Raw genomic sequence first — 57,671 nt, forward strand, 5'->3', positions numbered from 1 at the left:
TCAACCATCGCCCTCGAAAAACACTCAATTTTAAAACACCTCATGAGGTCTTTTTTCCTGAACAAGAGAGGGATGCCGCATGATTACTAGGATTGCACTTCGGAGTTGAATCCGCCTAACTATTGAGGAGAACTAAAATGACTTAATAAGTTTTTGTTCCTCAGCCCGGATCGCGTTCCTGGCGAGTAGCGACTTCGTTCAACTCTTGATTTAAAATCCTAAAGGACACTCCAATGAAAAAAAGAGCAAACTTTACCGGTGCCATTGGTGCTTGGCTGACTAGTGAATTGCATCCTACAGGAGCTACCTACAGCTCACCCAACAGCAATTTCAGTTCCATTAAGCTCAACGGGATTTACGGCACCCTCGATTACCTCAGCATCGGCTGGTTTGGTGTGGATATGAGCAACCCGACCAGTCCTACCCTGAGCACGAGTAACACGTATCTCGCCCAACAGGTGGCAGATGCCCGTGCACAAAACCCGGACATCATCATATTTGCTTTGCTGGCCTATAGCAGTCAAATCACCACCGATCTGCAAACGATCATCGCCGATCCCACCCTGCTGGCTACCTTTGCGAACAATGTGGCCAACTTTCTGGGTAACAACGGCCTCAATGGTTTCGACATTGACTGGGAAATTCCTACCAGCAACCTCACTTCGCAGCAATCTGCCGCTTGGCTCAACGCACTGGGCAAGGCTTTCGGGGACACGTATTATCTGGCCGTTTCGCCGAGTTCAAATCAGGGCCAGCAGAGTGTCGATAACCTGAATGCGGATGCTGTGAATGCCAATGTGGATGTGGTCAATTTGCAAAGTTACTGGGTTCCCGATCCGAGCGTATTTATTGCACACGGCATCAATGCTGATCTGTTGGGATTCGCCGCCTATTTTGAAAGTGGGGTAACTGCGCTTGATGCCTATCAGCAATACACGACCGGGATTCAATACAATGACCAGCAATACCCCTACCATTCCATGATCAGTTGGCGGCTTGATTCTTCCAACTGGCCTTTCGAGCAAAGTCAGCAACTATTGCTGCGACAATACATGTCCGGCCAACCGAATGTGGTTCCGTTCAACGATGGAGCCATCTTGAATGTGCAAACCACGCCAACGCTTATCCAAAGTATCGTTATCCGCAGCGGCGATATCGTGGATGCTATCCAATGTACCAATGCCAGCAGCGATGGCTCGTATGTGGTACAACTATTGCCGCACGGCGGTGATGGTGGCAATGGGAACAATCCGATCAACCTCACAAATGGCCTCACGGCTTTCAGTTACGTTACCGGCAACTGGTACGGACAGCAGGTTATTGCGCAGATCACCATTAACGGCACCAGCTATCCGGCTGCTGTAAACCCTTCAGTATCCAACCCGCAAATGCATCAGGTTACAGCGCCCGCCGGGAAAACCATTATTGCCTTCAGCGGGCAAACCCAATATGTGAACCTCGCGGGCGGCGGCTTCACTTGGGTGCTGGCGCAGATTAACCCTGTTTTTGGATAACACACCAGTCAAGGCCATAAGGTACGCCAATAGGATGCGCCGATATTAGGAGGCGCATCGCTCGTTTGATTTGAAAAAGGGAAAACCAGCCCATGCTTTTATTACAATGAAGTCCGAGCCTAACCCAACACTCCAGCCGACTCCGCTGACGCTACGCAGCTGAGCTTTACGTTAGCCCGGTAGGGTGGGCACATGCTTTTCGTGCCCACGCAAAACGAAGCCGGTAATGTAAAAGGTGGGCAAAACAGCCTGCCCACCCTACACTTGATATGCTGTTCACTTTCTATTTTTTGTTATGTCACATTATCGGCGCGCCTATATTCCGGGCGCGACTTATTTTTTTACGGTGGTTACGTATCGCCGCCGCCCGATTCTTTGCGACGACCCGGTACGGTCGGCGTTACGCGATGCCGTTAAAACGGTGCAATCGCGCCATCCATTTACTATAGACGCTTGGGTATTGTTGCCCGATCATTTACATACGATTTGGACTTTGCCGCCGGGCGACGCCGATTGTGCGCTTCGTTGGAGTTCTATTAAACGCAGGGTTTCCTTGGCCTGCGCTGGGCTCTACCATCGAACCGACTGGATGACGGCATCCAAAAGCAAACATCGCGAATCGACTTTTTGGCAACGGCGCTATTGGGAACACTGCATCAACAGCGAATCGGATTATGCCCGCCATAGGGATTACATTGCCATTAATCCGCTTAAACACGGTTTGGTGTCCCGCGTACAAGACTGGCCGTTTTCCACTTTTCACCGCGATGTTGCAAGAGGCATTTATCCGCTGGATTGGGCCGGATGCGCCGGTACGGCTGAATTGGCCTCCGGCGGTGAACCCGCATAAGCTGACCGGGAAATATCAACGAGGAACAATCCGGCAACGTAAAAGGCGGGCAAAACCGCCTGCCCATTCTAGGGCCGTAGGCTGGGTTGAGCAACGCGAAACCCAACTTTCGATGCCGCCAATGCTGGGTTTCATTGCATTCAACCCAGCCTACCCGTATCACATACTACTCCCAGAATTGACCGACAATAGCCGGGAGGTCGCGCAACATCTTTTCCTTGCCCGACATTTTCCTATGTTGAAAAGCCATAAGATGCGCTACGCATTGATCCGACATTGGGATTAACGCTCATCCAGCATATCCCTGTACATACGCGCGACTTTAATAAACTTCCAGAAATCCACTTCCCATAAATGCCGGTGCGAATCCAGGAAATAATCCTGTCCCAAGTCGGGGTCGTCTTCCTGCTTGGCCTGGATAAATTTGTCATAGCCTTTGCTTTTGTCTGTAAACGCCTTGATGTAGCTTCTGACGAACTGGCCCTGCAATCTCAAGCCGTCGCCCAGACCGGCCGCGGCATTAACAAAACCGAAGAAAAAGATGTTGTCCAGGTTTCTCGGCGCAATGTGAATGAACAAGTCGGGGATGCCTGCTTTCCATTGCAACAGCGCCGGATCGATAAACGGAAAATCCCGGTCGTAACCGGTCGCGTAGATAATCACGTCCACGTCGGCGCTGGAGCCGTCGGTGAAATGGACGGTGTTGCCGTCGAAGTAATCGACATCGTCTTTCGGCTGAATATCGCCATGACCGATATGATACAGAATCTGGGAATTCATGATCGGGTGCGCGCCGTCCAGCGGGTGATCGGGTTTTTTCAAGCCGTAATCGACGCCGTCGTAACCGGCCAGCTTGAATACCTGCTGGATGTAGGCCATGGTCTCTTCCTTGGATTTGAACTTGTTGCCCAGTTGCAGCATCCATTGCGGCGTCGGCTTGCCGCCGATAAATTTCGGGTAATAATGGTAGCCCCGCCGTGTGCTGTGATACACGTCGGTGCCATGATGCACGGCATCCACGGCAATATCGCAGCCGGAGTTGCCCGCACCGACAACCAGAACCCGTTTGCCTCTGATCTGGTCGGGGGATTTATAATCCATTGAATGAAAGACTTCGCCGCTGAAATGCCCCCGGTACGGCGGGTCGGGATAACGGGCGACCCGTTGCGCGCCGTTGCAGACCGCGACAAACGAATAGTGTTTGCACTCGCCGCTGGACAAGGTCACGTCCCAGCCGTCCCCGGCCGGTTCCAGCTTGGTGACCGAGGTATTGAAAATGGCTTTGTCATACACGCCGAAGTCCCTGGCGTAAGAACGCATATAGGCCAGCATCATCTTGTGGTTCGGGTAAACCGGATAATCGTCCGGCATCGGATAATCGGGAACCTGGGTGTTGAACTTCGGCGAAATCAAATGCAGCGAAGGGTATACCCGGCCGCTTTTGCCGTCGCCGTTCCACACGCCGCCCAAATCCGCTTCCGACTCATACAGGTCATAGTCGATTCCGCCGTCGTTCAGCTCCCTGCCCAGGCCTATTCCCAGCGGCCCTCCGCCGATAATGCATAGTTTTATCCGTTTGCTCATATCTGTTTGGCTCAATAGTGATTCTTAGTGGCTGTGTTTGCTCTTTTGTCTTGAACATGCTCTTCATGGTTAAAAAATGAAATTTGCTCAAGTTATTTTTTGCATGTTCCTTAGTTAAATCGAAATGTTAAACAGCCGGTCTTGTGTGGTGACGGTCAAATCCTGCATATGCAAACACGCTTTTCCATTCGCATCGTAGAACGTCATATCGTATTTTTGCTGATGCTCAATAGTACCGCCTTTACGCACCAGATGCAGCACAAGCCGATCAGGCAGCGCCCCGGACGCCGCTATCCGTTGCAGTGAAAACGGCAATAATGCCGATCCGTTCCAGCCTGAGCTGTTCCGGGCGAAAACCTGGACCAATCGCCACGCCGCATTGATGAACAGCGGCTGGAACAGCATGCCTTTGATCTGATCGTTGGCATTTCCAGGCAGGTTCAGCGTCGCCAGCAGCTCCGTTCCGCTACAGTAAATATCGGCTATAGCTGCGGCAGCCTGATCCGCCGGAACGGTATCCGGCTCCATCCGTTGCATTCCGGCCCGCAGCCGTGAAAAATCAAGCGATTCAGGCAACTGTATAACGGAGCTGTCGATGATGACTTCGCCGAAGTGGTTGCAGGCTTCCTGCTGCCCGTCCATATCGATCGAATAAAGAATATCCGCATCCTTTTTGTGCAGGCCGACGGTCAACGTCTGTTCGCCGCCCTGCCGATAAACCAGCGGCGTTCCCCAAACCATGTTTTTCAGCCCGGCAACCGGCCGCCCCGTTGCCTGTTCGGCCGCAAACCGGGCCATTTCAGGATAAAACAACGCCGGGATGAGCTGCTGTTGCGCCTGCCGATAGCGCACCAGATAACGCTCATCGCCGGTAAATGCAGAGGCAAACTGCTGTTTTTGCAGGCTGGAAATATTCCGGTGTACCAGCGGGTGCAGCCTGGCTTCAGGGGCTTCGACTACAACCGGGGCCTGCTCAGGCTCCTCATCAATCCAGTAATGTTCCCTGGCAAAAGGATAGCCCGGCAAACTGACGCGCCGGGGTGTCACCGGATACAGGTTGTGCCACGGGATGTCGTAACCCTGGCAATAAAAATCCGCCAGCGCCAGCAGCATGTCCCGGTATTCATCCGCCTTGTCCAACAACCCCGAGCCCTGCTCGGTAAGGTCCGTGATGTAATGGCTTATCGCTTTCTGGCCGGTAAATTCGCGGCTGACGACGCCGCGGCAACAATCGCCGCCGATCTCCCGATTAACCGCCCGGCTCCAGGTTTCAACCGCATGCTGAACATCGGAAACCACGATCGCGCAGCGATGCTGGAAGTGATGCCGCCCCTGCAGCAAGGTGTAACTGATACTGTCCAGTGCCTGCCGAGCCGATTCAGGCTTTTGCAGATACGCGACCATTTGCCGGATTTGTTCCTGTAACGCAGACTCGGTTTTTGCCGAAACCGCCAGCAGGTAATACGGCGAGGATGCTGCCGCCAGCGGCGGTTCGGCGACATGATTTTGCAGCACCATATGCGCATTGGTGCCGCTCATGCCGAAAGCGCTAACCGCGCCGATACGCAGCTGTCCCGGCTGTTTGGTCCAGGCTTTTTTCCGTTTGTTGACATAGAACGGGCTTTCCCGCCAGCGGATATAATCGTTCTCCTGTTCGCAATGCAGGCTGGCCGGAATCGTTTCATATTTTAGCGCCTGGACAAGACTGATCAGGCTGACCAGACCGGATGCGGCAAAGGTGTGGCCGAAATTGCTTTTGGTTGAGGTCAGCGCGCAAAAGCCCTGCTTGTCCGTGCTGCCCTTAAACGCATCGTACAGCGCGTTGATCTCGACCGGATCGCCCAGCTGGGTGCCGGTGCCGTGGGTCACAACGTAGTCAATATCCTCCGGTTTCAGGCAGGCTTTTTGATAAACATCGGCCAGCAGTTCGGTTTGCGACGCGCCGCTGGGCGCAGTGATGCCGTTGGTTTTGCCGTCATAATTAATGCCGCTGCCGCGGATCACGCCATGAATCGGATCGCCGTCGGCAAGCGCCCTGGACAGGCGTTTGAGCACGACCACCGCAACCGCCTCGCCGGGCACCATGCCGTTGGCGCGCTGGTCGAAAACGTAGCATTTTCCATCCGGCGACAACATGCCGGCCTGGGTCATGCCGACATAGGCCGCCGGCGATACCATCAGGTTGACGCCCGCGGCAATCGCGGTATCGCATTCATTCTGGCGCAAACTCAGGCAGGCTTGATGCGCCGCGACCAGCGACGAGGAACAGGCGGTATTAAGCGCCATGATCGGGCCTTTCAGGTTCAGGAAGTACGCCAGCCGCGAGGCAAGAATGCCGTTATGGGTCGAGGTCAGACTCACTTGCTTCAATCGCTGTTGATAATCGCTGCCGTCCTCAACGCCGACAAACATGCCGATTTTATAACGTGCGATCTGCTCGGGGCCGTAACCCGCATTTTCCAGCGCCAGCCATGATTCTTGCAGCAAATGACGCTGCCGTGGGTCCATCCGCTCAGCTTCCAATGGAGAGATTTCAAAAAACAGCGGATCGAACTCGGCAATGCCGGGAATGCAGCCGCACCACTTGCTGTTGGTCTTTTCGCTATTATTGGCCGAATCGCCGTAATATTGCCGCCAGTCGAAACGGTCGGATGGAATCTCGTCAACGGCATCTTCGCCCTGCTCCAGGATTTGCCATAACTCGTCGACATTGCGCGCCTTCGGGAAGCGTCCGCTGATGCCGATAATCGCAATCGGCTCGTTGATGTCCGTCTCAGGCCGGTCTGCCGGAACGGCAACCACGGGTTGAATACCCGGCTTTGCAACGGTCTCGATAACGGCAGGCGGAGACTCGGCATCCGGCTGCTGATAAAACGCCTGCATCGCCTGCCGGTGCTCGGTGAAAAAATAAGCCGTCAACTTCCGCAATGTGGCATAGCTGAAAAACACCGACGGCGTTATTTCAAGCGAATAATGGCGGCTCAGAGCTCTGGCGAATTCGGCCAGACTGATCGAATCGAAACCGAAATCCGCCAGATTGCTGTCGGCATCGAGTTCATCGCGCTTGGTTTTGAGCAGGTCGCAGATCTGTTCTTTTAAATCATGGTTGATGCATTGCTCGACGCTGAGTCCTTTCATCCCGGCGCGCCTGCCACTATCCGCGGCAACGTCCGCAACCACCGGAACTGACTCGGATCTGACAGGGTTTAAATCGGTAGGGTTCAGATCAATGATGCGCCGGATTCGTTCCGCTTGTCCGGCCAGTACCAAAAACTGGGTTTTGTCCTGCGCCAGCAGCTGCTCGAAAAGCCTGACGCCTTCATTCGATTCCAGACTGCGTTGCCCGCTGGATTTAAGATAGAACCGGGTCTGCTCGCTGTCGCCGACCTGCAAACCGCCGTCCCGCCACAGCGGCCAGTTGATAACGAAGGTTTTGCCGGGATAACGGCTGTTCCGGTAGTGCGCATACGCTGTTTGGAAGCGGTTGCCCAGCGCATAGTCGCAGGAGCCGAAATCGCCTAGAATCGCCGATGACGAGGAAAAATAGCAGACAAAATCCGGCGTCTGCGTTGCCAGCACGCTATCCAGCAACTTTGTACCGGCAATCTTGGCATCCAGCACCCGCTGGAAATCCGCAGGTTTCGTTTCCAACACTGTGTCCGCACCGCTGATACCGGCGATATGCAACACGCCGTTAATATCGCCGAAACGCTGCTGTGCCTGTTCGATACCCGCCTGCATGGCCGCAAAATCGGCCACATCGGCCTGCACATAGAGCACATGCGCACCGTAGCTTTCCAGTCTTTGCAGATTACTTAGTTTTTCCGCATCCAACGCGGAACGGCCGGTCAGAACCAGATTGGCCGCATAGTTCCTGGCCAGATGCTCGGCGAAGATCATGCCCAGACCGCCGCAGCCGCCGGTAATCAGGTAAGTGCCGCCCTGTTTCAGCAGGCTGCCTTCGGACGGCTGCAAATCAACCGGCTGCACCTTAGCCGTATAGCGGGCCTGTTGCCGATAACATGCGCTGCGCAGTTGCGGTTCCTGAAGTTCGTCCCAGAGTGTCCGCAGCCATTCCTGCATCGGGACGTTCCGGCTCCCTTCATCCGCTTCCCGGAAGATGACCGCCACTTGCGTATCCGGCAACACCAGCCCTAAAGAGCGTTCAAAAGCGACCCACGCATCCAGGTAGCAGCTCTCCAGCGCATCGGCATACGCGCCTGACAGAATCAGTTTAGTGGGCTTGAGCCCTGCCGCGGCCATTGCCTGCAACAGGTGCAACACATAGGATGCATTCCTTACGCAACGCGGATCTTCCAGCGGCCATAAATAAAGAACCGCATCCACCTCGCCCTCAGCGCCGCGAATCAAGTTAAACGCCTGGACATAGGTCTCGGCGTTATCGGCGTCGATCCGGTAGCGTCCCTCGGAAACCAGAGCCGCACCGATGCCCCGCTCAACAAAGAGCACTCGGGTTTGGGGACAGAGTTGATGAGTCTGCTCGACAATGGCTTGCTGATTCTGTTGTCCCGAAACGAAACACAGCAATGTTTTAATTGAGTCGGCAGATCCGTTTGTCAGCGGCGATTCGGACCAGACCTCTTCAAAAGTCAGCAAATCGCCGGTCTGATCTGCCTGTGCAGCCTCTTCCAGAGGCTGCGCTTGGCTGCTTTCGGTTTCCGTAACAGGTTCCCCAGCCGGTATCCAATAACGCTCACGGGCAAATGGGTAAGTCGGCAGGCCGATGCGCGCCGGTTTGCAGCCGCTGTACAGCCTGAGCCAGTCAAACTCAAGCCCGTTAACCCAGGCCGCCAGCAGCTTGTCGACTTTGCCTTTTTCAATCCAGGCATCGAAAGTGACGGCCATATCTTCGTCGTCCGAAAACACCGTCATCCCGTCATCGTAAGGTTTGGCCTGCCCCCTGTGAATGCCTTCAACCGGTGTCGGCTGTTCGATAAAGGCCTGCAACTTTTGCTCCAGCTGATCAAGCGAGGCGGCCTGAAAAGCCAAGCGATGCGGCATGGCTTCGCGGCCTACTTGCAGCGTATAGGCCATATCGCGCAAGTTAACGGATTGTTGCTCGTTGCGGACGAATTGCAACAGCCTGTCCGCGTAATCGCGCAGACGCTGTTCGTTTTTCGCCGACAGGACAATCAATACCGGTGAGTCGCCGGTTACCGGCTCGCTACGCTGCCCGGCGTTGCCCTGATACTCTTCGATAATGACGTGGGCATTGGAACCGCCGACGCCAAAGCTGCTGACGCCTGCCCGTCTGGGCAACGGATTCCCGTTTTGATCGCTCGGCTGTTTCCAGTCACGGGTTTCGCGGGCCAGATAAAAAGGCGTCCCGTCCAGTTGCAGATACGGATTCGGCGTCTGCAAATGCGGGTTGCCCGGTATCATTCGGTGTTTCAGCATCAACAGCACCTTAATGATGCCCGCAGCGCCGGACGCCGCTTCCAGGTGGCCGACATTGGCTTTGACCGAGTTCAGTCCGCAATAGGCTTGCGCCGGTACGGTCAGTCCCCGGCGCTGATACAATTCGGCGAACGCGGCTTTCAGGCCGTTGACCTCGACCGGATCGCCGAGCACGGTGCCGGTGCCGTGGGCCTCTATATAACTGACGGTGCGGGGATCGATCCCGGCGCGGCTGTAGACATCGACCAGCAGTTGCTTTTGCGCGGCTGCATTGGGCGCGGTAGGCGAAGCCGAGCGGCCGCCGTGGTTCTCGCCGCTGCCCCGGATCAGGCCGTAGATTCTGTCGTTATCGGCAATGGCCTTATGCAGCGGTTTCAACAGCAGCACCGCGACGCCTTCGCTGCGCACATAACCGTTGGCCCGCTGATCGAAGGTCATGCAGCGCCCGTCCTCGCTCAGCATGCCCGCCTGACTGGACGCAATGGTAAGCCTCGGGCTGCCCAGAACGTTGACGCCGCCGGCCAGCGCGATGTCGCAGTTGCCCTGCCTGATGCTCTCGATCGCCCTGTTGACCGCTATCAGCGAACTGGAACAGGCCGTGTCTATCACCTCGCTGGGGCCATGAAAATTGAACCAGTAGGAGACGCGGTTGGCGATCATGAACGGAAACGGCTCGGTCAGCGACCGGATCGTTCCTTTGAGCCGGGCTTCGCACCATAAATCCTTGTAATCGGCTGTCGCGACGCCCGCGAAAACGCCGGTTTTGCTGCCGGCCAATGCGCCGGCCGGATAACCCGCGTCCTCCAGCGTCGCCCATACGGTTTCCAGGAACAACCTAAATTGCGGATCCAACGCCTCGGCTTCGACCGGCGAGATGCCGAAAAAGCGGGCGTCGAAGCAGTCGGCATCGGCAATGAAACCGCCCCATTTGACTTTGGTTTTGCCGGGCTGCTGGTGCGGGTCGCCGTATATTTCACGCCAGTCCCAACGCTGTTTCGGCACCTCGGTAATCAAATCCCGGTTAGCCTGCAACTGCCGCCAGAAATCACCCAGGTCGGTCGAGCCGGGGAATTTGCCGCCAATCCCGATCACCGCAATCGCGTCTGTATCGACAACAGGCGCCTTGCTTGCAGCCGGTACCGCTTCCTGCAACCGGAAACGTCCCGGCTGTGCGACTTTCGGCTCCGCGACCTCTACAACCGGCTGCTGCCTGTCCAAACCGTATTTTTTCAACAACGCAGGTTGATGATGGCGTATCAGATACCCGGCCAGCGAGGCCAAATCCGGTATTTCGAAAAACAACGTCGGCATCAACGACAGTGCGTAAACCTTGTTCAGCGCGTTCGCAAATTCGGTAAAGCTGATCGAATCAAAACCATAGGCGGACAAATCGCGCGACAAGGCGATTTTTTCGGGCGGGATACGCTGAACTTCGGCGACCAGCCGGATCAGTTCGGCGGACACCGATTGCGTCAGTTGCTGTTGCCTGTCGCCATTATCGCCCTTGTCTACGGCAGGCTGACTGCATTCAACGGCATCGGGCCTGAAAGTTTCCGCAACCGCCTGCGGCTTGTCCAAACCGTATTTTTTCAACAACGCCTGTTGGTGATGAGCTATCAAATAACCGGCCAGCGCAGCCAGATCCGGGATTTCAAAAAACAGCGTCGGCATCAATGACAGCGCGTAAACCTTGTTCAGCGCGTTCGCGAATTCGGTAAAGCTGATCGAATCAAAACCATAGGCGGACAAATCGCGCGACAAGGCGATTTTTTCGGGCCGGATACGCTGAACTTCGGCGACCACCCGGATCAGTTCGGCTGACACCGACTGCATCAGTTTCTGTTGCTGGCTGTCATTATCGCCATCTACGGCAGGCCCGGTTTCGACCGCATCATATTGGAACGCAAGCAGCTTGTTACGGATGCCGACCTTATCGCCATAGGCGACCAGCACCTGCGCAGTGTCGCCGGACAAACTTTGCTCCAGCGCGCGCAAACCGGATTCGGTATCCATTGCCGCCATGCCGGTGGCCTGCCGCATCAGCACTTCGTTTTGCCGCCCCATCCGCATGCCGCCGTCCCGCCATAGCGGCCAGTTCAGCGACAGCGTTTTTCCGGCGCATTTGCCTTGCCGCACTTGGTCGTTGCGGTACTGTGCAAAGCCGTCCAAAAAGGCGTTGGCCCCGGCATAGTCCGCCTGCCCCGGATTGCCCAGAGCCCCGGCAATGGACGAAAACAGAGCCATGTAGTCCAGCGGCAGATGCCGTGTCGCCGCATCCAATGCCAAAATACCTGCAATCTTCGGACGCAGCACGCGCTCGATCTGGGTATCGGTTTTGTTGACGATGTAGTCATCCTCGATAACTCCGGCGCTATGAATGATTCCATTCAACCGGCCGTAATGCTGTTCTATGCGCTTCAACGCGTCCGTGACGGATTCGGTTTGCGCTATATCGGCTTGCAGGTAAATCAGCTCCGCGCCTTGCTGCTTCAAGGCGTTGATGAATTGTTCGTTGCCTGTATCAAGTTCCGAACGTCCGCTGAGCACCAGCCGGGCTTTGCTGTCCACGCCCAGATAACGCGCCAGCAAGCGCCCGACGCCGCCCAGGCCGCCGGTAATCCAGATCACATCGCCGGGCTTGAACACCGGGCTCTGCGCGCCGCTGTCCGGCAGGTTGACTTCGGTCAATGTCCTGACTTGCCTCTGTCCATCGCTGCCGTAACGGATTTCGACATCGCCGCGGATTGAGTCGACTTCCGCCGCCAGCCGGCTGACAAACCGCGTGATAGCCGCATCATCGGCCAATTGATAACCAACGGTTTTTGCCGCAATCCGGGGATGTTCAAGCCGGACTGTTTTCAGCAGCCCGCTCAAGCCGCCGTACAGCGCCGCCTGCTCACTGTGCGGAATCAGCAATAACAACGGCTGAATACCGCTGGATTTTTCGTTGATGATTTGCCGGCAGCGTCTAAACAGTTGCAGGAAACAGCATTGAAAGCCTATCGCAAGGTCTTCGCCCAAGTCTGGCATGACTTCAATCTGAGCCGTCGGCCATTTTGCCTGCAATGCTTTATGCAGCGCATGCTGGTGTTCAGCCAGGATAAAAACCGGCGCTGCCGTCCGAACCGGCTGAACCGGCTGAACCGGCTCGGACAACGATTGATCCCGCCATTCCGGCGTTGCAAACACCAGTTCGTCATCCTGCTGCGCAAACACGGTGGTAAAGCCTTGCAGCGACGCCAAGCGCAAGCCTTGGCTATCGAGCAGGTCAATGTCGACAGTCTCAATGTTGCCTGATGGCCCAACTTCGCCATGTCTGCGCACATACGCATAAATCTGCTGCGGAAGCGGCCGGTAAATCCGTAATTGATCCATGCTGAACGGCATCGGCAACGCCGCTCCGGGGCGGCCGGTCAGCGTCCACACCACGCCGGTTAATATCGCCCCGTTCAATAGGCTCGGATGCAGAACATAATCTGCCTGGCCGGGTTTCAGTTCGTCCGCCAGTTCAAGCAGGGCCAGCGCTTCCCGGTCGTTATAACGAAGGTGCTCGATACTCAGCAAAGCGGGACCATGCGTAGAGTCCAGCAGCCGGTCGCATTGCTTCCGGCTGAGCACTGATCCGCAGCGGGATTGAATGGCTTCAATGTCAAATTCAGCGCCGGTTTCCGGTGCGGCCGAATCAGTTATTATTTTCCCCTGACAATGGATGCTGTCTCCATCACCCTGCCGTGTAGTAATCGAGAAACCGTCAGGCGTCAGCCGCGTTATCAGGCCGCTGCCCTGCTCATTGACCAGCATCGGTTTGGGCCAGACGATATGACTTAGCCCGTAAATGCTGCCGTCACCGCAATGCGCTGCCGCCCGCGCCATTTCCAGATACACCGCTCCCGGCAACATGCCGCTGTGATCCCTCAGGAAAAACTCGTTGCCGGTAAAACGCGTGGAAAACCGCTGTCCATCGGCATCCTGCGAATGCAGCAACGGATGCAGTGCGGCACGACCGGTATCTTCGCTGTCAACAGGAGGGATTCGATCCCCGGACAATACCCTGGAGGTAAAGCCCAGCATACGCACGCATACTTCGCCGTGTCCGGTGCACAGATCAATATCAAGTTTGTGCAAGTCATCGCCTGCCGCAGGCGTTGCAGAAGCGCGTATCCAGGTCCACATGATCGGCCTGCATGGAGCGAAGACTTCCAGCGACTCCAGCGCAAAAGGCAACAACACCGGCCGCTGGCCGGACTCGCCCGTCCGCCCGACCAACGCCAGCGCGATTGTCGCTTGCAGCGCGGAATCCATGATCGCCGGATGCAGCGCGTACAATTCTGCGGTATCGGCGATAACATCCGGCACAACCAGTTTAGCCAGCACCTGGTTACGCCCGGTATAAACGCTCTGCAAGCCTTTTTGCGCCGGGCCGTAACAGACGCCTGCCGACTCCAGCGCCGCGTAGCATAAATCAGCCGTTACGCCTGTTTGGTCAATATCGGCCCGCAAGGCGGATAAATCCAGCGGCTCCGGCGTCGCTGGCGCTTCGGCAAGCGCCACGCCCTGATGATGCAGCTGCGCCTGTCCTGAGCTTATCTGATAACCGATCGAACCGTTTGCTTCCGCGTTCAGGCTGATTTCAACCTCTACCGCCCCGTCCGTTACCGCGAGCGGCTTGGTCCAGATGATATTGTTAAGTCTTAGCGCATGAAACTGCTGCTCGTGGCCCAACGCATAGCTGACCGCCGCCCTGGCCATTTCCAGATAGGCGACGCCGGGCAGCAGTTTTTGTCCCTGTACGATATGATCGGACAGGAAAAACTCGGCGCCGGTAAAAGTTGTCTGAAAGCGTTGCTGATAAAGCGTGGAGATATTGCGCTGCACCAACGGATGCAACCGCGCATTGGTATGAACCGCGAGTTCCTGCCCGGATAGAGTGCCGGAAACCTCATTCGGCTTCCAGTAACGCTCGCGTGCAAACGGATAGCTCGGCAAATGAATCCGGCGGGCCTTGCTGTCCCGACGCAACTTCAGCCAGTCTATTTCAGCGCCTTGCACCCAGGACGCCGCCAGATTGTCCAGCGCGCCATCGGCAAGCCACTGGGAAATTTCAGTTTCATGTTGACTGCGGTCTTTCTTGTTACGCTTCGGTTCGACATAGCCGGTCCACAGCTTTCCGCCGTCAGCATCATTGTTCAAAAATGCAGCCAGCGCGCCGGTTAATTCGGTAAGGCTGCGAACCACGAATGCAACGCGCTGTTCCATTGCTTCGCGCCCGCTCTGCAAGGTATAGGCGATGTCAGCCAGCGACACAGCCTCGCCGCTGAACCGGCCCTCGATTGACTGTTTGACAAAGTTGTTCAGATTGGCCGCCATCTCAGTCAGCCGGGCTTCGTCTTTCGCCGACAATACAATCAATTCAGGCCATGCACTGTCGCTATGGCCCGGTTCTGCGTTGCCGCCGACAAATTCTTCGACAACCAGATGAACATTGGTGCCGCCGTGACCGAAAGAATTCATCGCCGCCATCAACGGCTTGCCGTTGGTCGAGCGCCATTCCGACTGTTGCGTACTCGGATAAAACGCCGACCGTTCAAAGTCGATCAGCGGATTAAGCCGTTTAAAATGCCTCAGCCCCGGCTGCTTATGATGTTTTAACGACAGCAACAGGCTAATCAGCCCGGTCACGCCGGAGTTTGACGAGGTGTGCCCGATATGCGACTTGGCGCTGCCTATCGCGCAATAATGCGTCTTATCGGTAAACTCCCTGAAAGCCCGCGCCAGCGCATTGGCTTCGATCGGATCGCCCAGCTGGGTACCGGTGCCGTGCGTTTCGATATAGCTGATCCGTTCCGGGTCTATGTTGTAGCGCCGGTAGACGTCGGCAATCAATTGCTGCTGAGCGATGCCGTTTGGCGCGGTAATGCCGTTGCTGGCGCCGTCCTGATTAATGCCTGAGCCCCGTATGACGCCGTAGATGGCGTCGCCGTCGGCGAGCGCCTGATCCAGGCGTTTCAAAGCCACCATGCCGACGCCTTCCGACATCACCATGCCGTCGGCGTCGGCGTCAAACGCAAAGCAGCGTCCTTTGTGGGTCAGCATGTCGGTCTGCGCCAAGCCAACCAGGATAGTCTGTCCCATCACCGCAAAAACGCCGCCGGACAGCGCAAGATCGGACTCGTGGTTGCGCAGGCTTTCGCAGGCCAGATGCAGCGCCACGCCGGACGACGAACAACCGGTATTGACGACAAAGGCCGGGCCCTTCAAATTCAGGAAATAAGACAGCCTCGATGCGACGATGGCTTCGGACGCGCCGGTAAAGGTTTCATGCACATAGCCGGTCGGCTCGGAGCCGACAAAAATCCCGGTTCGGCTGTCCGCCAGCGATTTCGGGTTATAACCGGCGTCTTCCAGCGCTTTCCAGCTTTCCTGCAAGATCAGGCGCTGGTGCGGGTTCATCGACTCCGCTTCCCGTGGCGAAATATTGAAGAACATCGGATCGAAGCAGTCCCGTCCTTCCAGAACCCCGCCCCATTTACAATAGCTTTTACCGGGCTGTTTTTCGGGACTGTAACGCTGCTCGCCCAGATAATGCTCCGGCAGTTCAGTCACCGGATCGACGCCTGAAATCATGTTCCGCCAAAACTCATCGACATTTTTCGCGCCGGGAAACTGGCCCGACATGCCGATCACGGCGATACCGTCCATCTGTAGCGAGTCTCGCCCCTGCCGGGCTGGCGGCTGCGGCGCAGGCTCCGGTTCAACCGTCCGTGTGAGCACGCAATGCAAAGGCGTCGAGGCTTGCGCCGGTACTGCCGCCGGTTTGCGCATTTCTGCGGCGTCTGCCGGACTGGTTTCAACGCGGATACTGTGCCGGTTGTCCGCGATGATGTGTCCGGTCAGGCGTTCGACCGTCGCATAATCGAACAGGATCGTGGTGTTCATCGACAGGGACAGCGCATTATTGAGCTGCTGGATAAAGCCGACCCCTAGTATCGAATCGATACCGTAGTCAGAGAACGGCACATCCGGCTCGATCATGTCCCGGCTTATGCTCAATGCTGACGCCAGGCTATCCAGAATCAGGCTTTGCACCGTTTCGGCCGCATCCGGCTTGTTTTCTGTTTCAGGCTGGACGACATCAACGGATTGCACTTCTGCCGCTACCGGCTCGGCAACCGCTTCAGCCTGAGCGGGTTGTTTTTGAATCCGGCCTTGATCTGCAACTTGCTGCCTGATCATGCCGTCGCTGTCCGCGACGATAATCTGCTGTCCCAGCGCATGATCGGCTTCGGCCGGAAACAATACCGACCTGAACCCTTCCTGATGCAGCAATGTCCGCCAGCTTTCAGGAAACAGTCCGGGGCTTCCGGGGATGCGCAAATGCCCGTCCTCAGCCAACGACCAGCCGTCGATCAAGCCGAACAATACCGACGCGAATACGGTCTTGTCGCTGATCTCGTTCAAGACCAGAATGCCGTTGCCGCGCAATGCCGCTTTGGCGTTGCGCAAGGTATTGCGCATGCTTCGGGTCGCATGCAGCACGTTGGTCGCGATGGCTATATCGTAACTGCCGACGGCGATGTCCTGCTGGGCCAGCGGCTGCTCGATATTGCACAATTTGTAGCTTAGGTACGGATATTCCGTGCCGTAACGCAGTTTGGCATGGTTAAAAAACGACCTGGACATATCGGTATAGCAATATTCGTCTATGTACTGCCGCAACGGATTCAGGTGCGGCAACACCGTCGATGTGGTGCCGCCGGTTCCGGCGCCGATCTCGATAATCCGTATCCTGGCTGCCGGGTCGTCGTTGATGCGTTGCCTGATGTAGGTCTCGGCCACTCCGGCGACAACGTCATTGAAGTAATCGCAGACTCGGTTGTTTTTGTACAGGCCCTCGATCTTGTCCATGGAGCCGTTGGGGAACAGCACATCGGTTACCAGCGTTGTGCCGCGCAACACCTCCGGCAACTGGCTTAGACAGTCGTCGACCAGCACCGCCAGCGTTCGGGTTTCCGGCTGGTTCAGGTAATGTTGCTTTTGGGTTTTCCAGTCCCGCCACACTTGTTGTTGCGACTCGCATCCGGCGTTTTCGTCCGGCACAAAGCAGCCGTCGTCGATACGCAGATAGCCCCGTTCCTGCAGGATATTCAGGCTCTCCCGCCACCAGCGGTCGTATTTATCGAGAATGCCCGCCCGCTTGCGCATTGCCGCCGGATCGTCCCGATGGCCCGGCAGGAAAAGCCCCATAGCCTGCAATTGCACAAACAGCAGCTTTACGATCCAGTCGTTAAGCTGTCCGGTGCTCGGGTTTTCCTCCGGCGCGGCCTGTATCGGGCGATAGGCTTCGATGCTGTCCATACAGGAGGGGAACTTGTCGCTCCCACACGCCGTCCATTCATCGCTAGCGAAAGTTTCTATCAGCTCCGGCTTACTGGTCCGGGTCACGGCCAGTTGCCGCATCGGCCCGCCCAGCAGGGTTTTCAACGCAGCCAAGCCTTGCGCGGCGTCGATCGGTTGCACGCCGCGCTGTTCGACCAGGTTTTTCAGCGCGCCGGAAATGCGCGTCCCGCCGCCAACATCCCAGTAGCCCCAATTGATGACCTTGACCGCGCAAGCCCATTCATGGGCCAGCTGCCGGGCAAACGCGTCATTAAACACGCAGGCCGATGCGTAAGCACTCATGCCTCCGCTTCTGCCGAACGCAACCATCGAGGAAAAAAACACGACAAAATCCAGCGGTTCGTCCTGGAACAACTGCACGGCCCGCACATCGACGTCGAGCTTGACCGACAAAATATCGCGGAACAAATCCTCCGGCATTTGCGCCAGGCTCTGATCGTATTCGCCCAATGTCGATACAATCAGGCCGTGAATGTTGCCGTGGCGCTGCTTGATCTGCCGGTAAGCTTGCTGCATTGCTTCGGGATCGCGGGCGTCGGCCTGGATATATTCCGGCGTAGCGCCGTATTCGGCTAAGGCGTCCAGTTTGGCCTGAATCGCGGCATCCTTTTCGGACCTGCCCAGCCAGATAATGCTGGCCTGATAATCCCGGATCATCGCCCTGCTCCAGGTTTCGCCGAGCCCTCCGGCTCCGCCGATCACGACATAAACCCCTTGCTGGCGGTAGACGTCCGCACTAGCCGCAGCATCGCGCAGCGGCGCCAGCTTTTGTTGCAGCCAGTCCTGCCCGCGCCGGGCATAACTTTCCCCCTGCGGATGCGGCGGCAAGCGCCACATTCCCGCTACCGGCCAGCTCTCCTCGGCGGCCACATCCAGTGCTCTTAGCTTCCATGTCGGATATTCCTTGGCCATGCTGCCGGCCAGCCCATGCACGGCGGCGTGAACCGGGTTAACGCTGTCCCGGTCGCAAACCGCCAGCGCCTGAGTGGTAATCACTGTCAGCCCCAAGTCGGCATCGGCATAACCCGAAGCCAGCAAGGCTTTGACCAGCCGGAACAATTGCATGACGCCGTCTTGCTGCGCGCTGATGATCTGCTCGCCTGTCACCGCCCGCAATTCGCAATGCGGCGCAATCCAGACGATATGATCCAGCCGTTCCAGTTGCTGCAACTGCTCAGTTGTCGCTTGTATGTCTTGCCCCGGCGCTATGGCCAGATCGATTGCACTGTTGTACTGCTGACGGACCGCCTGTTTTTGGCTGTCGGTGCCGCCGACAATCGCCAGCCTTGATGTGGCGGACGGGAATACCGCGCAGTCTTTAGGCGTCAGTGCATCCCACACCGGGCGCATCATGATCAATTCTGCCTGTTGCGCGGCAACCTCGCCGGAATCATCCGCGTCTGTCGCCGATGCCTGTAGGTTATCGGCGTCAACATCCAGCCAATATCGCTGCTTGGCGAACGGATAGACCGGCAGGTGAATACGCTGCGGTTTTTTATCCGGGTAAAGTTTAGCCCAATCGACAGACAGCCCTTTGACCCAGAAATCCAGCAGCTTGGTGTATTTGCCCCGCGCGATCCATTTGTCGACCGTGTCCTGAAATTCTTCGTCATCGGCCAGCGCGACGAATGCGTCCTTGTTGCGCTGAATCTTGCCGCGACAAATATCCTGCGTGTCGTCTCCGGCATCGAGGAACCCGGCCAGTTTTTGTTTAAGTTCCGCTAGCGAAGACGCCGCCAAGCCCAGCCGCTCATCCAGGGCTTCGCGCCCGACCTGCAAGGTGTAAGCGATATTATGCAGATCCGCTTCGTTTTCGTTCAGGAAAGCGAGCAAATTGGCGGCAACCTGATGCAGCCGTTCGTCGGTTTTTGCCGACAACACAATGACCGCCCGAGACTCCGGCCTGATGATCTCCGGCATTGGCCGGACATCCGGCTGTATGTATTCCTCGATCACCAGATGGGCGTTTGAACCGCCCGCGCCGAATGAGGAAAGACCGGCCCTTCTTGGAAATTCGCGGGTTTCGCCGTCAATCGTCAGCGTTGGCCGCCGCCAGTCGGCAAGTTGCTGCTGAACGGTAAAAGGCGTGGCTGCAAAATCGATATTCGGGTTTAACTGCCGCGCATGCAGACTGGGCGCAATTTGGCCATGCCGCATTTGCAGTATGATTTTGCTTAACCCGGCCATGCCTGCGGCCGCTTCCAGGTGGCCCATATTGGACTTGACCGAACCCAGCGCGCAGAACCCGGTCTCGTTTGTGTCATGCCGGAACGCCTCGGTCAAGCCGGTCATCTCGATCGGGTCGCCCAGCTCCGTGCCGGTGCCGTGCGCTTCCATATAACTTACGGTTCGTGCATCGACGCCCGCTTTTTGCAAAGTATCCCTGATCAACTCCGCCTGTGCATTGGGGTTGGGTACGGTATAGCCGTTGGTTTTGCCGCCGTGATTGACGCTGCTGCCGCGGATGACCGCATGAATGGGGTCGCCGTCCCGTACCGCCTGGGACAGCCGTTTCAGCAGCACCGCGCCGACGCCCTCGCCCGGCACGAAACCGTTGCCGCCTTTGCCGAAGCTTTTGCATTGCCCGTCCCTGGACAGCATATATACCGAACACAGGCCGACATAAGTCGACGGATGCAGGTATAAATTCACCCCGCCGGCAATCGCCATATCGCAGTCGCCGTGGCGGATATGCTGGCAGGCTTCATGGATCGCCGTTAATGCCGATGAGCACATGGTGTCAATCGGCATGCTGGGGCCGTGCAGGTTCAGGCAATAGGAAATGCGATTGGCGACCGAGCTGAATGACGTATGCGGGAATACGATACGGCCTTGCCGCCATAGCTCAGGGCCGTACAAATCGAAGCCGGTTTTGGTGATACCGGTAAAAACGCCGACATTCTGCCGCAAGGTTTCCCGCGTATAACCGGCGTCTTCCAAAGCCTGCCAAGCGCATTGCAAAAACAGGCGCTCCTGCGGGTCGATCGTCAGCGCTTCGCGCGGGGAAATATTGAAAAACAGCGGATCGAAATCGGCAAAACTGTCGAGAAAGCCGCCCCACTTGCTGTAGCTCTTGCCTGAAGCCACCGCATGTTTCGGATCGGCGTCGAAAAAATTCTGCATCGGCCAACGATCCGGCGGAATCTCGCTGATGCAATCCTTGCCCGTTTTCAGGTTTTCCCAAAAAGCTTCCAGCGTGTCGGCCTGCGGATAACGGCCGCTAATGCCGATAATGGCGATTGGCTCTTGTACTGTGGACGACTGCATTGAAGCGTCCCAATTTACCCCTTCTCCCTCAGGGAGAAGGTTGGGATGAGGGGATTTAAATAGGTTTTGTTTCTTATTCTGATTTCCCCTCACCCAACCCTCTCCCTCTGGAGAGGGCTTTTCGCGTAACTCAGCAATATTGCGCTCAACCGACCTTTCGGCTGTTGTCGCGCTTTGTCCGGTCCAGGCCAGACAGGCGTCGGGATAATCGGCAGCCAGATACCCCGCCAACGCATCCACTGTCTGGTATTGATAAAACAAGGTCTTGGAAATACTTCCGAAAACTTTTTCCAGTTTTTGATTCAGCTGGGTGATCGCAATCGAATCGATGCCGTATTTTTCCATCGGTTCGTGTGCTTGAATGCGTTCCGAAGGCATCCTGACGGTTTCCGACAGCAGAGACTTCAATTGTTGAACGGTTTTTTGCCGGAGCGTGCCGCTGTCGACTGTTACGCTTAAATCCGCTGTCTTCGGCGCGACCTCAATTCGCGATTGCCCGGCAGCCAGCAAACGTTGGATTGAGGCTGCATCACCCTCCAGCACCAGCGTCTGCGCCCGGCCTGAGGCCAAGCTCCGGTATAGAGCCTGAATGCCGGCTTCGCTCCGCATCGGAACAAGCCCGGTCGCCTGCCGCATCGCCTGCTCTGCGGCAGTATCGATGCGCATGCCGCCATGTTGCCAGAGCGGCCAATCGATCGCCAGGGTATGACCCCGGCGCTGTTTCGCGGCCACCTGCTCATTGCGATAATGGGCAAAGGCGTCCATAAAGGCGTTGGCCGCGCAATAATCGGCCTGTCCTGCGCTGCCCAGTACCGCCGCTGCCGACGAAAACAAGACAAAAAAGTCCAGTTCGAGATCGCGCGCGGCACTGTCCAGATTCACGGTACCGGCAACTTTGGCGGCAAGCACCGCTTCAAACTCTGCGACTGACTTATTCAGGATAAAGTTGTCCTGAATAACGCCTGCGCCATGCAGGATGCCGTCAATCGTTCCAAACTGCCGGATAATATCCGCAATCAATGCGTCAACATCCTGCTCACAGCTGACATCGGCCTGTTCGCAGACAACGTTAATGCCTTTTGTTCTGAGCGTCTCAAGCCGTTGCAGTTGCCGCGCCGTCAATTCCGACCGGTTAACCAGAACCAGCGTCGCCTGTTGTACTTGCCTTGCGATTTCCTCCGCGAATACTATACCCAGGCCGCCTGCGCCGCCGGTAAGCAGGTAAACGCCGCGCTCTTTCCACGGCAAAGCAGGCCTTTGATCGCTTGCCAGGGTTTCCCAATCAATGATCGTGCGCTGCGGCTGGTAACGGATATAACTGTCATCCGGGCAAAAACTGTTCTCCGTCAGTTTCACCGCCAGAGACTCTGCGCTATTGTCGGAGCCGGTAACAATAAGCTGGGCAATCATTTTCGGATTTTCCAGCCTGGCGGTTTTCAGCAGCCCGGACAGGCCGGCATAGAGCTGCTGTTCTCCGTCCCCGGCCAGCACAACCTGAATCAGCGTGTTCTGGGCATTGTCCGCGGCAAGCCGTTTAATGACGTCGAAAACCTGCATACAGACCGATTGATACCGCTGCGCCGGTGTAGTGCCGGTCGGCTGCAACTCAATACAATCAGCGCCTTGCATCCGCGTTTGAAGGACGGTTCGAACCGTCGCATCCAAGCCGTAATGCATGACCAGATGCCGACCGTAAACCGGCGGTTTTATCGTCGTGTCAGCTGTTTTCTGTTTCCATAGCGGGTGTGCAATCAGCACCGCATTGGCTGCATCGGCCTGCATGAATGGAGCCGGTTTGGAATTCCGGCTGTCGCCCGGCATTGCTTCGACCCAGTAGCGTTCCTCCGCAAACGGATAGGTCGGCAGACTGATACGGCGGCACGCACTGTCCCGATGCAACAACGACCAGTCAAAATCCAGACCGCTTGCCCAGGCTCTGGCGACTTTATCCAGACGGCCGCGCGCCAGCCATAGGGAAACCAGATCATTACCGTCCTCATGATCGACCGGAAGCGCCGTCGCGTCACCGGCTGATTTGGCTTGTCCCTGAAAGCAGTCTTCGATCGCGGCAGCGCCCGCAGTAAACCGCTTCAGTTTACCGGCCAGTTCGCTGATCCCGGCAACCCGGAACGCAACCCGCCAGGACATGGCCTCGCGTCCTAATTGCAGGGTAAAAGCCAGATCCTGTAGCCTGACTTGCAGAGTATCAAGCTCTGTCTCAATAGTCTGCAACAACTTGGCGGCATAGGTCTTTAGCTGCGCTTCGGTTTTGGCCGACAGCACTATGACCTGATCACCTTGAGCAGGTTCCTGCGGCGTAGCGATGTCGCGTCTTGTCGATAGCGACCGATATTCCTCGAGTATCGCATGCGCATTGGTTCCGCCGATGCCGAACGAACTTAGCGCCGCACGGCGCGGCTCGCTACTGTTGGGCCATTCGGTCAGCTTGTCGACTACGCGAAAAGCGGAAGATGTAAAGTCGATCTCCGGGTTTGGGGTTTTGTAGTTGATCGACGGCGGAATTTCACCGTGCTGCAAACTGAGCGCAACCTTGATGACGCCGGCCAGTCCGGCTGCGGTATCCAGATGGCCAATATTGGGTTTAACCGAACCGATGCCGCAGAACTGTTTTTTTGCCGTGTAGCGTTGATAAACCTCGTTCAAGGCCATCACTTCGACCGGGTCGCCCAGTTTGGTGCCGGTTCCGTGCGCTTCGACATAGCCGATAGTTTCGGGATTAACGCCGGTGGCGTTCATCACCTTTTGAATCACATCGGCCTGCCCCTTGACGCTCGGCACATAAAAACCCGCCTTGTCCGAACCGTCATTATTGACCGCGACGCCGCGCACCAGCGCATAGATATGGTCGCCGTCCTCGATCGCATCGATGGCTTTTTTGACCATCACTACCGCCACGCCTTCGCCGCCGACCAGCCCGTCGGCGGACGCATCGAAGGCCTTGCAGTGGCCGTCGCTGGAAAAATTCATACCGGGCTGGTAAACATGGCCCGCGCCCGGTATCGGAAACAAGGTTGCGCCGCCGATCAACGCATATTTCGCCTCATTCAACTGCAAGCTCTGGTTGGCAAGATACAAACCGACCAGCGACGATGAACAGTTGGAATGCACCGCAAAGCTCGGCCCTTTCAGTCCCAGCTGATAGGAAATCATGGTCGGAATGGTTCCGCCCTGCCCGGCAATCCATGCGGCATACTCGTCCGCGGCGTCTACGGCCCCGGAATTATGCAGCAGCGTTTTATAAAAACTGTTGCTGGCCGACATGAACACCGCTGTCTCGGGAATTTCCCCGGCAACATACCCGGCATCCTCGATCGCCTGCCAGGAATGCTGCAACAGCATCCTAAATTGCGGGTCCATGAAGGCGGCGTTCTTAGGGGAAATATTGAAAAAGCCCGGATCGAACAGGTCTTTTCCTTCCATGCTGTATTGCAGCGGGACAAAATTCGGGTTGTTGATCAATTCTTCGGCAATGCCCGCGTTACGCAGTTCATCGACGGAAAGCAGCGTCGAACTTTCCTTGCCCTGGCGTAAATTCCGCCAGAATTGCATCGGGTTTTTAGCGCCCGGCAAATGACAGGACATGCCGATAATCGCCAGACTGTGCTGATAGTAATCGGGGTAGGTTCTGGCATCTGTAGCAATGCGCGGTTTACTTGCAGTTGAAAACAGGCTCAAATTTGGCGCTGTCTGCTTCACGGCAGGAGAAACGGTTTCGCGCCCTCCGGCCTTGCCGATGAACAAGCTGATGTCCTGCACGGTCGGGTATTTAAACAAATCCGGCGCGCTGAATTTAACATCAAACGCCTCGCTGATCCGTTGCGCCAACATCACCGACAACACCGAATTGCCGCCCAGCTCAAAAAAGCCGTCGGTAACGCCGATGGTCCCGATATTCAGCAATGCCTGCCAGATGGCCAGCACCGTCCGTTCTATTTCCGACTGCGGAGGAATGTAGCTGTCCTTGCGCTCGATAACCGGTTCCCGCGCCGCCAGCGCGTTACGATCGGTTTTACCGTTGGCCATTAACGGAATTTCCGGCACCGCAACAAAAATCGCCGGAACCATGTAGTCCGGCAATTGTTCGGCCAGATAATTCTGCAATTGCGCCTGCGACAGCTCCTGATCCGAATGCTTTACATAATAAGCGACCAGTTGCTTGCCGCCCTGCTGTTCACGGGCGACAACCACGCTCTGCCGGATTTCCGGGTGCCGGTTAAGCCAGCTTTCTATTTCGCCGAGCTCTATGCGATAGCCGCGAATTTTGACTTGATGATCCAAACGCCCCAGATGCTCCAGCACGCCGTCCTCGCGCCAGCGCGCCAAATCGCCGGTGCGGTACAGCCTGCTGCCCGGTTTGAACGGGTTATCGATGAATTTTTCCGCGGTCAGCCCCGGATTGTTCAGGTAACCTTTAGCCAAGCCGTCGCCGCCGATGCAGAGCTCGCCGGGCAGGCCTATCGGCGCCACCCGGTTGTTGTGATCGACAATATAGACCTGCGTATTGGCGATGGGCTTGCCGATATTGATCGGCATGTCGTTCGTAATAGGCGCAACAGTCGACCAAATCGTTGTTTCGGTAGGCCCGTACATATTCCAGGCCTCGCTGCCGCCGGCGGCAAATTGCTGTTTTAACGCTTGCGGCAAAGGCTCGCCGCCGCACAGTATTTTAACGCCTTGTTCGTTGCGCCAGCCTCCGTGAAACAGCAGGGTCCAGGTGGACGGCGTGGCCTGCATGACTGTGGGTTGCAGCCGTTTTATCTCCTGTTGCAGACGGGCGCTGTCGTTCAGTTTGTCCGACGCGCAAATGCAGCAGCATCCGCCGCGCACCAGAGGCAGCAACAGTTCCAGCGCGGCAATATCGAAACAGTAGGTGGTGACCGCCAACAGCCTGTCACCGGCTTGGAAACCGGGCTCTTTCGCCATTGACAGCAGGAAATTGGTCAGCGACCGATGACGGATCATGACGCCTTTGGGAGCGCCGGTGCTGCCCGATGTATAAATCACATAGGCCAGATGATCCGCATCCGCCTGCCGGCGCAAATCAACATGCTGCGCCTGACGCTCAATGCCGTCCCATTGGCTGTCCAGAGCAAGCACCGGAATGTCGGCTCGACCGGCTTTGACCGCAATATCGTGCAGCTGTTGTCGGAAATCCGCCTGCGTCAGCACCATCGATGCCTGACTGTCCTGCAACATAAAGCCCAGCCGGTCGGCCGGATAGCGCGGATCCATTGGCAGCCAGGCCGCACCGGATTTGGCGACGCCCAGCAGGGCGACCATCATGTCAACGGAGCGGTCAACGCAAACGGCCACCAGCCGATCCGGCTCCACCCCGGCCTGTTGCAGGTATTTGGCCAGCTGCGTACTTTTCTGATCCAGCTCGGCGTAGCTGAGTTGCTGACGTTCAAAAACAACCGCAACCGCATTCGGCGTCAGCCGGGCCTGTTGCTCGAATAATTGATGAAAGCACTGCTGCGTCGGGTAGTCTGTTGCGGTGTTGTTCCAGTCATCGATCAACAATTTTTGTTCTTGGTCGGCCAGCATGCCGAGCTCGGCCGGCACTTGCTGCGGATGGGCAATGGCTTGTCCGGCCAGGTTGACCAGATGCTCCGCCAGTCTGGCGATGGTCGACGGCTTGAATAAGGTCGGGTTATATTTCAGGTTCAGGACAAAGTCTTCGTTGCCTTCCCTGACTTCAAGGACCAGTTCGTACTCCCCTTCCTGGGCGATTTCTTCGATCAGCGTTATCGACAGGGCATCCTGGAACTGCCGCCGAAAGGTCAGTAAATCGCCTGCGGAAAACACGTTTTGATATTCGAACGCAACCTGAAAAACCGGCGCAAAGTCCTCGTTCGGTGCAATACCCAAGTCACTGACCAGCACCGGGAAAGGATAGGCGGCATGATCCAGCGCATCGGTCATGGTCAGCTGCAACTCACGGATCAGGGCTGCGAACGGTTTTTGCCCCAGATCCCGGCTCCGTATCGGCAGCATATTGATGAAATACCCGACCGCGTTGTCGAAACGCTCCTGCGAGCGCCCTTTTTCCGGCATGCCGATAATGATGTCGTCCTGGCCGGTATAGCGATGTAGCAGTACGTTAAACAGCGCCAAAAACAGCGTGGACAGGTTCATCCGCTGTTGCCGGGCAAATGTCCTGATCTGTCCGCTCAACGCCGAATCAAGCCGGATTGAATGCGTCCGTCCCTCGAAACGGCTGCTTGCGGCGCGGGGATAATCGGTAAACAGGTTCAGGCCCGGCAGTGTACCGGATAACTGCTGCATCCAGTAAGCGCGATGCTTTTGGCCTTCCGCGCCGGACAGCATTTTCCGCTCCCATTGCACAAAGTCGGGGTAATGATCGACAGCTTCGGCCAATGTTGGCGTCTTCCCTTGCGAAATTTGTTGATACGCGTTCAGCAATGTGCCGACCACAGGCAGGAACGAGCCGCCGTCGAAAGCGATATGATGCAGAGTCAGCAGCAGGTAATTGTCATCCGGGCCGCGGCTGAACAAATGAAAGCGCAGCAAAGGGCCGGAGTCCAGTTCAAACGGAATCCTGGCTATTGTCCTGATGTGCTCCAGCAACTGCTCGGGGTCCAGTGCTGAAACATCCTGCTGTTCCATTATCGATACAGGCGCCAATACCGGTTCTGTACGGGTTTCCCGGATCAGTTCTCTATCCTGTGAGACGAACGCGCTGGCTAGTATAGGGTATTGCTCCAGCAAAAAACGGCAGGCCTGTTTTAAGCCCCCCACATCAACCGGCTGCGCGATCTGAAAGCACAGCGGGATATTGTAGGCGCTCATATCCGGGACCAGCTTTTGCAAGGTCCACAAGCCTTTCTGGCCTTCAGAAAGCGGGAATCTCTCTGTTTGCCCGGTTGCCTGTTGAGACTGCTCCGGGACTGCCGGACTGCCCGCTACCTGCTGATCCGGCTGCCGGTTTAGCTGCCGTCCAAGATAGTGAGCCAAGGCTTGTATGGTCGGGTATTCCAGCATATCCCTGCCCTGCACTTCGAGATCAAATGTGCGTGCCAGACCGCGCAGCAATTTCATGCCGATAATCGAATCGATGCCGAAATCGTATAGATGTTGTTCTGGATTGATTTTCTCCGGCGGCAGTTGCAACGCTTCTCCGAGCATTGAAACCAGGTAGTCCCTGATCCTGTGTTCTGCGGTTTGCCTGTCGTCAGCACAAACCGATGTATCTGCGGTATTGTCTGTGCGTATCCAGTACTGCTGTTTGTCGAACGGATAAACGGGCAGCCGCACACGGCGGACATTTTTACCGCTGTACAGAGACGACGCCCATGATACGGAACCGCCATTCACCCAATAGGCGGCCAGCGCATGCAGATTGTCCCCGGTCAGCGGGGCTTGTCGGCCGGTCGAGGTGTCTTTCGCCTGCCCCTGATAAACATGTCCGCAGCCGGTTTCAGCGGCGCTGCCGAGATATTTCTTCAAGCCGCTAACCAGTTCGTGCTGCGACTGCACGACCCAGGCGATACGGTGCTCCAATGCGTCCCGGCCAACCTGCAGGGTAAAGGCGATATCGCTAAGACTTGCCGGCTGGACGTCTTGAACTAGAAATTGATAAAGCTGTCCGACCATTGCGGTTAAGCAAGGCTCGCTTTTTGCCGATAATACGATCAGCACCGGCGATTCACCTTGGCTTACCCGCCCTTCTGCACGAGCGTTCTGACCGGCGTCGTTGTGTTGGTGCCGGCTCCGATCATATTCTTCTATCAACAGATGCGCGTTAATCCCGCCCATGCCGTAACAATGCACACCCGCCAGCCGGGCGACATTTGTCCGCGGCCACGCTGCCGTTTCTGTCGCCAGTGTGCAGGGCTGGTTTTCCCTGTCCATGTCAGGATGATAGTCGGTGAAATTGACAATCTTGTGAATGACGCCGGTCTGCATGCTGCGCACGACCTTGAACAGAGCCCCCAAAGCCGATGCCGACTCCATATGCCCCATCATCGGCTTGACCGTGCTGATCTTGCACATACCGGGAGCAAGCGAAACCTGCTGTTGCCGCGCCATTTCCTTCAGCGCACGGTTAAATGCCTGCCATTCGGCCAGGTCGGCCAGGACGTTGCCCATACCCTGAGCCTCGATATAACGCACCTGCCGCGGGTCGATATTGACTTGCCGGTAACAGGTTTTAATCAGTTCGACATGGCTGTCGGTATTGGGCGCGGCAATCGACGCGCCGCCCTGGCCGTTATAGTTGACGGCGGTATTCTTGACCAGCGCGTAAATCGAATCCTTATCGGCAAGCGCCTTGGACAGCGGCTTCAGCAACAGGCTTGCAACGCCTTCCGCGCGCAAGTGTCCCTGCGCATGCAAACCGAATGAATTGACCGAATCGGTGGGACTTAACTGCCCGGAATCCGACAACAACGCAAAAGGCTCCGGCCTTAATAACAGATTGGCAGCGCCTACCAGCGCCTGATCTATTTCTCCGCTGCGTAAGGCACTGACGGCGCGGTGTATTGCGACGGCGGCTCCGGGGCATTGGGCATCGACGACTTCGCTGGCCCCGCGAAAATCGAAGAAATAGGAAATCCGGTTTGCCAGCAGGCAGGTTTGCGCGTACCACTCCCCGGTATCGACTCCTGCATCTTTGAGCAGTTGCAGATACTCGTTATCCTGTATTGCAACGAATACGCCGGTTTTGCTTTGTTTCAGGGATTCCGGCGCGTATCCGGCATCGGCAAATGTCTGATACGCCGACATCAGCAACAAACGTTGCCGAGGGTCCATCGTGACGGCTTCACCGGGCAGAATATTGAAAAAAGCCGGATCGAACCCGGCAATGTCGGGAATGAAGCCACCCCATTTACTCCGGCTTTCCCCCGCCTTTTTACCGGTCGGATCGTAAAATTTTCGCCAGTCAAAGCGGCTGGACGGAATCTCCTCGATTAATGAAACATCCTGATCCAGCAAGCGCCAGAACTCGTCAACCGAGTTGCTTTTCGGGAAAAAGCCGGATAATCCTATGATCGCAATCGGCTCAGGAAGACCGGTATGGACAGGTGCTTGTTCTTGGCTCTGCATACATTTAGCGGCCGGTTGAGTACCGGCGGAGCTTGCTTTTAGTATCGCTTCCTCAATTTCTTTTAATTCTTGTACGGTATTCATTACCAAGCCCCAAGCTCCATCCAATCAGATGCCAGCCTAAATTTGCATAACCATTGGTTATAAGAAACGACTGCTTGAACCAGCCATTCCCGCAGTGCAAGGACGCACCGCCACTGAAAAATCCGGGATGGATTTATTCAGCATTTACTATAACTTCCTTGCAGTAACCACCATGTACCCCAGGTTTTCACTCATATATTCAAACAGGTAAACCCAGTCATCGATTGCTTTGTCGGCAGCGTCGTTAAACAGCTCTGTAATTTCCTGCTTATGCTCGGCAAGGGTTTCCTTGAGTTTGGGAACCAGCCAGGGCATCACGTTTTCCGTAATATCATCGATCCCTACCAACTCGAATCCTGTTTCCGCCATCAAGGCGGGATAGTCTTCTTTAGCAATAAAGCTGGAGTGGATATGTTGCTGAACAAAGGCTTTGAATTCTTCAGTCGTGGTCGGCAGGGTCGGCAGATCAGTCAACACCAACGTCGCGCCGGGCTGCAACACCCGGTTGGCTTCAAGCAGGGCGTCCCGGTGCCCCATGTGAAAAATAGACTCAAAAAACCAGCCTCCGTCATAGGCCTGATCTTCGTTGGGTATGTCCAGAGCGCTGCCGTGAATAAACCGGAGTTTGTCCTGCATGCCTTCGGCCTGGGCTCTGGACGTTGCGCTCTGTTGTTGGAACTTGCTGATGGTGATGCCGTCTACCGAACAGCCTTTGGCCTTGGCTAATTTCATCGCCGGTTGCCCTACCCCGCAACCAAGATCGATAAACCGTTGCCCTTCCCGTATTTGCGTCTTGTCGATCATGATCTGCGCCAGCTTGTCCGCAGCGGCGGCAAAATTGTCATCGGCGTTGTTTTCATCCCAATAGCCCCAGTGCAAATGCCCACCAAACAATATCGGTCCCAATTGACCTTCCGGTGAATCATACAGGGTGGCGACTTGTTCCGACTCTGAACCTAGCATTGTGAACATCTCCTAATCTGTTATTTGGCATAAATTATCAAGCCGGCATGCGCACGTATTCAGCTTTGCATTTTCTTTCGTTTAATCTGGACAGATCAAATCACAACGTCATATCAAAAACTGCATATAAAACCGGCTTTGCCCGATTATAAAGGCCCTTATTGCTAAAGACTACTTTTATATCGACTGCCGACTGCCGCTAATAGCCAATGAAAACTATCCAATTTTATAGGCGGCGATCCGCCCTATCAATCGGGCGCGCTGCATTACCAAGATTTTATCAACCAGCATGCCAAACCGGGGTATTTGGCGAAGCCTTTTCAGGGAATAGTTTTGTGTTATTTTCGTCAACCATTCAAGGATTCCAAAATAGTTTAATACTGACAGCGCATTAAAATAATGAAAAATGGATTTCAATCTGTCTGATGCCTATAATGCAAAAAAAACTTAACCGAAAAATGGTATTTATTGGGAGATCGTGGCAATGCACAATATTCTGAAAGAAAATTATTTTAACGAATACTGTTCCAGCGGATTCGTGGAAACAAACTTATCGTTACCCGATGAACTGGTGGATGAAATCAAGCAACACTATCTAACAAAAGCGGAAGGCCATAACGACTTTCCGAAATTTTTCGTTAATAACGAGCATCAGGTCTATATGGAAGGCCGGGCATTAGGCCTTTTTTTTAATACCTTCCCCAATATCGCCAAAAAAATGGTGAAAAAACTTTATGACAAGACCTATAGAAAAGCCGTCTACGGTGAGCAGGCTTATATAGAAAAAGTTTTAAAATACCTGTTGGAAAACGACTTTCAGCGATTCTTTAAAACCCGTTACATAGTCGCTTCTTACGATATGTACCTGCGTAACGACTATCTGCGTTCAGCAGCCGGCATACATACCGACTTTCCCAACTTCCATCATTTTTATGAAACCGAAAATGACATTACCATATACATACCCCTGGTCGATCTCGATGATGAAAACGGCGGCCGGATTCAGGTGCTGCCGGAAAGCAAATTAAAAGTTCCCGGCAACATATTGCTGAAATTCCTATACCAGTATTTTTCAGTAGACAGCAGCAACCTGGACGAAGACGGCTATGTAGACCCTGACAAAATCAGCCCCGCAGCCACTGCCGCTTTTGTCAGGAGCAAGCCGCATCAGGATCTGATGAATCTGTATAAAAGCGTTATCGGTCTGGCTAAAAGCCACTACGCCGACGACTTTCTAATGACTACCGAAACCAAAGGCAAGGTGCTGCTGTGGAACAACAAAAATTTCCATGCCGCCGAACGCTGGAAGAACGAGCAGATAGACCGGGAAGTCTATGTCATTAGGATGTTCCCGATATACGACGTCAATATCAAATTAAAAAGAAACCTTCACGGCAATCTGTTCAACAACTTCCTGCTGGATACCGAAAAGGGAGAAATCCACCGCTACGATCATCAGATTGACCTCAGCCAAATTCCTGCCGAGGCCAAATTGGAATTATGAAAGCAGGCTGATTACCGGGAACAATGAAGCTCAATCATCATTTTTGTGCGCTGACAAAAAGGCACAGCCCGGTGATTGAGTTCAAGTGATAATAAGTCCACAGGATTTCAGTCAGCTGGACAATATTCAGATTGCCGTTATAAAACTCCTCGTGAATCTTGTTTACGGTATGCAGGAAATGCGCTCCCCAGACCTCTCTGCTGACATCATTGATGATAATGTTGCTAAAACCCACCTCGGATAACAGCTCCCGGTATTCCTCTACCGTTTCTATATGATTTTCAGGACTTGGAAACACAGCGTGCTGCACCAGTCTTTCCCTGGATGTGAACAGCGTATCGGATAAAACCAGGCGCCCTCCGGGCTTGAGAATCCGATACGCATCTTCAAGAAATTTCCTTCGGGTTTCAAAATGAAATGCCGCTTCGATGCACAGAATATTGTCGAAAAAATTATCGTCAAACTTCATGTCAACTGCATTCATAACCTGGGCATTGCATCCCGGCGCATTCTTTCGAACTGATTCCAGCTGTTTTTCCGATATATTGATCGCCCAGACATTCTCGGCCGGATAATGATTCAACAAACGACGCGTTGACGCCCCCATACCGCAAGCCACATCCAGTATGCGCCCTGATTTTTCCGGTATAAAATCAAGCAAGGCGTCTTGCAGCCGCTCGGACGCGCTGTTCTGCGTGGTCGTCGTTTCATCCCAGTAACCGATATTCCTATACTCGGTTCCGCCAAGCAAAATACCCATGATGCCGTCGCGGCTGTAAAACGCCTGGTCATAATAATTATTAATCTGACTCGCCAGGCTGTCCTTGTCGCAACTGCTTTCGGCTAAACTCGGATCGGCATCCTTGCTGCGTGCAAACTCGACATCATCAGGCGACTGACCGACGACTTCCGTCTCAAATGTAAAATTCTTGACCAGCTTGGCTATATCATCCGGCACATAGCCGATCAAATCGATCTGCGCGGAAATACTGTCGAATAATCGTTTTTTTAGCAGCTCTTTCAAGTCATACTGATCAGTCATCGTTCATCCTTTGTTAATTACTTATAAAACAGATTGTCAAAACCAAAAAATTATTGTTTCCAGCACAACACTCAGTAATGCTAGTGAATTAAGCCTATTTCTCTATTCAAAATATAGTTAAAATCGCCCGCTATCGAATATTACAAAACAATGAAATAATCTAAATTATTTTTGCGCACTAATAAACAAACAAGCACCCATTACAGCGTTTGCGTTGTAATAATTCCACAATGTTTCAGTTAACTCGATAATACCAATGTCACCTGAATAAAATTTTTCATGAATCCTGTTAACTGCCCGCAAAAAATGAGTCCCCCAGACATCTTTGCTCTTATCAATAATAACGATAGAGCTAAATCCGGCATCCGAAAGTAACTCATAATATTTTTCGACAGTTTCAATGTGATTCTCAGGACCATGGTACATAGGGAGCTGTGCCAATCTTGCTCTAGAGGTCAAAAGAATATCCGACAAAACCAGATAACCGCCTGATTTTAACACGCGAAAAGACTCTTCAAGAAATTTCTGCCGGGTTTCGAAGTGCATTGCAGCCTCAATACACAAAATACTGTCAAAAAAATCATTATCAAATCCCATGTCAACGGCATTCATAACCTGAGCATTGCAACCGGGTGCATTGCTTCGGGTTGATTCAATCTGTTTTTCCGATATATTGATCGCCCAAATATTCTCAGCCGGGTAATGATTCAGCAAACGGCGCGTTGAAGCCCCCATCCCGCAAGCCACGTCGAGTATTCGCCCTGATTTTTCAGGTATAAAATCGAGCAAAGCATCCTGTAATCTTTCAGATGCTTGGTCCTGGGAAAGAGTGGCCTCGTCCCAGTATCCTATGTTTCGATATTGGGTATCTTGATAAAGACGCCCCATCATCCCGTCGCAATCATAAAACACTTGGTCATAATGACCATTAACCAGTTCGGCAAGTTTTTCCTTATCGGGCTGATTGCTAGCAACGATTGCTCCATTTTCAAATAATCCGGCCTCAAGTCCCACATCATTTGATGCCCGATCAGCATTTTTCGTTTCAAATGTGAAATCTTTAATCAGCTTGGTTATATCATCCGGCACATAACCTATCAAATCGATCTGTGCGGAAATACTGTCGAATAATCGTTTTTTTAGCAGTTCTTTCAGGTCGGTTTGATTTGCGGTCATTATTAAAAGCCTGGTTGGAAAACAACGGCTGATTTATTTTTAATAAGCCGTATTAATTTTATTTGATATTCGGTAAAACGCTGACATACTCACAACTACACCGAACAAAGTCAAGCTGCGCTGAACGACATAAACCGAAACCCTAGCCATATATAAAAGCGTTGATGCATAATACCGGCATGACGCCACGATAAACAAGGAGATAAATATGCAAAGCATTCTGAATACGCAATATTTTAATGAATACTTTACCAACGGTTTCATTGACACCGGTGTTTCCCTGCCCGACGGGCTGCTTGAGGACATGAAAAATCATTATAAAAATGTCGCTGAAGTCCGCAACGACTATCCTCAGTATTTCACTAAAAACGAACATCAGGCTTATCTTGAAGGAAAAATAACCGGTTCTTTGTTCTCCCTGCTCCCCGGACTGGCCAACAAGATGGTCACAAAGCTGTACAGTAAGTCCTACAACAAAGCCATTCATCTTGAGCAAACCTTTATTGAAAAGGTGTGTTCGCATTTATTGCAGCAGAATTGCCAACGTTTTTTTAAGACCCGGTTTATTGTCGCGTCCTACGATATTTACCTGGGTAACGACCATAATCATCGGTCATTCATAGACATCCATTCCGACATACCGAATTTTCATCACTTTTATGAAACCGAGAACGATATAACGGTATACATCCCGCTTATTGACGTTAACGAAGATAACGGCGGTCGCTTAGCCATTCTGCCGGAGTCCAAATGCAAATTAAAAGTTCCGGGAAATGTGCTATTGAGGTTATTCGAGGATGCATTTTTAAATATCCCGGCCTATCTTGATGAAAACGGCTATATCGACAGCGATAAAATCGACGCCGCGGCAATGAAGAATTTTATCAACGGCGCACCCTATAAGGCATTAATGGAGAATTACAAAATCAGTACAAACTTTGTCAGAGATTATTATGCCGACAAGTTTATAAAAAATGACTGGCAAGCAGGCCAAGTTGTTTTATTTAACAACAAAACATTCCATGCGGCCGAGAGTTGGCGTAACCCCGACTATAACCGGGAAATCTATATGATCCGGTTGCTCCCGATCTACGACGCCAAAATTCAATTAAAAAAGACCTTGCACGGCAGCCAATTCAACAAGTATCTGATCGACACGCAAACCGGCAGCATTCAGCTTTATCAAGACAGCGTGGATTTAAGCAAAATTCCACAACAGGAAAAGCTAAAACTCAGGGCTTAAACACCGGCGACCCATGTCTGAAAATTCCGCAGGCATGGCACAGCATAATGGGATAAACGCTACAAAAATATCTGTAACCGCCGGTTCATATAGTCGGCAGACGCCTGCATCAGGTGTTCGCCAATGGCATCGACATGACGATTCCGCCAATCCTCAAGCGATGTACCCTGAACCCATTGGTTAAATGCGCCCAGAGCCGGGCCGGTATGCACCTGATAATCCACACGCTGTTCGCTGCCGCCTTCCAGGGCAAGGCGCATGGTGTGGACAAAGTACCAGCGAAAAATCAACGCCATCATAACCTTTGGGCTGCGTTCCGCTTTTTCAATTTCTTCGGGAAACTGCTGCTGGTAATAGCCTTTTGTTTCCTGATACACCTCGTCAAAACTGCGCCTAAAGTATTTATCCTGTATTTCCTTACGGACCGGGGCGTCGATAAGATCCAGCGAACCGTAATTTCGCCAAAGATCGTAAAGCTTATTGGCCCTGGCAGGAAAAAAAACGCCTTTCTTCATCACCTGAATCTTTGCGCCCAATTCAAACATGTCTCCGGCCGGGGCATAAGCGGTATCCTGAATGTTTATCCCTTGAAGCATGTCCTTGACCCTATCGCTGGTTCCTGCCTCCACGGTGCACTGGTTAATCGAGCCGGTGACAATAAAATCAGCGCCCAACATAAACGCGCATGCGGCCGACTCAGGGGTACCGATGCCTCCGGCAGCACCTACCCTGACCGGTTTCCGGTACTGATATTGTTGTTGCAGACCGTCCCGCAAACGGATAATGGTCGGCAGTAGAACCGAGGCAACGCCCATATCGGTATGTCCACCGGAATCCGATTCCACGCAGACATCCGAAGCGACCGGCAACCGCCCGGATAAGGCCGCCTCCTGTTCCGAAATCCGGCCTTCTTCGAGCAGACGACTGACGATCTGTTCCGGCGCCGGAGCCAGAAAAAGCTGCGCCACCTCGGGCCGTGAAACTTTGGCGATCACCCTGTTCGGGACAATCAAACATCCCTGAGCGTCAGTACTTACCCCCTTCAACCTATACTTGACCAGCGCCGGCGTAATCTGCATATAGGCGGATGCTTCGATATTATGTACGCCGTAACGCAGAAACAGATCCACCGTATCCATTTCCTGTTTCGGCCGGGACAGGTCGGATAACAAATTCATTCCGTAGGCTTCTCCGTGGCACAAAACCTGCTGGATATGCGCAATTGCCGCTTCAACCACTTGCAACGACATGCCGCCGGTACCGTAAAAACCGAGATAACCGGCCTGGCCCATTCGAATCACCAGCTCTTTGGAAGCAATAGCTTTGGCCATTGCACCGGCCACATAGGCATTACGCAGACCGTAATCCTGTTTAAATTGCTCGGAACCTAATTTTTCAACTGTAATCATGGCGCTACATTTATCTGGTTTTTGATTGCAGGTCAATCGGGAAAAAATTTTAAAACAATAAATTCGACTACACCAAAAACAACCTTGATGCCGCACAATCATTATGCTAGTCTCTGCGAAACAATAACAAACAAGGAGACACTATCGTGACAACTAAACAACCAGCCGTATCAAACGCAGCTCAATCTGAAGACACCGAAACTTCCCGCGAGAAGGCCGCCAATCTTGTTATCAGCAAATACACCGGCTGGGCGGCAGGATCCGGGGCTATTCCATTCCCTTTCTGGGACGTGGCGGCCATTGCAGCCATTGAAATAAAAATGGTCAATGAGTTGTTGGATATCTACGAGAAACCTTTTTCCGAATCGAAAACCCGCTCAATTCTCACCATTCTGATCGGCAGCCTTTCGCCTCAACTGCTGGTCGGAGCAACTGCCGTCACACTGTTCAAAGTAGTACCGGGCATTGGTTCTGTGCTGGCGTCGTTGAGCATGCCCATGCTTGCAGCAGCATCCGCCTATGCCGTTGGCAAAGTCATGGTCAATCACCTGAAAAATGGCGGCGACCTGTCTAATTTTGACCCCAAAGCTAAAATAGATGATTTCAAAGCTGCTTTTGACGAAGGCAAGAAAAAAGCCGATCCAGCGGCGACATAAATCCTAGTTGCATTCAAAACCTTTCAGGAGCGTTGTCGTTTAATAACGAGACCCAAAGATGCCATTTTTTTATTTTTTAATGTACCTGCTTTTATGCATGGTTATCGGCCTGGCCGGAAGGAAACAGCCGTTAGGTTTTAACGGCCTGTTTCTGCTTTCTTTCTTCCTGTCCCCGGTCGTCGGGATTATTCTGCTTATTTTGCTTTCGACTTTTAAGGCCGAACATTCGCAATCGAAATAAATCTTTACCGGACAGCAAAATACAAACTTCAACCCAGTGAATCTAGTTCATACTTTTCTGAATGAAACCGATGCCCCAAAGGGGAAAATCGCGTTTTATTCAATCCTGGCCGGACTAAGCAACGTTTTACTTCTGGCAATCCTCAACACCTCTGCAGAACACGCATCGAACAGTGAATTCAGACTGATAGGCGTGGCTTTTTTTGCGGTTTGCCTGCTCATTTACATACTCTCCCAAAAGTATGTGTGGCGGACGGGAACAGAGCTTGGCGAAAGCCTGATAGAGGCTATCCGCATTCGGATCTTTAATAAAATCTCCGGCTGTAATTTTGAAAACCTTGAAAAAATAGGCCAGGCGGAACTGTATACCGCCATTAACCAGCACACCTATACCCTGTCGCTGTCTTCATTGCCGATTATTGTCTCGCTACAAAGCCTGGTCATCATCACATTTACCACGCTGTATCTGGCCTATCTCTCACTGGCGGCATTTTGCCTGACTTTAGTATTTATTCTGATCGCCGCCTGGATGTCTTACAAAAGAAGCCAGAAAACCAATAAAGTTCTTGATATTGCGATTGCAAGCGAGCAAAACGTCTACTATTCGCTATCCGACTTACTCGAAGGTTTTAAGGAAATAAAGCTGAACCACGACCGCGAACAGGACTTGCTCCGTTCCGCCGGCATCCTGGCAGGACGGGCCAAGGACAACCGGATTCGCGCCAATCTGGATATGGCGATCAACTTTATCGCTATACAGAGTTCGTTTTATTTTTTAATGGCGGTACTGGTTTTCCTGGTTCCCCAACTGAGCATTGCCGCCTACCCTGACACGGTTATTAAGATCGTTACCGCCGGACTGTTTTTAATGGGGCCGGTAAGCAATGTTTTCGCCTGGATGCCGACTTTTACCAATGCAGAAAAGTCCTTATCGCTGATTTTCAAGACGGAAGCATTACTGGACAAGCATCAGGAGCTGTTAAAAAAAGACTGCGTCCTGTTCCCTGCATTTGAAAAGCTGTCGCTACAAAAAATCCGTCATCAATATCGCGACGAGTTCGACGCTGTCAATTTTTCAACCGGTCCGATCGATTTACACGTCCGGCATAATGAAATCCTGTTCCTTACCGGCGGCAACGGCTCCGGCAAATCCACGCTGATCAAACTTTTGCTCGGACTGTATCAACCCTGCGACGGACAAATACGCCTTAACGATACGCTGATTTCGGCAGCCAACATCTTCGCCTACCGCAACATGTTTACCGCGATTCTTGCCGATTACCACCTGTTCTCACGCACCTACGGCATTCATGAAATCGATCAACAGCGCGTCGATGACTTGCTCAAGCGCATGGGCTTAAAAGAAAAAACCGGCTTGATCAATGGCGAGTTCGACACCCTTAACCTGTCCACCGGACAGAAAAAGCGTCTGGCGCTGATCATTTCGATACTCGAAGACAGACCGGTGATGGTTTTTGACGAATGGGCCGCGGACCAGGATCCCCAATTTCGCAAGATTTTTTACCATGAAATCCTGCCCGAACTAAAAGCTAACGGTAAAACCATTATTGCCGTTACTCACGATGAAAAATACTTCGACTGCTGCGACCGGCACTTCCATATGGAAGAAGGCTTGATCGCCGAAGTAACCCATTCCAGGAAAAAATAAACCATGTTTAACAAAATAACTAACTGGCTTGAAACTCATCGTCTTGAAATAGCAATCGCGCTGCTCTTAGCCGCACTGCTGTTTCTGTCCGCCCTGCCCATGATGCTGATCAGCATCGATTCAGGATATAAAGGCGTTCTGTGGCGCCGTTTTTTCGGCGGCACAGAAATGGAGCGCAGCTACGGGGAAGGCACGACGCTGATCTTCCCGTGGGACAAAATGACAATCTATGACACACGACAACAAAGGGAAACCGTTGTGTTCAACACCATCAGCAAAAACGGCCTTAGCGTCCTGGTTGAAGCATCCATTCGTTTTCGCCCCTTAGAAAACTATCTGCCCGAATTGCACCGATATATCGGCCCGGACTATATCAATATATTGTTGATACCGGAAATGGGCAGCCATGTGCGTAACGTTATCGGTCAATATGAACCGGAAGAACTCTACTCCGTGAAGCGAACATTGATCGAAGAGCAAATTCAACAAAGCATCAAAAACGGACTCGGCACCTCAAACACAAATGAATCAGCCGGCCACTATATCTTCGTTGACGAAATTTTAATTCGCGATATCACGCTTCCTGAAACCGTGCGTAATTCGATTGAACAGAAAGAACAGTCCAAACAGGTCGCGTTAGCTTATGAATTCAGGCTGCTGGCCGAAGAAAAGGAAAAACTGCGCAAAAAGATTGAAGCCGAAGGCATCCGCGACTTCCAGAGCACCATTACCGACGGCATATCCCAAAAATACCTGACTTGGCAAGGCATCAATGCAACGGTCGAGCTGGCAAAATCAAATAACTCCAAAGTCGTTGTCATCGGTTCAGGAAAAAGCGGCCTGCCGATCATACTGGGCAGCGACTATACTGCCGGGCCGGCGGATAAAGCGGATAAATCCGACAAGGCGGACGCGAATAAACAATAGACGCCGGATCAGGCCAGCATCGGCAATCTCCCCCGAATCGCCTTGATATTTTCATTGTCATTACCAAACGGCGTCATAATCGGCATAACCCGGTTATGTAGGCTTGCCGGCAGGTTGTATTTTGTAAACGTCGCCATATTCCCGGACGGCCCTATATCCAGATAAACCGCCTGCGGATTGTTGCGCTGGAATTCAGCCAACGCCTGCCTAAATTCAATCGGTTGCCGTATCACACGCCACCAGTACGCCGGCGAAAACCTTTCCTCCACTTCATCTCCGCCCGTTGACGCAGCGCAGGAAACAACCGGTATTTTGGCGGAACGATAAACGCTGCCCGCAAACATCGTGCTAAAGGTATCCTTAGCCGCCTCTACCAACGATGAATGAAAAGCCACGGAAACCGGCAAAAGCTGATGAGGAATATCCTGCCGCCTGAGTTGCCCTGCAATTTGCAGGATTTTGCTTCTGAACCCGGACACGACAAAACACCTGTCAAAATTAACCCCGGCCAGTTCGCAACCGTCTGAAAACGCAGGGTTGGTTTGAAAAGTATCGACATCATCGATAACGGCCAGCATCGCGCCGCCGCTGCAATGCGAATCGAATAACCGGGCCTGCTTGATAATATCAAACAGCATGACCTCGACATCGGCGACATCCGCCAACGCAGCCGCCACAAACTCGCCCAGACTCGCGCCGAACAGATAATCCGGGGCCGGCAAATTCTCGGCCAGAAGCGTTTGAGCCAGCGAGTACTGCACCATAAAAAGCGCCGGGTGCGTATACAAGATCTGTTCAAAAGGCTGGCTTAGAGACTGCTTTTCGTCATACAGCATTTCAACGATCGACTGCCCGACATAATTGGCGGCAACCTGATCCAGCCTGTCCATCCAGAACCTGAACGCCTCGTTCGTGTTATAAAGCGCGCTGCCCATCTGGAAATACTGGGCGCCTTGCCCGGAAAACATCCAGACGATAGGCTTTAATTGTTCAGCTCGAGTATCCTCAGTCATTTATCACCTGTTTCAGACATCCAATGGCGCAACGATGACTCTACTCATCCCTGGCAAACCGGAAATAACGACAGTGTACGCAAATCGCAGGCACGGCGACAACCTATAGTTAGATTCAGAATTAATTGTTATACTCGATTAAACGCTGCACCTGCTTGTTACCCCAATTAATGGTCACATAAAAAAATGAAAACTTACCTGTTTCCCGGCCAAGGCTCGCAACATATCGGTATGGGCGAAAACCTGTTCGATACATTCCCTGACATGACCGCAACAGCGGATGCAATTCTGGGCTATTCCATCAAGGAGCTTTGCCTTCAAGACCCGAACCGGCAACTGGGCCGGACACAATACACCCAGCCCGCACTCTATGTTGTCAACGCCCTCGCCTACCGGCAGCAGCTAAAAGACACCGGGGAACACCCGGACTTTGTCGCAGGCCACAGCCTGGGGGAATATAACGCGCTGGAAAGCGCTGGTGTAATCCGCTTTGAAGACGGCCTTAAACTGGTCAAAAAACGCGGCGAACTGATGAGTACAGCGCCTAAAGGCGCAATGGCGGCTATCATCGGCCTGACCTCAGACAAAATCAGCGACATACTAGCCGATAACGGACTCACGTCCATCGACATCGCCAACTATAACGCCCCCACCCAAACCATCATATCCGGGCTGGAAGCGGATATTCAAAATGCGCAAACCTATTTCGAACAGGAACAGGCCATGTTTATCCCGCTGAATGTCAGCGGCGCATTTCATTCCCGCTATATGCAACCGGTACAGAACGAATTCAGCCAATTCCTGAACAACTTCACGTTTGCTGCGCCGAAAATTCCGGTCATTGCCAATATCCACGCCCAGCCCTATCAAGCCGACAACATCGCCCGGAATCTGGCGGATCAATTGACCCACTCAGTGCGCTGGCTGGACAGCATGCACTATCTGCTGCAACAAGGCGACATGGACTTTCTTGAGCTTGGCCCCGGCGATGTACTGAGCAAACTGATCAGAAGCATCAAAAGCCAGTTCAAACCGAATACCGTAGCGCAAAGCAGCCAACCCAGCCCTGCGCCGAAATCCGCCGACAACCAAACCACTACCCAGCCCGATAGAAAACAAGACTTAAAAACGCCGCAACAACGGGCAATCGACTGGAACCGGTCATACCCCATCGGCACACAGGTTAACGCAAAAGGCTACGACGAAATACTGACAACCAAAACCCAGGCTGTGATCCTGTTCGGACACCGCGCCGCAATCTACATGCAAGGCTATAACGGCTATTTTGCGCTGGATGAGGTCGAGCCGGTCAAGCATGCCGCCACGCCTGCATAACCCGATACAACTGACGATTTTTATTGTTCTTCCTCTTTCCAGCCAATAACACAACTGCACACTCAATTTCAGGACTCTAAGTAAATGTCGAGAGTAAAAGACAAAATTGCGCTCATTACCGGCGGAAGCCGCGGGATTGGCGCCGGAACGGCCAGACTGCTGGCCAGTGAAGGCGCTTTCGTCATTATCGTCGATATTCTTGACGATCTGGGACAGGCTGTGGCGGAGAGTATCGGTAGCCAAGCCTGCTATTACCATCTGGATGTTTCCCGTGAAGCGGATTGGCAGGCGGTTTGCGACGTCATCCGCCAACAGCATGGGCGTTTGGACATCCTGTTTAACAATGCCGGGATTTCCGGCTTCGAGGAAGAATTCGGCCAGCGACCGCAGGATGTCGAGCACATGTCGCTCGAAGACTGGCATACGATACATGCCGTCAACATGGACGGCGTATTTTTAGGCTGCAAATACGGTATTCAATTAATGAAAGCGCAGGGTGGCTCCATTATCAATATGTCGTCACGCTCCGGCATGGTCGGGATGGCGCAAACGGCGGCCTATTGCTCAAGCAAAGGCGCGGTGCGTAATTTAACCAAAAGCGTGGCGATTTATTGCGCCCAATACGGCTATAAAATCCGCTGCAATTCGCTGCATCCAGGCGCGATCTACACGCCTATCTGGGATAGTGTCATGGGCGACACGCCGGAACAAAGAGCGGAAACGCTGAATTTTATCAAAAGAGGCATTCCGCTGAACGAAATGGGAACGCCGCTTGATGTCGCCTACAATGTTTTATATCTGGCTTCCGACGAGTCCCGGTATGTAACCGGCTCGGAAATGGTGCTCGATGGCGGCATTATGGCGGGCAGCACTGCCACATTGCAGCATACGGATGAAAAAAACTAGGATTGCCCACCGGTTAAACAAACACCTTCCATATCCCCCTTTTTCCGCCAATCTGCCAATATTTGGAAAAACGCCTCCGAGCCGCCGCCATAAAAACCGGCTATTTTGGCGGTTTTACCCTCGCCGGGTTTGCCTTCGTTATTGTAATAACCGGGGGTGCATTCCTGATAATATTTCATACCGGCGGCCGCAAAACTGTTGATGACATCAACCCATTGATCCTCCGCTTCTTGGTTCACTTCAACGGCCTGCATGTTTTGCTTTTTTACCTCGCCGAGGATGTAGGCGATATGGGCGCTTTGCTCATAGAGCATATGCGTGTAGTTGGCGGTATACCCGCCTTGGGTCATGCCCAGAAAAAAACAATTTGGAAAATGACGGGTCTGAATGCCATGCAGCGTGCGCATGCCGTCTGCCCATTTTTCGGTCAGCGTCAAACCGTCCCGCCCATAGACTTCAAAGCCTGATCGTCTGGGATAAGCGGTTCCCACCTCAAAACCCGTGGCGAAAACCAGGCAATCCAGATCATAACTCTGATCGCCGACAATGGCCGCTGTTTCGGTAAGTTGCGCCACGCCTTTGCCCTGGGTATCCACCAGCTTGACATTCGGACGGTTAAAAACCTGAAGATACTCGTCATTAAAACAGGGGCGTTTGCAAAATAAGCGGTACCACGGTTTAAGCGCGGCGGCTGTTTCGGGGTCGGTTACGATACTGTCGATACGCGCCCTGACCTGTTCCATCTGTTCAAAATCAAGCATTTCGGACAGTTTTTCCATGTCTTCCGCAGCCGGCTGTTCCCGATAAAGATGTTCGGGGAGCTTGCTTAAGTTACGCATGATGTTAGTCAAACCGTCATTAACCTGGTCCTCGTCCTGGCCGATGCCGGAGGTAACCCGGTTAAAATTTTGCATGCGCGCCTGCTGCCAGCCCGGACTCAACGTTGTCGCCCATTCAGAGTCGGTGGCTTTATTATCGCGCACGAGGACCGAAGAAGGCGTGCGCTGGAAAACATACAATTGCCCGGCGGATGCTGCAAGATAGGGAATACACTGAATGCTGGTGGCCCCCGTTCCGATGATGCCGACCCGTTTATCATGCAGTTTGTCCAGCTTGCCGCAGGCATCGCCGCCCGTATAGCCATAGTCCCAGCGGCTGGTATGAAACATCTTGCCTTGAAAAGTCTCAATACCCGCTATACCGGGCAATTTAGGCTGGCTGAGCGGACCGTCAGCGAGACAGATAAAGCGCGCTTTCATGCTATCCCCACGGTCAGTCGAGACGATCCAGCGTAATAAGGCCTCGTTCCAGCGCAGCTCGGCCACTGAGGTATGAAAACAGGCCTTATCATAAAGCCGGTAATGTTCAGCAATGGCGCGGGAGTGGGCAAAAATTTCCGGCGCATTGCTGTATTTCTGTTTGGGGATATAGCCGATTTCTTCAAGTAACGGCAGGTAAATATAGGATTCAATATCGCATTGCGCGCCCGGATAACGATTCCAGTACCACGTACCGCCAAAATCGCCGCCGCGCTCGACAATGCGGACATCCTCAATGCCCGCCTCCTTCAGCCGGGCCGCCGCCAACAAGCCGCTAAAGCCGCCGCCGACAATCAATACCTCCACTTCATCATGCAGCGGTTCGCGAGCCTGAACCGGCGTATAAGGATCTTCCTGAAAACGGGCGTACCGGCCATCTATTTTTATATATTGATCGTTACCTTCCTGACGCAGGCGTTTATCCCGCTCTTCGCGGTACTTCGACCGCAATTCATCGGGATTAAATCGCGGCTGTTTTGCTTCTTGGTTATTTTTCATCGGTAAACTCGCCAAACGGATAACTCTTAAGCTACGAATCTGCCTAAGAACATGTATAGCAATTACCATGAAGAGCATGAAGGACATGAAGATTTAAATCCTCCGTGCCCTTCATGCTCTTCATGGTTTAAAAATAAAACGGGCTCAAGTTATTCTATGAATGCCCGGCTCCGTTTAATAAATCCAGGTCAGGACTAAAGTTGAAGTTAAGCGGCCGAATATCTCCCGCACATTCCGGGAAAAGATGTTCTATTTTTTTCCTCTGCCGTTCAGGCCACTGAACCATAAGCAGATCGTTCGGGACACTGCACCCATCGAATTCCCTCTCCCGCATGAAAATACTTTTTATTCTGGCCTGCATGCCGGCAGGCAGGTCGGAAAAATCAGGATTGAAGTTGAGGCTTAACAATGTTCTGTTTTCATTCGACGTATTGGCGTAGGCGCTGTGCAATAAACGCGTATCCTTGACGACAACATCGCCCGGTTGAACCTCGATTGCCACCTCCCCTTCCCACGATTGATAAAGCGGGTGCTCGGGGTTCTCCACTCTGGATATAGATGAACCGTATACCGCCGGGACTTCATGAATCGGGTGCTTTTGATGATGACTGCCGGGTATAACCCGAAGGCTGCCATTGTCGGGCGAAGTCGGGGAAAGATAAATCATCATGTTGACCTGGGGAATCCGGTCAGTATAGGAAAGCGGATCATCCCAGCCCCACCAGTCATGATGCCAGAACAGGGGCGGACTGGCGGGCGGTTTGCTGATAATAGAACCGCTGCTGAACACATGGCCGCCTAAATCCAGATCGTCAAAAAGCGCCGCCAACGCCTCGTGGCCGATGATTTCGGAAAAATCGGGATAGTCCGATATATCGACCAGACAACCCTGGGACTTGAACTGGGAGCGATGGTTTTCAGAAACATGCTCCAGCGCCTTATCGCACCATTGGCCGATTTTTTCGATCATGGACTGATCAAATAGGCTCCGAACAATACAATAACCCTGCCGTTCCAGCTTTTCCCTGTTTGTTGATTTCATTATTTATCCCCCTGTAAAACACACGATGTAGTTGCCGTCTCAAAGAAACGCCTCAGCAGTAGTTAGACGTCAACCGTTTAAGATAGGTCAGGGACTCCCTGACCACCGAATAGTCCACACCAAAATCGACCAGACAGGCGATTTCATCGACGCCGGCCGCTATCGCCTGATCGACAATATCCCGGCCGTCTTCGACGGTGCCGAAAATTGCGCCGGTTTTAAAGTAACGCTGGTAGGCGTATTCCAGCATCTTGCCTTTTTCCGCCTCGTTAAGCGGGGTACCGCCGTTTTGATCGACGGCCGCTTTCAGGTGCGCATCCAGCGAGCTTTTTATGTAATCCTTAAAAGGCGCTTCCACGGCCTGTTGCACCTGCGCCCTGTCCCCCAGCATCAAGGTATGCAGCATTAATGTGATAACCCCTTGCTCCGGGTCAAGCCCCGCCTCCTGCCGGGCGTTTCTGTACAACGCAATCTTTTTTTGCATCGCATCCAGGTTGTTGCCGTACAGCATCGTAAAAATGTTATAGCCCTGTCTGCCCGCGTGAATAAAACCCTCATCATTCTGCGTAACCAGCAGCCAGACCTTCAGTTCCGGTTGCAGCGGACGGGGATAGACCGCAATCGGTATCTGTTCGCCGCCGGGCCCGGCAAACGGCACGGTTTCGCCGCGCCACAGCTTTTGCACGATCGGAATGGCTTCGCTGCATATTTGCCGCCGGTTCTCGTAGTTTTCCGGCGACAGGATAAAATCGGGCTTGTTCCAGCCGGAGCCGAAGCCCAGGTCGACACGGCCTTGCGACAGCACATCGTTCATCGCCCACCATTCGACCACTTCAGCCGGGTGATGCAACGGCAGCGAAATACCGGCGGTTCTAAAGCGGATGCGTGTCGTCTGGGGTATTAAATGCGCCGCCATAATCGCGGAGTTGGCGTAAATGGAGCCGAATTCATGAAAGTGCCGCTCAGGCAGATAAACCGCCTCAAAGCCTTCCCTGTCCGCAAACAGCGTTATGTCCCGCATGAACGCGTATTTTTCCGCATCGGAAATATTTTTCCGCACATCCGAAAAAAACAGGAAACTGAAACTGATGTCTGTTTTCGTCGGTTTCGGCACGGCAGGCTGAATGCCCAGCAGCTGTTCTATCGTTTGTGTCATGGTGTGTTTTTATTGCAATAGGGACTTGCTGTTCTGCGCCGTTAAATGCCTGGACAGCGTTTCGACCGTGGAAAAATCGATCAGCCATTGCGGTTGCACCGGCTGTTTCAGTCTTTTCTCCAGCCGGGTCGCCAGCACCATCGCCGAGATCGAATCCAGCCCGTAATTCTGGAACGGCTGGGTAGAGTCGAAACTCTTCAGTTTCAGCACTTCCAGCACGGTATTTGTGATCACCTGCGCCATATCAACCGGTTGTTCCTGCGCTGCCGGTTGCGCTACCCCGGCAAACAGCAGCTTGTGTATCCGGTGTATCAGGTTCGGTTCCAGATGTTTGATCCGGTCCAGGCTGATCACGTCGGTGATCCTGTAGACCGGCACCTCAAGACCCGAGCGTTTTTCAGCTTCCCATTGATCCAGATGATGCAGGATTGAATTTTCCGGGACGGTTTCAACAGGCGCTTCGGGCTTGGCCGCCACAGCCTGTTTTCCGGCTTCAACGGCATTGAGGTTCGCATACAGCAATTGCGGCCTGACCTGCTCAAACTGCTGCCGGTCGAGATAGCCGATAAACACCCTGCTGCCCCCCGTGCAGGCCATCGCCTGTTCAAACAGCACCCGGCCTTCCTGGTTGGAAAATGTCCGTATGCCGAGCCGGTGGAAATTCTCTTCTATCGCCGCAACTCTTTCACCGGCAATCCGGGTGATGGCTCCGCACTGGTTCCAGTCCGACCAGATGATGGTTTTGTAACACGTATGGTTGTTTTGATGGTGCTGATAAGCGCTGAAAAAATCGACAAACGAATTGGCCATCGCATAGTCGCCGGCACCGCGGGCCAGATGCGGCATAAGCCCCGTCATCGACGAAAACGATATGAAAAAGTCCGGCGCATCCGCCTTGAAAAGCGCATGCAGGTTTTCCAGGCCGCTGACTTTAGGTTCCCACACCTGCTTCATCCGCTCCAGATTTTTGCTGACAAATCCGGGGGTGTCTGAATCGGAATAAACGCCCGCACTGTGAATAACCCCTCTGATCGGCCCCAGTTTGGCGCGGATTTTTTTGAAATAACGCTTCAACGCGTGCTGACCGGTCAACGAACCGGTATAAATGTGAAGATGCTCAACCGCCTTGTCCAGCTCAATCAGCTCGAGCAGTTTATTTTTGATATACGGAGACAGGCCGTCGTTATTGACCGCCTTCGACCACGACTCCCGTGGCGGAAGTTGTGTAATCCCCATCAACACCAGCTTGTTGCAGCCTTTGGCGGCAAGATACTTGGCAATTTCCAGCCCGACGCCGTTGGTTCCGCCGCTGATCACATAAACGCCGTCCTGCGCAATCGGCAATGCCTCTCCGGCTCCAGCTTCGACGGCCGATAGGACAGGCGCAAAACGCTGCCCGTCACGGTAGCACAGTTCAGTTTCCTGCAATTCGGCGTCAAACTCCTGCATGATGATTTGCCTTAATTGTCCGGGCCGGTCATAAGCTGTTTGGTCAATATCGATAAACCGGGCGCTGACATGCGGATAATCCGCGCTGAGCATTTTGACCAGACCGGCAAACTTGGCGCCCGCGAGGCTCATCTGCTTGCACTGAAAATGCTGCAAACCCTTGGTGAAATACAAAATCGCAATGTCGTTATAAGTGCCGATGAGGGTTTGATAGAAAACGGTCTTGCCCGGATTGTCGGCATCGCTGTCTTTGGCCGTATCGTAAAGATCGCTCAAATCGATAATGTGGCTAATGTTATCGTACTGGTCGATCAGGATGTGGGCGCTGATTCTGACCGATTCGGCATCCTTGTAGTTGATCGAATTCTGGATCTGGCTGGGCAGAACGCTGTTGTCGCCGATCAAAATGACTTTGTTAAAGTCTTCCGGTTCAAGCAGTTTCCGGGCAATTTGCAGGGACTCATGGTTAACCAGAATCAGCACCGTGCCGCGATCGGCCGGGTGCGTCACCGGTTGCGGCTGTTTTTCCCGCCATTCCTTGTTAATCAGGCAGATATGCTCCGCGACCTGTTCGGCGCAGCCGTTCCGAGCCAGACGCTGCCCGGCGGCATAATGGATTTGGCTCAACCTGCTGAACGGTTCGGTCTGCGCGCCGAAAGCCAGCCATTCCCTAAACAGGCGCTGCATTGCCGCGTTCAGGTCGCCGCAATCATCCTGAGTAACCAGCACACAGCGCGACTGTTCCGGTTTGACGGCTTTGCTGATCAAGTCTGCCAGCCGGTCGGCCGCAACCGGGTCGGCCTGGATAAAAAATACGATGTCCACGGGGCTGCCGCCGCTTTGCCCGGATAACATTTTCAGGCATTGCACAATCGCCGGGGTATCGGTCGGCTGTGTTCCCACGCCGCCTAGAAACAACAAACAATCGGGCCGTTTCGCTGCCAGCCCGTCGTTGATTTCACTGACGGCGTAATAACTCACATTCGAGGAATCATCGAGGCCGGACGCCTGTTTCAGTTGCATCAGCAGGTTGTTGAATGCCCGGCGTTCGCCGTCATCGGCGTAGATAACGGCAAGCTGTTTACCCTGATAATGCTGCAAGCTGTTTTGCCAATCAATCGTGTCCGGCAACTCGCTGCCGCGCCACAGCTCGCTATCTATCACCGGTGTTTCGCTGCTGCGGCAGGGCTTGCTCTCAACGGTGTCGTCTTCAACGGCTTCGGTTTCCGGTATCCAGTAATGTTCGCGGGCAAACGGATAGGTCGGCAAACCGTGCTTTCGCCGCGCCTGTCCGGGCCGGTATAACGGCGACCAGTCGACCGTTTCGCCGACAACCCAGCGTTCAGCCAATTGCCGTAGCTGCTGCGTTGTAGCTTCCCCTTGAATTGTGCCATCGGCAGCTGCGGCCTTTTTGCCGACTTCACCGGCAACACAATCCTGATCGCTTGCGCCGGTCGACGCGTAGTTTGATAACCTTGTTCTTAATTCGTCAGCCGTGTTCGCGACAACCGCCAGACGATGATTCAGCGCCACCCTGCCGACCTGAAAGGTATAGGCCATATCGCTCAGGTTGATTTCCCGGCTGTTGTATTGATCGGCCAGATAGTCGCTGACCGCCTGCGCATAAACCGCCAATTGCTGCCCGCTTTTTGCCGACAACACCAACAGCACCGGCGTATCCGCTGCAACTGCGGCCGCAACCTGCGGTAAAGGCTCTTCCAGCACGATATGGGCGTTGGTGCCGCTAAAACCGAATGAGCTGACTGCGACATGACGCTTTTGCCCTGTGGGCGCGTCCCACGGTTTGCACTGCGTATTCACGTAGAACGGGCTGTCCTCTAAATCGATATGCTCGTTCAGTTCCTGATAATTGATGGTTGGCGGCAATTGTCGGTGTTGCAGGGCCAGCACCGATTTGATCACGCCGGAAACACCGGCGGCAGTGGCAAGATGCCCGATATTGCTTTTTACCGAACCCAGCGCGCAAAAATGCTTCCGGTCGGTAAACTGGCGGAATGATTCGCGCAACGCGTCCACTTCAATCGGGTCGCCAAGCTTGGTCGCCGTGCCGTGCGCTTCAATCAGCTGGATATGCTCCGGGTTGATGCCGAATTTTTTGTAAATACCGGTTTCCAGACGGGTTTGCGATTCCTGATTCGGCGCGGTAATGCCGTTGCTTTTACCGTCCTGGTTGACGCCCCAGCCGCGAATCACGCCGTAAATATCATCGCCGTCCTGCTCGGCCTGCTCCAACCGTTTCAGCAACAGCACGCCTACGCCTTCTCCGGGGACAAAACCGTTTGCGCGCTGGTCGAAGCTATAACAGCGCCCGTCCGGCGACAGCATGCCGGCCTTGCTCATTTTGACATGAATCTCCGGGCCGTTGATCACATACACGCCACCGGCCAACGCCAGGTCGCTATGCCCCAGCACCAGGCTGTCGCATGCGCCAGCCAACGCGACCAGAGACGAGGAACAGGCGGTATCGATGGACAGACAGGGGCCTTGCAGATTCAGGAAGTACGCGATACGCGCGGGCAGTATCGAGACCGACTCGCCCATCAGCGCCTGCGCGCACTGCGCCTGACCGGCCATCAGCTGGCTGTAATCGCTGACCGTGCAACCGACAAACACGCCACACGAACTTCCCGACAGATCGGACGGGTTGTAACCAGCGTCTTCAATGCAACTCCAGCTGGTCTGCAGGAACAAACGCTGCTGCGGGTCCATGTACTCCGCTTCCGACGGCGAAATATTGAAAAACAGCGGATCGAACACATCGACATCATCGAGCAGACCCATGCGCTTGCATACCGTCTTACCGGGCGCATTCCTGTCAGGATCGTAATATTCGTCAACCGACCAGCGCGTGGACGGAATGTCCGAAATACACTCGCGCCCCTGCACCAGATTCCGCCAGAATTGCGTCACGTTATCGGCTTTAGGGAACTGCCCGGCCATACCGATAATGGCAATCGACTGGGTTGCGCTATTTTGATTGCGGTTTTGCTGCAGCTCGGACTGCGCCGCGCCCTCGGCTCGAACGGGCGGCACAGTGACTGGTTCCTGCTCGACGGGTTGCCGATCAGCGGAGCCCGCCAATGCAAACGAACAAACCAGAACCGGTTCGGTTACTTGTTTACGGGGCTGCGCCGCCATTGCCGCAGCAACTGCCTGTTGAGGCTGTTCCTGATTTTGGAACTGGCCCTGTTGGCTTCCCGACTTCAACAGGTACTGGTAAAACTCGGCCAAGGTCGGATAGCTGTAGACCTTGGTTGCGCCGATGGATAAGCCATAGCGTTTGTTGATCGCTCTGATCCAGGTGACCGCGGTAATCGAATCCAGCCCCATGTCGATAAACTTCATGTCATCGTCGAGCGACTCAGGACTCATCAACAGCTCCCTGGCCAGGGTTTCTCTGAGCCATGCCAGCAGTTGGTCGCCGTTTTCCTGAACCGTTCCGCTATCGATAACGGTATCAATACAAGGCGACGGTTGCGTGTATTCCATTTGGGACAGCACAAACTCAGTGAACCGGGTTAAGGTCGGGTAACTGTAGACTTTGGTTGCGCCTATCGACGAACCGAACTGTTTATTGATCTTTCTGATCCAGGTGACTGCGGTAATCGAGTCCAAGCCCATGTCGATAAAGGCCGTCTCATCGTCGACCTGTTCCCGCTGCATTTGCAGCTCCTCGGCCAGACTTTGCCTCAGGCTTTCAAGCACCTGCTGCGGCGACTGGTGGCTAGATGCTCGCGCGCCGCTCATTGGCGATTGCGCCGGATCGTCTTGCGCGGCGGCCTCATTGAAATGGCGGTTGATGTTATCGATGACGTCCTGATTGCCGACGAAGGTCTTGTCGTGCATCGCCAGTTCCCGAGCAAAAACGTCCGGCAAGCGCTGCCGGATCGACTCGCTGCGCCGGTTCTTTTGCCGCACAAGCTGATCTCTGGTCGACAACGCCAGATGGTTGGCCAGCGCCAGTGCGTAATCGAACACCTCTCTGCGTGGCATGACCGGCATAGCCATGCCCCGCCGCTTTAACTCCCGGCCCTGAAACTCCCGGGCGGTTAGTAAAACTTCCCGGCTTAAATCGTGGCCCAGCCGCTCCGGGAAGATCAGCGTCGAACCCGCGCCCGGCGTAAAACCATAGAGCATATACGGACTCTGATAGACGCTTTCCTCGCTGTAAACCGCCCAATCGCAGAACAACCCCATCGCCCATCCTGCCCCGATCGCGTGTCCCTGCATCGCCGCAATCACCGGAATCTCGCAGGCAAGCGGCATGCTGTAGCTCTGTTCGTCGGTAAACCGGGCGCTGCCGTTCTGGATGGCCAGCAAGCCCTGCTTGGTGCCGCCGCAGGCAAAATAATTATCGTAACCGGTCAGCACCACGGCCTTGTAGCCGGGCGTGTTGTTGATATGCTCAAAGGCCTCAATGACGCCGCTGACAAACTCCGGCGAAAAGGTGTTTTTGCTGGATCGGTCGCACAGATTCACCACCACCACGCCGTTGCGGTACTTTTTCAGCGTAACTACATCGGAATCGAGCTTGACCGGCTCCGGCGTTTCCGCGCCAAAAGTTGCGCGGCCCGGAGACCAGACAAACCCGGCATCCGGCCTGTTCGTATCAGCCTGCCCTGGCACTCCGGCTACCGGCGTGAACGGAGCGGCAAGGTTTCCAGTCAACTGCCTGGTTCGTGAGGATAAATGTTTTTTCAGTTCAGCCGACGCCGTGCCGGATATTTGCGCGATGCTGCGGGCTGTTTCCAGCGCATAGTCGTCGATCTCGGCCTGCCCGACAACCTGCATCGTCAATCCGGCCTGCCTTAATGCAGCGCCGCTCAAAAGGCCTGAATTCGATACTATTTTATCGGCACAGGCTTTGCCGAACCGTTCGGCAAAAAGCCGGTATTCCTGCTCGGAAACAGCGGTCGAATGAAAGCTGTACGTCCCTTCCGAACTGCAAATCATGACCTCGCCGGCGGCAGCCATCAGCATCGCGTTGTAGCTGTTTTCACCGGTCAGCACGGCGATCACGGGAACGACACAACCGGCTATGGCCGAAGCTGCGTTACTGATAGAACGCTTTGCCGCCGGGTCATCTTCAGCGGCAAACAGCTGATCCAGCCCGGTCAGCAACAGCACTTTTACAGCGCCATGCGCCGGCTTGTCTTCGGCCAGCGTGTTAACCCGTTGCAGACACCCGATCAGCCCTGCGCAGGCGCTGTCTATCGCAATCGGCTGTCCGTCCGCGTTATCAGGCTTAACGGCAAAAACACCGTCGCCGTCATCGTAAAGCGCAATGCAGGGATTACCTCCGGCGGACGCTACCGCCATAGGGGTGTCAGAGGCTGAGCCGTAACTTTGCAATGACCTGAGGCTGATCGGTTTTATTACAGTTTGCGTCTGGAACGTTGCCGGACACAACGCAGGCTCCCGCAATGAAACTCCGTCCGGCTTCGCAGGAACGGCGGAATCGGAGCAAGGCTGCTGCGCAGGAACTTCGGATATGGTGCGTTTCATCGGCTCTACGGCTGCGGCTGATGCCTGCGGTATCGGCAGCGGCGCTGGGGCAACGTCAACAGTCTTCTGCTGCGTCTGCTTCGCTTCAACCAACGGCAACCAGTAACGGGTCGCCGCGAAAGGATAGGTCGGCAGACTAATACGCCGGGGGACGCACTGCCCCTGATAAAGCCTTTCCCAATCGATGTCCATGCCTTTGGTCCAGAGATTCAGCAGCCTGGAATACTTGCGCTGCCTGAACCAAGCATCCACCGTTTGCTGCATCGATTCATCGCCGGCAAACGCCGCAATCAGCTCCTTGTGGCGCTTGACCTGCCCCTGATAAAGATCCTCCGCCTCATCCTGACCGCCGATATAGGCTTTGAGCTTTTCCTGCAACTGGGGCAGTGAGTGCGCGACCAGCGCCAGACGCTCATCCATCTGCTCGCGGCCGACCTGAAGCGTGTAGGCCAGATCCGCCAACTCTAGCTCGTCGCCATCGGCGATACGTCGACCGATAAAGTCATTCAGCCTGCCCGCATAAGTTTTAAGCCGTTCCTCGTTTTTGGCGGACAACACAACAACACAGCCCTGCCCGGCGTCTGGCGGCAGGCGTTCCGGCTGCCGGTATTCTTCGACAATCACATGGGCGTTGGCCCCGCCTGCGCCGAACGCGGATATGCCGGCTATGCGCGGAAATTCCTTTAGCTCGCCCTGATGCTCCAGCAGCGGACGCTGCCAGTCCGCCAGCGTTTGCTGGACGACAAACGGGGTTTTGTCAAAATCGATATTCGGGTTCAATTCGTCCGCATGCAGGCTGGGCGCAAGCTGTCCATGACGCAGTTGCAGAATGACCTTGATAAACCCGGCGATTCCGGCCGCCGCCTCCAGATGACCGACATTGGCTTTCGCCGAACCCAGCGCGCAAAAGCCGGTATCCTGCGTAGTGTGCCGGAAGGCCTGGGTCAGGCCGGACACTTCAATCGGGTCGCCCAATTCCGTACCGGTGCCGTGCGCTTCAATATAACTGACCGCGCGCGCATCGACGCCCGCTTTTTGCAGCGCGTCCCTGACCAGTTCGGCCTGGGCCTGCGGATTGGGTACGGTATAGCCGTTGGTTTTACCGCCATGATTGACATGGGTTGCGCGTATCGTTGCATAAATCCGGTCGTTATCCGCTATCGCCTGAGACAAGGGCTTCAGCAAAACCGCGCCCGCGCCTTCGCCCGGCACGAAGCCGTTGCCGCCTTTGCCGAAGCTTCTGCAAACGCCGTCTTTGGATAACATGCGCGATGCGCTGAGGCCGACATAGCCGGACGGGTGCAGGTAAATATTCACGCCGCCGGCAATCGCCAACCGGCATTCACCGCTGCGCAGGCTTTGACATGCCTGATGGATGGCGGTCAACGAGGACGAGCACATCGTATCGACCGGCACACTCGGTCCGCGCGCATTCAGGAAATAGGACACGCGGTTGGCCGCCGAACTGAACGAGGTATGCGGGTAGACCGTCGAGCCCTGCCCCCACAACTCGGGTCCGAACAAATCGAAACCGGTTCGGGTAATGCCGGCAAAAACGCCGACCTGCTGCTTAAAATCGTTTACCAGACGCTCCCGGGTGTAACCGGCATCTTCCAGCGTCTCCCAGGCGGTTTGCAGGAACAGCCGCTCTTGCGGATCGATTGCGATGGCCTCTTTCGGCGAGATATTGAAAAACAACGGATCGAAATCGGTCACGTTATCCAGGAATCCGCCCCATTTGCTGTAGCTTTTGCCCTGCTCGACCGCCCGGTCCGGGTCGGCATCAAAAAAGTCCTGCATCGGCCAACGATCCGCCGGAACTTCCCGAATGCAATCTTGCCCGGACTTTAGTATTTGCCAATAGTCATCGACATTATCCGCCTGCGGAAAGTGGCAGCTCATGCCGATAACGGCGATCGCGTCCTGCCCGGCGTCCGGTTTGTTATTGGATCTGTAAAGCTGCGCCGTATCATCGCACCCGGCGTTTTTTTCCGCACTCGCCTGAACCTGAGGCCGCGAAGTTTCCGATGCGGCGGATTGAGCCTGCAAACCGGTCAGCCGGATTAACTCGTCTTTATTGTTGTTAATGAAATAATCGCTCAGCGCATCGATGGTCTGGCATTCAAATAACAGCGTGCTGCGGACGTCGGGAAATATTTCCCGCAAGGCATTGGTAATCTGCACCACCAGAATCGAGTCGATGCCGTAGGTTTCCAAAGGTTCCAGCGCATCAATATCGTGGCTGTTCATTCTAAGGGTCTTGGCGGCCAGTTTTTTCAAATGAAAATTGCTTGCCTCTTTTAGCCCCTCATCAGAACTGATAACGGCCGGTTTCGGAAGTTCATCCGCAGAGCTCGGCTGGATAATTGGAGCCGGGTTGACCGGCGGTTTTTGCGC

General features: G+C 54.0%; 21 protein-coding genes (1 of these 21 running past the window's edge). 10 read left to right on the forward strand and 11 right to left on the reverse strand.

Features of this window, described 5'->3' with window-relative positions; genetic code table 11:
- The first annotated feature begins 233 nt into the window (after nucleotides 1-233).
- Together V3O24_RS09195 and V3O24_RS09200 are read left to right on the forward strand one after the other, a co-directional pair.
- Nucleotides 234-1,514: a glycosyl hydrolase family 18 protein gene (locus tag V3O24_RS09195; RefSeq protein WP_331307027.1), complete on the forward strand. Its 1,281-nt coding sequence runs from the start codon at nucleotides 234-236 to the stop codon at nucleotides 1,512-1,514.
- A 295-nt stretch (nucleotides 1,515-1,809) separates the two neighbouring features.
- Entirely contained in the window at nucleotides 1,810-2,364 is a 555-nt protein-coding gene (locus tag V3O24_RS09200) for a transposase (RefSeq protein ID WP_104424076.1), read from the forward strand.
- 282 nt (nucleotides 2,365-2,646) lie between these two features.
- Here the strand turns inward: V3O24_RS09200 and V3O24_RS09205 are convergent, their stop codons facing one another.
- The 3 genes from V3O24_RS09205 to V3O24_RS09215 all read right to left on the reverse strand — a co-directional run bounded on the left by V3O24_RS09205 (nucleotide 2,647) and on the right by V3O24_RS09215 (nucleotide 31,164).
- Nucleotides 2,647-3,963, reverse strand: a complete 1,317-nt coding sequence (locus V3O24_RS09205; protein ID WP_331307028.1) for an NAD(P)-binding domain-containing protein — start codon at nucleotides 3,961-3,963, stop codon at nucleotides 2,647-2,649.
- A gap of 99 nt (nucleotides 3,964-4,062) precedes the next feature.
- Nucleotides 4,063-30,201, reverse strand: a complete 26,139-nt coding sequence (locus V3O24_RS09210) for an amino acid adenylation domain-containing protein (protein WP_331307029.1) — start codon at nucleotides 30,199-30,201, stop codon at nucleotides 4,063-4,065.
- A gap of 147 nt (nucleotides 30,202-30,348) precedes the next feature.
- A complete protein-coding gene (locus V3O24_RS09215; protein ID WP_331307030.1) occupies nucleotides 30,349-31,164 on the reverse strand; it encodes a methyltransferase domain-containing protein in 816 nt (271 codons plus the stop codon).
- 484 nt (nucleotides 31,165-31,648) lie between these two features.
- Between V3O24_RS09215 and V3O24_RS09220 the strand changes: the two genes are divergently transcribed.
- The gene (locus tag V3O24_RS09220) at nucleotides 31,649-32,668 is read left to right on the forward strand and encodes a hypothetical protein (protein WP_331307031.1); all 1,020 of its coding nucleotides are present in this window, start codon (nucleotides 31,649-31,651) and stop codon (nucleotides 32,666-32,668) included.
- A gap of 37 nt (nucleotides 32,669-32,705) precedes the next feature.
- On the opposite strand, the gene V3O24_RS09225 is transcribed toward V3O24_RS09220, so the two are convergent.
- Nucleotides 32,706-33,710, reverse strand: a complete 1,005-nt coding sequence (locus V3O24_RS09225) for a methyltransferase domain-containing protein (protein ID WP_331307032.1) — start codon at nucleotides 33,708-33,710, stop codon at nucleotides 32,706-32,708.
- Nucleotides 33,711-33,875: 165 nt separating this feature from the next.
- Nucleotides 33,876-34,886: a methyltransferase domain-containing protein gene (locus V3O24_RS09230; RefSeq protein WP_331307033.1), complete on the reverse strand. Its 1,011-nt coding sequence runs from the start codon at nucleotides 34,884-34,886 to the stop codon at nucleotides 33,876-33,878.
- A gap of 208 nt (nucleotides 34,887-35,094) precedes the next feature.
- On the opposite strand from V3O24_RS09230, the gene V3O24_RS09235 reads away from it, so the two are divergent.
- Entirely contained in the window at nucleotides 35,095-36,129 is a 1,035-nt protein-coding gene (locus V3O24_RS09235; protein WP_331307034.1) for a phytanoyl-CoA dioxygenase family protein, read from the forward strand.
- A 59-nt stretch (nucleotides 36,130-36,188) separates the two neighbouring features.
- Here V3O24_RS09235 and V3O24_RS09240 read toward each other — a convergent pair whose 3' ends face one another.
- Nucleotides 36,189-37,538 (reverse strand): PfaD family polyunsaturated fatty acid/polyketide biosynthesis protein, encoded by a 1,350-nt coding sequence (locus V3O24_RS09240; RefSeq protein WP_331307035.1) that lies wholly within the window; start codon nucleotides 37,536-37,538, stop codon nucleotides 36,189-36,191.
- A 146-nt stretch (nucleotides 37,539-37,684) separates the two neighbouring features.
- Between V3O24_RS09240 and V3O24_RS09245 the strand changes: the two genes are divergently transcribed.
- Genes V3O24_RS09245 through V3O24_RS09260 form a run of 4 tightly spaced genes read left to right on the forward strand, consistent with a single transcriptional unit; the run spans nucleotide 37,685 to nucleotide 41,030 of the window.
- Entirely contained in the window at nucleotides 37,685-38,194 is a 510-nt protein-coding gene (locus V3O24_RS09245; RefSeq protein ID WP_331307036.1) for a DUF697 domain-containing protein, read from the forward strand.
- A 58-nt stretch (nucleotides 38,195-38,252) separates the two neighbouring features.
- A complete protein-coding gene (locus V3O24_RS09250) occupies nucleotides 38,253-38,435 on the forward strand; it encodes a hypothetical protein (RefSeq protein WP_104425069.1) in 183 nt (60 codons plus the stop codon).
- Between the two features lie 36 nt (nucleotides 38,436-38,471).
- Nucleotides 38,472-40,103, forward strand: a complete 1,632-nt coding sequence (locus tag V3O24_RS09255) for a cyclic peptide export ABC transporter (protein WP_331307037.1) — start codon at nucleotides 38,472-38,474, stop codon at nucleotides 40,101-40,103.
- 3 nt (nucleotides 40,104-40,106) lie between these two features.
- Complete coding sequence (locus tag V3O24_RS09260; protein WP_331307038.1) at nucleotides 40,107-41,030, forward strand: prohibitin family protein; 924 nt, start codon at nucleotides 40,107-40,109, stop codon at nucleotides 41,028-41,030.
- 8 nt (nucleotides 41,031-41,038) lie between these two features.
- Here V3O24_RS09260 and V3O24_RS09265 read toward each other — a convergent pair whose 3' ends face one another.
- A complete protein-coding gene (locus V3O24_RS09265; protein WP_331307039.1) occupies nucleotides 41,039-42,043 on the reverse strand; it encodes an acyltransferase domain-containing protein in 1,005 nt (334 codons plus the stop codon).
- 186 nt (nucleotides 42,044-42,229) lie between these two features.
- Between V3O24_RS09265 and fabD the strand changes: the two genes are divergently transcribed.
- Nucleotides 42,230-43,378 (forward strand): ACP S-malonyltransferase, encoded by a 1,149-nt coding sequence (gene fabD / locus V3O24_RS09270; RefSeq protein ID WP_331307040.1) that lies wholly within the window; start codon nucleotides 42,230-42,232, stop codon nucleotides 43,376-43,378.
- 84 nt (nucleotides 43,379-43,462) lie between these two features.
- Nucleotides 43,463-44,284, forward strand: a complete 822-nt coding sequence (locus V3O24_RS09275) for an SDR family oxidoreductase (protein ID WP_104425064.1) — start codon at nucleotides 43,463-43,465, stop codon at nucleotides 44,282-44,284.
- On the opposite strand, the gene V3O24_RS09280 is transcribed toward V3O24_RS09275, so the two are convergent.
- The 4 genes from V3O24_RS09280 to V3O24_RS09295 all read right to left on the reverse strand — a co-directional run.
- A complete protein-coding gene (locus V3O24_RS09280; protein ID WP_331307041.1) occupies nucleotides 44,281-46,101 on the reverse strand; it encodes an NAD(P)/FAD-dependent oxidoreductase in 1,821 nt (606 codons plus the stop codon). The two genes, V3O24_RS09275 and V3O24_RS09280, sit on opposite strands and share 4 nt — an antisense overlap.
- 154 nt (nucleotides 46,102-46,255) lie before the next feature.
- Entirely contained in the window at nucleotides 46,256-47,143 is an 888-nt protein-coding gene (locus V3O24_RS09285; protein ID WP_331307042.1) for a phytanoyl-CoA dioxygenase family protein, read from the reverse strand.
- 52 nt (nucleotides 47,144-47,195) lie between these two features.
- On the reverse strand, nucleotides 47,196-48,299 hold the full coding sequence (locus V3O24_RS09290) for a MupA/Atu3671 family FMN-dependent luciferase-like monooxygenase (RefSeq protein WP_331307043.1): 1,104 nt from the start codon (nucleotides 48,297-48,299) through the stop codon (nucleotides 47,196-47,198).
- 9 nt (nucleotides 48,300-48,308) lie between these two features.
- On the reverse strand, nucleotides 48,309-57,671 hold the 3' portion of the coding sequence (locus V3O24_RS09295) for an SDR family NAD(P)-dependent oxidoreductase (protein WP_331307044.1). Its footprint extends 5,604 nt past the window's final position; 9,363 of the gene's 14,967 nt are visible here — the last part of the coding sequence; its start codon lies off the right edge, out of view; the stop codon is at nucleotides 48,309-48,311.

The sequence above is a fragment of the Methylobacter sp. Wu8 genome (assembly GCF_036440755.1).
GTDB lineage: Bacteria > Pseudomonadota > Gammaproteobacteria > Methylococcales > Methylomonadaceae > Methylobacter_A > Methylobacter_A tundripaludum_A.

What these genes read in the sequence shown, in the direction of transcription:
- V3O24_RS09200 (WP_104424076.1), top strand. Translation starts at nt 1,810, where the DNA reads ATGTCACATTATCGGCGCGCCTATATTCCGGGCGCGACTTATTTTTTT.
- V3O24_RS09280 (WP_331307041.1), bottom strand. Translation starts at nt 46,101, where the DNA reads ATGAAAAATAACCAAGAAGCAAAACAGCCGCGATTTAATCCCGATGAA.
- V3O24_RS09250 (WP_104425069.1), top strand. Translation starts at nt 38,253, where the DNA reads ATGCCATTTTTTTATTTTTTAATGTACCTGCTTTTATGCATGGTTATC.
- V3O24_RS09260 (WP_331307038.1), top strand. Translation starts at nt 40,107, where the DNA reads ATGTTTAACAAAATAACTAACTGGCTTGAAACTCATCGTCTTGAAATA.
- V3O24_RS09225 (WP_331307032.1), bottom strand. Translation starts at nt 33,710, where the DNA reads ATGACTGATCAGTATGACTTGAAAGAGCTGCTAAAAAAACGATTATTC.
- V3O24_RS09230 (WP_331307033.1), bottom strand. Translation starts at nt 34,886, where the DNA reads ATGACCGCAAATCAAACCGACCTGAAAGAACTGCTAAAAAAACGATTA.
- V3O24_RS09240 (WP_331307035.1), bottom strand. Translation starts at nt 37,538, where the DNA reads ATGATTACAGTTGAAAAATTAGGTTCCGAGCAATTTAAACAGGATTAC.
- V3O24_RS09285 (WP_331307042.1), bottom strand. Translation starts at nt 47,143, where the DNA reads ATGAAATCAACAAACAGGGAAAAGCTGGAACGGCAGGGTTATTGTATT.
- V3O24_RS09290 (WP_331307043.1), bottom strand. Translation starts at nt 48,299, where the DNA reads ATGACACAAACGATAGAACAGCTGCTGGGCATTCAGCCTGCCGTGCCG.
- V3O24_RS09235 (WP_331307034.1), top strand. Translation starts at nt 35,095, where the DNA reads ATGCAAAGCATTCTGAATACGCAATATTTTAATGAATACTTTACCAAC.
- V3O24_RS09275 (WP_104425064.1), top strand. Translation starts at nt 43,463, where the DNA reads ATGTCGAGAGTAAAAGACAAAATTGCGCTCATTACCGGCGGAAGCCGC.
- V3O24_RS09210 (WP_331307029.1), bottom strand. Translation starts at nt 30,201, where the DNA reads ATGAATACCGTACAAGAATTAAAAGAAATTGAGGAAGCGATACTAAAA.
- fabD (WP_331307040.1), top strand. Translation starts at nt 42,230, where the DNA reads ATGAAAACTTACCTGTTTCCCGGCCAAGGCTCGCAACATATCGGTATG.
- V3O24_RS09215 (WP_331307030.1), bottom strand. Translation starts at nt 31,164, where the DNA reads ATGCTAGGTTCAGAGTCGGAACAAGTCGCCACCCTGTATGATTCACCG.
- V3O24_RS09265 (WP_331307039.1), bottom strand. Translation starts at nt 42,043, where the DNA reads ATGACTGAGGATACTCGAGCTGAACAATTAAAGCCTATCGTCTGGATG.
- V3O24_RS09195 (WP_331307027.1), top strand. Translation starts at nt 234, where the DNA reads ATGAAAAAAAGAGCAAACTTTACCGGTGCCATTGGTGCTTGGCTGACT.
- V3O24_RS09220 (WP_331307031.1), top strand. Translation starts at nt 31,649, where the DNA reads ATGCACAATATTCTGAAAGAAAATTATTTTAACGAATACTGTTCCAGC.